This is a genomic window from Bradyrhizobium sp. 197 (assembly GCF_023073375.1).
Lineage (GTDB): Bacteria > Pseudomonadota > Alphaproteobacteria > Rhizobiales > Xanthobacteraceae > Bradyrhizobium.
Map to the genome: position 1 here is coordinate 1 of NZ_JADPJJ010000119.1, position 57,315 is coordinate 57,315.

Below are 57,315 nucleotides of genomic sequence, written 5' to 3' on the forward strand. Positions count from 1 at the left end.
CCTCTATAAAGGGCGCAATGTTATCGAGCGCTGTTTCTGCCGGCTCAAGGATTTCAGGCGTGTTGCTACTCGCTACGACAAACTTGCCAGAAACTTCTTTGCCGCCGTCCACCTCGCCGCTCTCGTCGCTTATTGGATCAATTGAGTCTGAACCCTAGTGGTCATCACAACAGTGCCGACTTGTGGCGTCGCCTCAGGAAATTGGGTTTTAGGGGCTCCGAGCGGGTTGTTAGAGAGTGGGCGACACGCCATCGGCGCGCCGAAACGCCCGATGCTCAAAGTGTACAGCGCGTGCCGTCCGCCAGAACTATTGCCCGCCTGATGACTAATGGCCGCGATGCACTATCAAAGTCTGAGACCGTTACCATCGCGGCAATCGAGCAAGGCGTTCCTCTCCTGGTGGAAGCTCGCGAAACCGCTTTCCACACGACGATCCGCAAGAAGGCTCACGTAGATCTTGACCCTTGGCTGGAAGGAGCATGCGCAAGTCTCGTCGGGTCCTTCGCCAACGGTGTCACCAAAGACAAGGCCGCCATCAACGCTGCGATTAAAACATCTTGGTCCAACGGGCAGACCGAGGGTCAGATTACCAAGCTCAAGCTCGTCAAGCGTCAGATGTACGGGCGCGCCAAGCTCGATCTTCTGCAGGCCCGCTTGATCGGTGCTATATGATCCCGATACACCAAAATTGCGTCAGAGCCCCTTTTGGATGCCGATAGGGGGTCCCAGCCGAACGCCGATCCACATCCGTCGTCTGACCTATTTGCCGCGCACCACGTTTTGACTGACGATCATGGACCGGTTCCATCCAAGGAGGAAAAGTCGTGATCTACGTCGGCCTCGATGTTTCGCTGAATTCCGCTTCGATATGTGCGGTGGACGAGACGGAAAGATTATCCGGGAGGGAACGACGTTGGCGACGCGCCGTCGATTGTGCAGTACCTCGAATCATGGCCTAGTCGAGTTGAGCGGGTGGGCCTGGAGGCAGGACCGACCTCAGAATGGCTAACCGCCAATCTAATCGAACTTGGGCTGCCGGCCGTCAGTTTGGAAGCCCGCCAGGTTAAGGCGGCACTTTCAGCCATGCCGGTGAAGACCGAACGGAACGACGCCCATGGGATCGCACAGGTGGTGAGAACGGGATGGTTCAAGCCTGTTCATGTCAAGAGCATCGGCAGCCAAAGGGCGCGGACATTGGCGACTGCTCGCAAGCATATCGTCCGCTCCATCGCTGCCGCGGAGCAAGTCATCCGAGGACTTCTGCGTCCGCTCGGTCTCAAGACCGGTATCGTCTCGCGGAATCAATCTGTTCGCGACGCGAGTTCGTGAGTTGGTCGGCGGTGACGCCATTCTGGAGGCGATCATGAATCCGCTGCTCGCCGGACGCGAAGCGCTGATGCGGGAGTACGCCCGACTCCATCGTCTGGTTCTGAAGGCCGTGCGCAGCGACCCGGCATGTCGGGTCTTGATGACGATGCCGGTAATCGGCCCGGTTTCTGCGTTGACATTCCGCTCCACGGTGGACGATCCCAGCGATTCCTGCATTCCCAATCCGTGGGCGCCTATCTCGGGTTGACGCCCCGGCGATACCAATCTGGCGAGATTGATCGGGTTGGACGGATCACAAAAGTCGGAGATGGAGAAACGCGCACGGCCCTGTTTGAAGCTGCCAACGTCGTTCTCAGGCCATCGACCCGATGGTCTCCGATGAAGGCTTGGGCGGTGCGTGTTGCACACCGGCAAGGAAGCAAGCGTGCGAAGGTCGCGCCGGCCAGAAAGATGGCTGTCGTCCTTCACCGAATGTGGGGCGATGGAACCGAAAGAGCCGGCTCCGGAAATCTGCACAGGCTTAAGTGGAGTTTCTGCCTGACGACGGGCACGATAGGCCCGCGAATCAGGAGAGACGATGAGCAGACGAGCACGCCGGAATCACTCACCGGCCTTCAAGGCGAAGGTGGCTCTGGCCGCCGTCAAAGGCGATCGGACCATAGCCCAACTGGCCGAGCATTTTGACGTTCACCCCAACAGATTACGGCGTGGAAATCGCAGCTTGAGGGCAATGCTTCCGGGATTTTCGGACCAGGGGCGGGCCGCCGGCTGCGCCTGCAGTCGATGTGAAGTCGCTGCATTCCAAGATCGGAGAGCTGACGCTGGAGAATGATTCCTAAGAAACGGCAGCGACTACTTTCGGCTCCAGGGGCTGGAGAACAAAGCCGAATGCCTTGGCACGCCGATGCAAATTGTTGACCACTCGCGTCCGGTAACGCGTCTCGTAGAACGAGGCCCCTGGATCGACATAGTCCATTCCGTATCGCACAGCATTGTAGAACAGAACTGCGGTCTTGCGGGCCGTGGCGGTCACGGCCTTGGCCTTGCCGATGCGCGCCTGAGAGCCGTGTATAAAAGGCGCCGAGCGCGGTGTCTGTACGACCCACGGTCACGGCAGCTAGGCGCAGAAGTGCCGCCGCCCGGCCGCCGGATCGGCGCGTTCGCGACGAGAGCATTTTGCCGCCGGAGATCTTGTTGCTCGGCGCCAATCCCAGCCAGGAGGTGAAAATGCTTTGCACTTGGCCACGAAGAGAGGTCGTCGCCGCATTCATCGATCAGCTTCAGCGAGAGGTAAGGACCGAGGCCGTCGATAGTGGTGATGTCCTTTCCGAGAAACGCGAACAGCGCCTCGCGGACGCCAAAAGCTGGAGCGTTCGCCTGATCGGTTCGATTCCTACGCCGCGAGACTCGCGGGGCTGGTCCATGGCCCTGACCGCGGTGGAGCCTCAGCTCCTTCAATACGGCTTCGATCCGGGCGTCGCAGGCAGATGCCTTCTCGTGGTAGGCGTCGTCAAGCGCAAGGGCCTGCTCGAGCGCAAACAGATGCTCGGCGCGGCAGCTTCCGGTGAGCGCCTTCGCGATCGTCTCGGCGCTTGAGTAGCAGCTGTAATGGCGCAAGCACGCCAGCGTCTCAGGTCGCTCGCCGGCAAGGATGGCGCGTATGATACGGAGGCGGTCGCGCCGGTGATGTCGGCGACGACGTGGTGCAGCTGAAGATTCATCTCCATCAAGGCCTTCTGCATATGCTGGATCTGTGAGGCCGCGTACTCCAGCAGACGCTTGCGCTGACGCACGTAGGCTCGCAGCTCGGCAATCTGCCCTTTGGGCCAAAAGCTGGCCCGCAGTAACCCGAATGAATGGAGCCGCTGCAGCCATTGCGCATCGCTAACATCGGTCTTTCGCCCCGGCACGTGCTTGGCATCGCGCGCATTGACAAGAAACACGGTAAATCCCCGAGCATCGAGAAGCTCGAAAATCGGAAACCAGTAGACGCTGGTCGATTCCATGACGGCGGTCTCGACGCCGCATTCAGTAAACTAGTCGACCAACCGATGCAGATCGGCCGTGAAGGTACCGAAGCTGCGGACCGACTCGGGTGCGCGATCTGGCCTCACGGCAGCCATGTGCATAGTCGCTCCGACGTCGATGGCAGCCGCGTTTGGGTGCACCATCGGCATCTTACCGTCGTTCCTCGACTTCGCTCTTTTGGGATTCATCTCCAATCCTCCTGCTGACGGCGGCGGAAGGGCTGGGCTGCGCTATTGGTGAGATTCCCAAACGGGATCGCCGGATTGCGTTACCACTCTCAAGTGCGCAACAACCCCTGGACCAGGTTTTTTTAACGGGGTCACGTCCCACCAAAATCGTATCGGCCGCTCCGTTTCGTTCGGCAATCTAGCGCCGGCCGTTTCTATCCCACAGGGGGAGCGCAGCGCCGCGCATAGTTTTTTAGGAGGAGCGCTCACCAAGGCGGGAATGCTGAGCGCAAAGCGATGGTCGACCGTGGACACGATCTGTCGATCACCAGGCAGGCGGAAGTTTTTGAGATCAGCCGCGGCAGCGTTTATTATCTGCCGCGTCTGGTGACGTCTGCCGACCTCGCGATCATGCAGCGGCTCGACCGGCTGCATCTGGAGTTTCCTTTCGCCGGTTCGCGCATGTTGCGAGGCCAAGATCTATCCGTATCTGCTGCGCGGTCTGGCGATCGAGCGGGCCAATCAGGTGGGGCGATGGATATCAACTATATCCCGATGGCACGTGGCTTCGTCTATCTCGCCGCGGTGCTCGACTGGGCGACCCGCCGTGTGCTGTCGTGGCGACTGTCGATCACCATGGAGGCGGCGTTCTGCGTCGAGACGCTGGAGGACGCGATGATCCGTCACGGCAAGCCGGAGATCTTCAACACCGACCAGGGCAGCCAGTTCACCGGGGCGGCCTTCACCGGCGTCCTCGCCAGCCACGGTATCGCGATCAGCATGGACGGCAAGGGCGCCTGGCGGGACAACGTCTTCGTCGAGCGGCTATGGCGCAGCGTTAAATAAGAGGAGGTCTATCTGCGAGCCTACGAAACCGTCGGCGAGGCGCCACATTCGATCGGCCGGTATCTCGACTTCTACAACGCACGAAGGCCCCGTTCGAGCCTTGACGACATGACCCCGGATCAAGCCTACTTCAACCTTCCGCCGCTCCGGGTGGCGGCCTAATCTCGGCAGAGGCTCCACTTATCGACGCGGAAAGTCTGTTCAGACAAGCGGGACCGCTCTAGAGTTCCGATGGACGGCGGCGGCGTAAGGACGCCATCGCCATTCAAAGAGACGCCCGTCGCAGGGCGTGGGATGGTCGAGTTCGCATGATCTGTCGTGGCGTCCGCCTCAAGGCGGCTGACTACGCGAAGAGCTTGAACCGACCATTCAACCGAATCCCATCATGTGGCGGCTTTGCCGACCACGAACAGAAGCAAGGTACCCGCGGCACGCGCTCTTAAGGGATTGACAGAGGCAGACCGAATACAGAAGCAGATCATCGCGGAACTCTCACTCGATGGCTTCAATCTGTCGGTCGACTTTCCTTCATCTGGTTTACAAGCGCTGCCAGCGCCATGCGCGCCGTAGTCGGCAGCGACAACTGATCATCGTCCAACATTTGCACCAAACCATCCACCCTTTGTCGGCCTTGCCCAACAATAACTCCGAACTCTCGGATGGCGCAGATGTCATAGTCCTCTGACGAACCAGCAAGCCTGTTGCTCGATGAAGCATCAAGAAGCCTTGGTTCTCGACGCTCTTGATCGGAACGAACCGCATGTTAGGGCGAGCAACTGCTTCGCAGATTGCGGCCGCATCAGTGGCATCGTTCTTAGCTCCTCGCCGGACGTAGGGCTTTACATATGCCGGCGGAATCAATCTCACATCGTGACCAAGCCGCTGGATCTCGCGTGCCCAGTGGTGCGCGGAAGCACAAGCCTCGATGCCGACCAGGCAGGAACAGTGATGAGAAGAAGGCGATGATCTCACCACGCAGCAGGCGTTGGCGACAGACCACGCGACCTTCGTCATCAACCGCATGGAGGTGAAAAGCGAACTTCGAAATGTCCAACCCAATAGTCGCGATGTTCACTTGATTGACTCCTTCTGCCGCCAGCACATCTGGCACGATATCACCGTCGCCGAGAGAGCGGGGCCGTCTTCCCCATCAACGGCCGGATGCTCGACGAGTTCTTGAACGAAACGCTGTTCTTCGGCCTGGACGATGCACGGAACAAGCTCGCCGAATGGGTCGCCGACTACAACGGCGAACGCCAACACTCTTCGCTGAAATACCAAACACCCGCGGCCTATGCTGCCGCATTCACCGCAACGGGCGATCGGCTGCGCAACCCCGACCAGCTCCGTCGATCGTCCGTTGCTCCACCCGTGCCAACCGGCGTAAAACCCACGAGACTCTAATTACCGCTGGATGAAAGTTCGGGGGCCGGTCACTTGTCGCAGCGCGTTGCGACTGGCCTATCTGCGGAATGTGAAAGCGGCCGCCTTCTTTCTTCAATGAACGCACACGTATATAGTATGCAACGACATTCCCGTGTACGTATCTTTCATCGGTCACGAGGGGAACTCGATGCGAGCTAGACATGGCAATAGCGCTATATTAACGCGAATGACCCCTATAGAAAGCACTCAATTTGCGGCAGAGCAGATCCGGAATGCAATAATTGCCGGGCATTTTAAGCCCGGCGATAGGTTAGTGGAACAGCAACTAATCGAAATGCTAAATGTATCGCGCCATCCAGTCCGCGAGGCGCTGAGGCTTTTGGCGCGAGAGGGATTTGTTGAAATAAAGCTCAACAAAGGTGCATCGGTCACCGCAGTCAACGCGGAGAGCATTGCCGAGGTTTATAATATTCGAATGGCCTTGGGAAGGTTAGCGCTTGATCATATCTTTGCGAATCCGAAGCAAATCTCCCAGAAGTCATTGAAAACGATCGAGAAGCTCGCACAAAATGCCATTAAGTTTTCGGAGTTTGAGGATCAATCAGAGTCAATTCAGAATGATCTTGAATTTCAGCAAGCAATCGTGGACGCGACGGAGCTTCAAAGAACAATGCGCTATTTTTCGGAGCTTACTGGCGATACCAGGCGATTTAACAATTTTTTTTCTGTCGTCTATACCGATCGCAAATGTGACGCTCAAAGGTATATCGTCAAGCTTTTTAAAGCGATCCGTGACGGAAAGCGCGAGGAAGCGCAAAAGATATGGAGCGCGAAATTTCAGAAGGCTCTCGATAGATATCTGGCATTGGTTGCTGGCACTGAGCCTGATGGCGCGGCGCGTCCCCGCGCAAGGGATTCTGACAGCACCCGCACCTCTTCGCGGCGAACCAAAGTCGACGCTTAACTACAGCATGGCTTGAAAACCGTCCCCTTGATGGCCGTTGGCTGTTGTCCCCTGATGTTATTTTTGAATCATATAGTTGGCGTGTCGCCGAGCTGTCGGTTTCCGGTGATTCGCGCGGATGATCGTTTGCCGTAACTTTCCGGCAAGTGTCTCAGGGCGAGCAGGACCAAGTATGCTGCACCATTGAGGACAGTGCCCCACGAACACGGCAACCTCCCCAGGGTCGCTGGTGAGCGGCAGTCTTTCCGTGGAGTGTATTGGTTGATTGAGGCAATCGGTCTTGCAGGGGGATGTCCGGGTGGCTGCACCGCGGTGTTGCTGAGACATCGACGCAAAGATTGGAGATGTGTCAGGTCAAAAGCCGGTCTAAGCTCAAGCCGGTGAGTTTTGATGGTAGAAGGCGGAAGTCTTGTTAGAGCGGGTTGGTCTTCCCGTTCACTGCAGTCTCCATAAGGTGTCGTCCGTGAAGAAGTCCCAAGCCGTTGATTTGGTCCAGAAGTGGCGTTTTGCCGCGACTGGGTTGCCGGAAAGCGGCCCTTTGGAGCGGGATTGAACGAAGCCGCTACCGCGACGTGAACGGCGAGGTGGCGTAGAGCGCCTCCTGCCTGAGAGGATGTGGGTGTTGCAGCCCACCCCCTCAGACAGGAGTATTGAGATGGCCGATTTGAGCCCTCTTCGCCGCCGCATGATGGACGACATGACCGTCCGCAATCTGTCGCTGGCGACGCCGCGATCCTACATCAGCGCGGTTTCGAAGTTCAGCCGTTATTTCGGCAAATCGCCGGATCGGCTGGAACTGGAAGACGTTCGCGCCTTTCAAGTGCATCTGGTCTCGACCGGCATATCATGGCCGGCGCTGAACCAGATCGTCTGTGCGCTGCGGTTTTTCTACGGCGTTACTCTCGGCGAGGCGCTGATCCCGGAACGCCGCTTTGTCCCGTTGAAGTCGCCGAGCAACTTGACTTGCAGGCACTGCACAGAGTTCGCCGTCATTGGTGGCGCAAAGAACCGGGGTCAACAATCAAATCCGAGACTTTTTGCTTGAGCGGGGGCTGTCAGTCCGGCAGGGAGCGGCAGCGCTTCGATTGGCATTTCCTCAGATTCTCTCAGCGCCAAAGGACAACTTATCGCCTCGAGTGATCCAGCTCATTCAAGACTTGGCCGAGGACTGGCCCATCTCGACCGACGAGTCGCGTCAATGACGAAAGAAATCGACGAACTCGCTGATCAAGATCCACACTGTCGCCGCTTAATGAGTGCGCGCGGCGTCGGGCCGATCATCTCAAGCGCGATGGTCGCCGCCATCGGAACCGGTGATGCCTTCCATAAGGGCCGGGACTTTGCAGCATGGCTTGGTCTGGTACCGAAGCAAATCTCGACCGGCGATGGAACCATTCTCGGGCGCATATCGAGGCGCGGTAATCGGTACCTGCGGACGCTGTTCATTCAGGGCGCCAGAGCCGTACTTCTGCAGCGTCAGAGTTGGCCTCGACATGGCTTCGGAGTGAACCGCCCCGGGGTTGCCTGCGCATTTCGGTGATGGTGAGCGGCGATTTCACTCGATGGTGAACCCTCGTTTCGTTTGATCGTGAGCAGATATTTCACACGATCTGAACGGCCGCTTCCACCGACATGGTGATTGGTTCAGGGGTTTGAGGTGGCGTCAGAGTTTGGTTGCGGGCACTCTCCTTTCGCATGCTTTCTCCGGTAAGCTGAAGGCGGTGAGCGTTGTGAACGAGATGGTCCAGGATGGCGTCGCCGAGGGTTGGATCGCCGATGATGTCGTGCCAGTGTTCGACGGGGATCTGGCTGGTGACGATGGTCGAGGCGCGACCGTGGCGATCATCGAGGATCTCGAGAAGGTCGCGCCGTTCGGGCGGATTGAGAACCGACAGCCCCCAATCGTCGAGTATCAGGAGTTGAACGCGGCCGAGGGTTTTGAGCATGCGGCCATAGCGACCGTCGCCGCGCGCGAGGGCGAGAGCCTCGAACAGGCGTGGGACGCGATGGTATTGGACCGAACGATTGTCGCGGCAGGCCTTGTGGCCGAGGGCGCAGGCAATCCAACTCTTGCCGAGCCCGGTTGCCCCGGTGACGAGCAGGTTCTCGTTGCGGTCAATCCAGTCGCCGCCGACGAGTCTGGCGAAGACGGCGCGATCGATGCCGCGTGGCGTACGCGAATCGACGTCTTCCACGCATGCGCTTTGGCGCAACGCGGCGAACTTGAGGCGGGTCGTGAGACGTTTGGTGTCGCGCTCGGCGGCTTCGCGATCGACCAGCAATCCGATGCGTTCCTCGAACGAAAGGGCATTGAGATCCGGTGATCGCCCCTGCTCCTCCAGGGCTTTGGCCATTCCGGTCAAGCCGAGTGCGATCAGCCGTTCATGGGTGGGATGCGTCAGCATTGAGATCTCCATGGGTCAGTGGAAATAGCCCTGACCCCGGATGTTGCGGTGGCGCAGGGGTTGATCGGCGGATGTCTCGTCAGGGAACGCGCGATCAAGGCCGTTCTTGAGGATCGAGCGGATCGAGGCGACGGAGCGAGCCTTGATGAGGATGCCGCGTCGGCAGGCTGCATCGACGCGCGCATGGTCGTAACTTTTGGTCAGCGACAGGATGCCGAGGCAGGTACGAAAGCCTTGCTTGGGATGCGGCCTTGCCGCGATGACGGCCTGGAAAAACGCCGCGGTAGAGGGACCAATCCTCTCGCCGGCCGCGATCAGCCCTCCCCGGCGTCCACTTGCGGTAGCGGCGATGGGCGCTCGGCATGTGATCGGCGATGGTGGTGTGGCCACGCCGGTTGGGCGCACGGGCGTGGCTCACGATCCTCTGACCCTTGTGGAAGATCTCGATTGTCTTGTCGGCGATACGCACATCGACGAGTTCTCGGATCAGCCGATAAGGGGTGGAATACCAATGCCCGTCGATCTCGACGTGGTAGTCGGGGAGACACGGCAACGCTTCCAGCGCGCAAAGGCGTAGGGTTGCTCCGGCAGTTCTCCCAGCTTGGGACGATCGATCTCGGCGAACAGTTCGGCGCGGTCGGTGCCGAAACCGCGCATCTGGCGAGCGTTGAGTTCGACGACCAGCACTCGGATGGCAACATTGAGTTCCGCCAGGGAAAAGAAGCGCTGATTGCGCAGGCGAGCCAGGATCCAGCGCTGCGCGATCTGGACGGCGACCTCAACCTTGGCCTTGTCCTTTGGTCGCCTTGGCCTCGCCGCCAGGATCGCGGTGCCGTAATGGCCGGCCATCTCGGCATAGGTTCGGTTGATTCCAGGATCGTAACGATCGGGGCTGGTCACGGCGGCCTTGAGATTATCGCAGACCACGAACTTCGGCACGCCGCCGAGGTACCTGAACAGGTTGGCATGCACGCCGATCCAGTCGGACAAGATCTCGCTTGGGCAAGCCTCGGCGTAGGTGTAGTTCGAGGCCCCATCGCCGCGACGAACAGCTTCATGGCGCGCACTTCGCCGGTGATGGGATCGAAGATGTCGATGGTGTTGCCGGCGAAATCGACGAACACCTTCTGCCCGCCGATGTGAGTCTGACGCATGCTCGGGCGCGCACGCTGCTTCCAGGGGGCGCATGGGGTCGAGCCGATCTGCAAAGTCTTGCCGATCGCCCCCTCGACCTATCACGCCCATGTGGCCAAGCGGCGGGATCCCGCCAGGCTGTCGGCGCGCGCCAGGCAGGATATTGCGCTGAAGATCGAGGTCCGGCGCGTCTTCGATCAGAACTTCCGCGTCTACGGCGCGCGCAAGGTCTGGCGGCAGCTCAAACGTGAGGGCTTCGATGTTGCCCGTTGCACGGTGTCGCGACTGATGCGTGACATGGGTTTGCAAGGGGTCATCCGCGGCAAATCCGTCAAGACTACGATCAGCGACAAGGCCGCGCCATGCCCGCTGGATCACGTCAACCGCCAGTTCAAGGCGCCAAGGCCGGACGTTCTCTGGCTCTCCGACTTCACCTATGTCGCGACCTGGACCGGCTTTGTCTACGTCGCCTTTGTGATCGACGCCTATGCCCGCAGGATCGTGGGCTGGCGAGCCTCGCGCACGGCGCATGCAGGCTTCGTGCTCGATGCGCTGGAGCAGGCATTGCATGATCGACGGCCGGTCCATCGTGGCGGGCTCGTGCATCATAGCGATAGGGACAGCCATACGTATCCATTAAGTACACCGAGCGCCTGGCCGAAGCCGGCGTGGAGCCCTCTGTCGGCAGCGTCGGAGACTCCTATGACAATGCTCTCGCCGAAATCATCAACGGTCTCTACAAGGCGGAGGTGATCCATCGGCGCGGCCCATGGCGCAGCTTCGAGGCCGTCGAGTTCGCGACGCTGGAATGGGTGGACTGGTTCAACAACCGAAGGCTCCTCGAGCCCATCGGCAACATCCCGCCGGCCGAAGCCGAGCAACGCTACTACGCCATGCTGGAACAACCCGCCATGGCGGCATAACTTAAACCAAACAGCCTCCGGCAAACCCGGGGCGGTTCAGAGCCTGGTTGGAGGCAGCGTCCAAGCGGCTCCACTCCAATGTCTTGGTTGTTGCCCTGGCCGCAAAACTCGCCCGCATGGCCCGGAGCATGCTCGCAAAGGGCCGTGACTACGACGCCAACCTCTTGGGCCGCACCGCATAAGAAACAGGGCCGGAAAGGAAGACCCAAGGTCCGACCAGAAGGCACAATAACCCGCCGAGGTTTGCGAGACGGAAAAGACGAATGGAGAAAGCGGTTCCACCGACACTTCTGAAGCCTAGTACCCACTTTTCTTGGATCGTGAGTCGTGATTCAAGATATGGATGATCCCCGAAGCAAGAGAAGTCCACCTTTCGCGGAAAGATCGCAACGTGCTTGAGGCGTATTGTCGCTCGCCGGTGACGTTGCAGCGCGATTTGAAGCGGGCGCGGATAGTTCTGTTGGCGGCGGACGGGCGCAGCACCCGCTCGATCGCCAAGGAAGTCGGAGTCCAGCCGCGGATTGTCAGCCTTTGGCGGCACCGCTATGCCGATCATGGCCTTGAAGGGCTGCAAGACAAGCCGCGGCCGGGCAAGCAGCCGATCTATACGAAGGCCACCGACGAGCGGATTCTGAAGCTGCTGGATAAGCCGCCCCGCAAGGGTTTGCGCGCTGGACCGGCCCTCTGCTGGCCGAGGCGCTGGGCAATGTTGACGTCCAATATGTCTGGCGTTCCTGCGCAGCCACAAGATTGACCTCGCGGCTCGCAAGTCCTGGTGCGAGAGCAACGATCCGAACCTTACGGCCAAAGCCGCCGATGTTGTTGGCCTCTACGTCGCCCCGCCCGCGAAGGCCATTGTGCTATGCGTGGACGAGAAGCCCTCGATCCAGGCCTTGGAGAGCGCAGGGTTATCTGAAGTTGCCAAATGGCCGCGCCTTGACCGGCCAGAGCCACGATTACAAGCGGCATGGCACCACAACATTGTTTGCAGCGCTCGAAGTCGCCACCGGAAAGATCATCGCGGCTTATTCAAAACGCCGTCGCCGCGTCGAGGTCCTCGACTTCATGAACAGCGTCACCGCGGCCTTTCCGCGCCGAAAGCTTCACGTCATCCTCAACACCCACAAGAAAAACGAGGACTGGCTCAAGGCCCACCCCAACGTGCAATTTCATTTCACGCCGACGAGCGCGTCCTGGCTCAATCAGGTCGAGGTATGGTTCTCGATCTTGCAGGGGCAGTCACTTAGCGACACCTCCTTCACAAGCCTCAAGCAGCTTCAGGAACACATCGATGCCTACGTCAGCGCGTACAACGACAAAGCCGAGCCCTTCGTCTGAACCAAGAAAAAGGTCCGTCAACGCCCTTTCAAGGGCCGCCGTATCACTCAGCTCTGATTCCGGATACTAGATCGATCTGGAAGGAAACGTCTGAGATACACCTATAAAAACAGTCTACGTGTCAACTTTGTCGCACTTCGGGTTGACAGCGGCGATATTTCCATCGAGCTGGACAATATAATGTTGTTGAGGATGCTCTTCGCGAGACTCGGCTTCGATGTAGCACCGACCACCGCAACTCCCCGCGGTTCGAAGAGGGATTGAAGACTACGTTGATTGCTGGTCGCTTCCAACTTGTCTAGGGCAGGCCGGGAGATCTGTTTTGTACCGCTCATTCCTTGCACGATAGTCTTCTCGTTAGCCTTGGGCATGTAGGTCCTCGCAACGCAGAAAGCTGAAGTGGGATCAAAGGTGTCAGACATCTCCCGGAGGCGACGCGAGGGTCGGAACAGAGTCAGAAGCCAGCGAGCGCGTACGACCTTGTCGCTCGGTGCAGCTAGGCTGTTCAGTGCCAATTTGTCGACATTAGCGCTGTCCAGTAGAAACGGAACTTCGTTAGTTTCGCAGCATTCAGTCCTCCTTTTTCATTTGGTGTTACCAACTCTCAATAACAAGCGCGTGACAGCGGCGTCTAAGCCTTGAGCTTCTGATCCGTCTTTAAGAAGACGCTCTTGTTCTTTACCCGGAAAACCTCGTTTTGCTGTCAGGTGCAGGCTGTTGCGCGCCGCCTTCAGCATTGAGCAACTTCCATCTTTCCGTCTGCATCAATCAGCAGTATGTTGTTCCCATCCAACAGTTTATCAATTCGTCCGCGCGATTCATTAAATCACCCCAGAGGGTAAGGCTTTCCGGTCGTTTCTTCTACTTTTTCCAGAATGCAGTCGCATAACCGCTCTATGTCATGAGCTTGGTGCTCCGCTGTAATGCACAGCCGAATCGCTGCTTTCCTTCCCCCGGCGGCAGGTAAGAACATGGCCAGGGTATCGAAACCAAAGTCGAAAAGTCCTTTTGCGATTGCAATCGCATTGGCCTGCGATCTAACGGAGACCATTCTGATCGGAACCGAACTGCCCTCGGCAAAGGTCGCAACGCGGCGATCAAAGAAGGCGATACGCTCCACAAGTTGTTCCTGCCGCCGACCTAGTTCTGCTGAACGGTGAATTTTACATGACGCAAGCGCCGCACCAACCGCCGCTGGGTTGGGCGATACCGAATATGAATCGAGAACATAGGATCCACGGAACAATTTCTCGTGGTGGGCCGCTCCAAGCATTAGCATTCCGCCGGAAGCGCCGAAGCCTTTAGCCAGCGAGCCCGCTATGATCGTTCGCTCACCGAGAATTTGGAGGAACTGAGACCGAGCGAATCCTTCGCCATGGCGGCCGCACGTCGAAATGCCGTGCGCATCGTCGATATAGAGAAAGAGCCCATAACGTTCTTGGAGTTGACGAAGTTCCTTGATCGGCGAATAACCTCCCGTGCAGTAAACGCCATCGCATACATAGGCTACCACGGGATGCTCGCAGCACAAGCGTTCGAGAGCGTCGATGTCGTTGTGGTCGATCGTCCTTACCTGCGCTTCATCAGCCACCGGCTTGTAGCGAGCGAGCGAAATGCACGCAAGGCTATCGAATACTACGACCGGCTTCTTACCTCCCGTCAACTGACCCGAAGCAAGGAGTAGCATGGCGCCAAGATTGGCTAAGATGACACTGGAAAAGACAAGCACACGCGCGCAGAACATCTCAGACAGGTTTTCTTCAAGTTCCGTGAGAAGATCGAAATTGTATTGCCTTTTGGCATAGGAAGAATGCAATGACTGCTGCGCTTCAATCGCTTCGATCGCGCCAGCGGCGATCACCGGATGAGTATCGAGCCCCAGATAGGAGGAGCCTACGAAGTCAATTATGTCGCGAGGACGATCAGGTGGAGAGTCGTCACGAGCAAGGACCCGTTTGGCTGCGGCACGTCCATTGCTGGCTATGACATTAGGTCGACGGGCTGCATCGAAATACGGATCGCTGATTCGCAAGCATTCAGTCAGGCGACCGGCATATGAGGGAACGATTCGCTGTGGTTGCACTCTATCCTCCATTCTGACGAAGGGAGCCCGCCTCAGCCCGTACCTGCTCAAGGGCTGGCAAAAGCTAGGCGGAAATGGCGGTTTCTGCACAAACCACTGGGCTAGATCGATTGGCCATTCGTCAGGCCAACTAAACCACTGGTTACCCACTTGGTCAGCTGCCAAGTCAGATAGGGCCATCTAAAGTAAGAGGTGTCTCCATGGCCCGCTCCGAGCCATCCGCGCGATTTCTGAAGTCCACGGGTTGGGTCGCAATCAGGCGCGCGGGTGGCCTCAGTATGAACGTGTCCGTCGGAGCGACAAACCACGTCACTCAGCACAGCAAGGCCAGTCGTTCCGCGCACCTCCACCCGTGCACCCAAGAACTCAACCGTAACAGCCGCTGGTAGCGACGATTCCGATACCTAAGGCACAAACGATAATGTATCCGCCGAAGCCGTAGCTCGCTCTGTGGCCGCCACGTATGCTGCGGGTTCCGCCAGTCGATCGCCTCCAGCAGATAACTCATCTGCGCCGCGCTCAGCCCCACCACACCGCTCACCGTGACCGGCCAGACAAAACGGCCACGGTCCAACCGCTTTGCATAGAGCGACAGTCCAACTCCATCGTGCCACAAGGCCTTGCGACCCGCGCACAAGCCAGATTGTTCGCTTTGAGGGCTGATCGGCTCGCGACAGAACGCGCGACGCCATGTCATCAGCAACGAACGTGATATGCCATGGCGCCGCGCTGTCGACGATATCGCGCGCGGCGCTTGAAAGCTCTCGGTCACGATCCGCAGCTTCTCGTCATCCGACCAGGGCCGCCGGCGGCCAGTCTCGATCACCTCAAGCCGTTCAAGCTGAGTACTGCGCTTATGGCTGTCCAGAAGGACTGTTACGCACCAATTGGACTAATCCAACAAGGCAGCCTTACCGGAGGGAGACGCATTGTCGGCATCCTTGCCGAAGGTAACGGTGCTCCCAGGACTGCGCACAACAATCTGACGGACGCTGAACCATGCACGGTTCCTAGCGCAAATTGGCGGGATGCACTGGATGAAGGTACGTCGAGCGGTTGTGAAGCGCTCGCAATCCCTGGGTGACAACTTGCGCGGAATCGGGCCCTGTTTGGCTTTGGCGGCGACTCTGCACTGAGGGGGCGGCAATGACGCTGGTTGTTGCAGCTTCCGAAGACCCTTCTGGTCGGCAGAGCGGCAGGCGATCGAGGCAGAGAACAGCCGCGTCGCCCTCCGAAATTGCAACACTGACTGCGGCGCACGCCAACTCTCGCCGCGGTCAACAAGGCTGTCGACGCGCGGCTTGTGGAACTGATGGCGGTCGTGAAGACTTTGGAGCGCACGCTTTATGGGACGCGCTCGTAGTGCAGAGTGAGAGGCCGAGCGATGAGCGCAGATTGCCTTCGCATAGACGAGATCACCACCGGAGTCGCGGCCATTGAACCGCACTGGCCAAGGCAGGCGGCGAGGACACGCCGCACGCGCGCCGCGGCCGCGCAAGGAGTCCGGCGCGCATCTGGAGCGGGTCGAGATCGTTGCCGAGCACAACGTGCCCCCTGGGCGAGACGCATCGAAATGCTTGGACATGACGCGGCGAAGTTGCGCCTGATCGTGACGCCGCCCGAAATACGTCTACCCCAACCATGATGGCGTACTTCAGACCTCGGCACCCGCTCACCTGATTGAGAACGACCTTCGCTTGGCCAACTATCCCGACGAGCCTCCGCTGTCTCGACCGATCATCGATGCGCAATGGACGGGCAAGTTGGCTTCGAATCGCAGCCGTTGACTGATTCCGTGCTGGTGACGATCAAGCCGGGCGAACGGGTCTTCGCCGACGAGACGAACTTGCCGACGCTCGCTTGCGAAATCCGGCAAGCCGCAAAGGCCTGGCTGTGGTATAAGCGCGTGACGATCGGCCGTTCGGTGGCATCGGCCCCCGGTGATCGCTTATCCTGAGGAAAGCCGCGGCGGTGGCACCATCTGATAGGCTTTGCCGGCCTCCTGCAGGTCAACGGCTATGCTGCCTACAATCTTCTCACGAGGTCCGCGGGCACGAATGAGTGTGTGCGACTTGCGGCCTGCTTTGCCCATGTCAGGAGCCGTTGTAGGAACTTAACGTCAACCAGAGCTCGCGCCTAACGCGCAGACTGTCACGATCAAGGCGAAGCTATGGTAGATCGAAGCGGAATCCGCGGCCCCGCCACGCAAGTCCGCGGGGCGGCCCTCTCTGGCAGTTCGAAACAATGAGCATGATGTGATCTGCTCACCTGCCGACCCGCCCTTATAGCCGGTTTGTTTCTCTTGGGCGTCGTTATGATTTCTTGTTCTCACAATATTAGATGCAGTCCGGCATCAGTGCGCACGCATTCACCGGTCATGTTGGCCGAGGCCGGACTTCCTAGGAAGCAGACGAGGTGAGCGATATCCTCGGCCGTCGAGGCGACCTTCAGCGGTACTCGCGCCACCACGGCATCGCGCACCTGCCGGGCGCCGGCCTCGCCACGCCCCTTGGTGAACCACTGCGTATCAATGTAGCCGGGGCAAACAGTGTTGACGCGAATGGAAGGCGCTAGCGCGCGCGCCAACGGCGCTGTCATAGCATTCAGCGCGCCCTTGCTCGCTGAGTATGCGACCGATGACCCGTCGCCGTTGATGCCCGCGATAGAGGAGACGTTCACCACGGCGACCGACCGTCCGCTCACCCTTGCGCCAGCATCGAGCAGCGGCCGCGCCGCTCGGATCATCTGGTACGGCCCAATCGTGTTGACTGCATATATGCGCTGAAAATCCTCCGCCGAGAGCCCGTCAAGATCGTGATGCGGCACATGTTTTGTTGTGCCGGCATTGTTGACAAGCAAGTCGAGCTGTCTCCACGGCGCGGCAGCCGCGACAATCCTCCTGCAATCTTCATCGCGAGAGACGTCGCCTTGCACCACCACCACCTCGGCAGCGCCCTCCATGCGGCAGGCTGTGGCAGTAGCCTCAGCGTCCTTCTGGCTATTGGAATAATTTATCACGATACGCGCTCCGCCCTTGGCCAAGAGGCGCGCGGTCGCGGCCCCAAGCCCCGATGCAGAACCCGTCAGTATCGCGCAGAATCCATTCTTCAGCATCGTTCCTCTCTTCTTCTCGAGCCTCATGTTATAAGCGACAGACCAAGTGGCGCGTAAGACGCGCAACGTAAACCCGCTTCTGCGCGCCGACTACCGCCGTTCGTCGCTCTTCCCCATCTGTCTCTGCCGATCGGGTCATCGTAGCCATGTCATCCTACTGCGTAAGCCGCAACTGCCCAGCTTCTCAGTGCGACGTCACGGAGATCAAGGTAGCAGCCTTCAGTGAGGTGGCGGCAGTACTCTCCCTAGGTCACTGCTCTTTCCGGCGTTATGTCGGCTGGATCGACGACTCCGCCTCCTACCGGGCTAAGCGCTCGCGCTCACGTCACAGAGATAACTTGGTCTTCTTAGAGTTGGAAACCGTGAGCTTCTGGCGCACTTGATCCGGGCTCATCACCCGCACCCCCATCCTCTCGAGAATCTCTACGGCCTGTTGCGTGAGCTCGGCGTTGGTGGCCAACCGCCCGCGAGACAGGTAAATGTTGTCCTCCAAGCCTACCCGCACGTTCGCGCCGACCAACGGGGCCAGTGCCGCATAGGGGAGCTGCATTCGTCCGATCGAGAAGACCGAGTAGATCGCCTGCGGTGGGAGCTGGTGGATCAACGCCAGCAGTGTGGTCGGGTCATCTGGAGCGCCGTAACGAATTCCCATACACAGCTGTATCAGTGCGGGATCGTTGATCAGGCCTTCCTTGATCAAATCGCGCACTAATACCAACTGGCCCGCATCGAACACCTCGAGCTCAGGACGGACACCGAGCTCCTTCACGCGTGCAGCCATCGCGCGCAGCGTCCCGGCAGTATTTACCATAACGTATTGACTGCCGGCGCCCCAGTTCATCGATCCGCAATCCAGTGTACAGATCTCGGGGCGGAGCTCTTCCACATGCACTAGCCGCTCACGAACGCCTGCCATGTCCGTGCCCGTCGGGTTCGGCGGCAAAGGAGAGTCCGGCTCGCCCAGCACAAGGCCATTTCCCATCCCCGCAGTCAGATTGATGACCGGATTCACGTCTGACTCTCGAATGCGTTCTACCACTGCCCGATACAACGCGGGGTCACGCGAGCCACGCCGTGTTGTGGGATCACGCACGTGGATGTGCACCACCGCTGCCCCGGCCCGAGCAGCCTCGATCGCAGACTGCGCGATCTGCTGCGGGGTCACCGGCACGTGCGGGCTACGCTCGACCGCATTCCCAGCCCCTGTTAACGCACAAGTAATGAATACCTCAGAGATCATGCCCACCTTCCTTCTCCCTTACTGAAGGCCTGAATTGTAGTCGATGATGACACCTTGCTTCGAGTTTCCGAACCTAGACGGCACCAGCGCAGTCGGTCGGAGCGATGGAACGGGTCTCATCAATGGACGTTCGCTGCGCCAATGCGGACGGCTCGACAGCCGCAATCCTTGTCTAAGCAATCGGTATGCCATTGCGGACCTCCCGCACGCGACCTCCTCTAAGAGGAAAGCACGCGCATGAAACTGTCTGGTCTGGGAAGGAGATGCGGATCGTCGCATTTCAGACATCGCCATAATCAATCCAACACGGCAGGGCTGACAAACCGGAGGTCAATGTGCTGGTCGTCTCTCGTGCCGGATCTGAACTCTGCTTGAAGAGAAACGCGTCAGTTTGGCAACGCTCACGGGTGACGCGCTCCCTCAGTGCACCGCGCCGGGAGAGCGCCTGGTCGGGAAAGTAAACAGTCGCCCGTGAACAAGGCTCTAAGCGATTGAGCAGGACTCTGCTCTTTGGTTTCGAGGCGGTTTGAGATTACAGGGAACGGGCGGTTGAGGCCGCCGAACCCAGCAAGTTTGCTTTGCGGATTGAATGAAGCCGCTACCTCGGTGTGAACGTTGAGGTGGCGTAGAGCGCCTCCTGCCTGAGAGGATGTGGGTGTTGCAGCCCACCCCCACAGACAGGAGTGTTGAGATGGCCGATTTGAGCCTTCTACGCCGCATGATCGAGGACATGACCGTCCGCAATCTGTCGCCGGCAGCGCAGCGATCCTACATCAGCGCGCTTTCGAAGTTCAGCCGTTACTTCCGTGCGGCCCGTTGGGTCGGCTCTACGTCCGAGACGCCGCGGGCCGGATGATGGAGCTTCGATCTGGCCCGGCTGGCTGGAGCGGAACGATGTCCGCCGCTACTTCCTGGAGCGGGCGAGCAATAGCGGGAATGACACGATCAACAAGATTACGAAGAGGCTGCGGACATTCCTGCGGTATCTCGCAGTCGCATGCCGTTGTCAGGCGGGTCTCGACGGCGGTTCCGACATACGCTCATTGGCAGCTTGCCGACATGCCCCGGTATCTGTCGATCGAGCAGGTCAACCGGCTGATCGCTGCTGGTGACGGCGATGCCGGTGCGCGCCGACCTGATCGTGCGATCGTGTTGTTGGTGCGCCTCGGCCTGCGGGCCGGTGACGCGGCGCAACTGCGTCTCACCGAGATCGAGTGGCAAACGGGATCGCTGCGCAAGTCGCGCTACGAGGTCCGGCTGCCGCTACCGCAAGACCTCGGGGATGCGACCGCCGCCTACCTCGATTGCCGGCCGTCTAGCCGCCGCAACGATGTCTTGTTCCTGCGCAGGATCGCGCCGTGCCGGCCACTCCGACGAGGCGACGGCATCTCGTCGGTGGTGAAGCTTCCGGCGCGGCTGGATCAGATCATTAACATGAAGCACGAGCTGGTTCTGCTCGCCCGCAAGGTGGGGACTGGAGATCGCGCCGCTCTCGGCGACGCCTTTATGATCGCAGGCATTCGATCGCTGCGGGCTAGCAACAGGGGTTTGAAAGCCAGAGGCCATACATCGGGTTCGTACATGCAGCGCGTTGGCCGTGTGAGCGGGCCCAACATTCCGCAGGCATGAAAAACATTTCATGCCCCGTCGCGTCACGAGGCGAAGACCGTCACCCGCATTGCACTGCGCGATGCGCGCGGCGGCAGCACGGCTTTGTGTTTCGCAATCGGCGTTGCCCCGGTCTTTGCATGGATTTCATCCTTTCGGTAAATCATCGAGCCAGCAGGCTGTCTCGACGTGCGGCCGAGAAAAGATCTTTCCGATTCTTTCAAGAACCTTGTTTTGATGATACCGCATATACATGCGGCCATCGTCTCCCACATCGAGGATCTCGATCTTCCCTGTACGGTGAGACATGATGTATTTGAATGTTTTTTCGATGCCACTAAGACGCTGGCTGATGCCATGTGTAATCTCGACTCCGCGGCGCAATGGAACCTGAAAATGTGATGCGCCCTTAACTGGCCTGCCCTGGAATAAATAATAAGGGCGCACTCCGATCTCGTGACATTTAGCGAAAGTCGCCGCCAAGATTTCGGGATCATCGTTGACTTTCGCGAGAAGGACGGACTGGTTGAGAAATTGCACGCCTTCTGCGCGCAGCGAGCGAATTGTTCGCTCCGCATCCACTGAAATCTCGCCTATGTGATCAAAATGTGTAATGACTATTGCGGCTTTACCCGCCTCATGGATTCGTCGGAACAAAGCCGTCAACGCGGAATCCTCGAACCGCTTGGGTTCAAAGGCGATCATTTTTGTGCCGAACCGAATTGACTCCAGATGTGCAATCGGCAGCAGATGATCCAGAATTTTATTGAGCTTCGCGGTGCTAAGCATAAACGGGTCACCTCCTGATAACAGTACGTTCGTCATCTCGGGATGGCAGCCAATATACAGCGCAACCTGAGCAAAATCGGACGCGATTTCACCGGAATCTTTGCCTACAATTCGTTTGCGGAAGCAATAGCGGCAATATGAAGCGCAACGGTCAGTCACGAGCAACAAACCAGTCCTGGCGTACTTGTGCTGGAGTCCGGGCACAACCGTATTTTGGTGTTCGCCGCTCGTATCCAAACTACCACGGCTCTCGAACTCCTCAATTGAGGGCTCCACAATGTACTTGAGCTGATCATAGTAGCCACTGTTGGTAGTCTGTTCGCGATAGAATCTTGTGACATGATAACGCGTGATGTTGTTGTCTTGCAGTTCCCCATCGCTAACGACGCGCGTCTCTTCGATGAATCTCATAGCCTGTCCTCTGCGATACAGCGGATCAACTGCATTTGTCATGGCTGCACCTCCTTTCTAATCCTGATGAGCTATCTTAGAGCCGGCGCGGCCAGCTTCCAACTAGTACTACAGCATCACCTAAAGTCTCGAAGCCTACCTACTCTGGTGAGGTACATAGGCGCCGTTGAGGAAAGCGTTGTGTGTAGCGACATCAGAGATCTTCCCGAGTAGTAGCGGTACCGGTCGACTGGCTTGACGCACGGAGTTCGTCGGCTCAATCAGACGAGCGCCGCTCGCTAATTACTGACTTGCGCCCGAGACTTTCAGCCAGCGGTAAAAAAGAGTCTCGTCGGGTTTGAAGCGCTCCCCCAAACTAGGCCAGCTGATGCTGGACTTTTCGGGGCTTGGGCTCATGAGGGCCGGGGCGCCGATGAGCCATACAACAGCGATATCGGCGCCTTGTTGCCAATCCCGCTATGAGGCCGGACTTCGTTGTAGTCTCTACGCTAGTCCTCCATTTTCTGCCGGGTGTCCTCAAGGCCGAGGAACCAGTGCGTGTTCAGGCATTCGGTTCTGAACTTGCCGTTGAAGATTCGATGAAGCTATTGTCTGTCGGCTTGCCTGGCCGTGAGAAGTCGAGCACAACGCCCTTTTGGCAGGCCTGGATGTGGAGATCGCGGGAGACGAACTCCGATCCCTGATCCACGCGGATGGTCTTCGGGTAACCAACGGTTTTACAGATGCGCTCCAGTCTAGCACAACGTCCTCGCCTCGATAGCGGAAGTGCGGATCCACCGCTGGCGAGAAGCAACTGAAGATGTCGACAATCGTCAGCACGCGGATTTTGCGGCCGGTGGCAGGCTGGTCGTGAACGAAGTCCATAGCCCAGGTCTCGTTGATCTGTTCTGCATCGGTTCGATCTTCACAGCTTGGCCTTGACGCGGCGCTTGGGCGCTTTGTTGCGTAATTGCAGGCCCAACTCGCGGTAGACCCGATAGACCTTTTGACGTTAAGTGCCCACCCGTCGCGTTGCAGCAGGACATGAATGCGCCGACAACCGTATCTCACCCGCGTCTCGCAGATGTCCTTGATCCGCTCAGAGTGGCCCGGTCGCCACGCTTCGACTTGTAGACGTATAGTGCGCAATTAATTCGAAGAGTGGAGCAGGCCCACCTGACAGACACCTTCCAGTCACGTCGCACCTTGTCGACAAGCTCGCGCTTGCGGCCAGGCCTCAGAGCGACGGTTTGCAAAGATGTTTGAGCGTTGTCGACGCATCGCAGCAACGGGGTCGGCGGCCTTGGAGCAGCGAAGTCACGGGACTGATCGTGGCGGACTCCTTCGTGCGCGATCGTCTCGGACGCCGCGCGGCGCCAAGGTCTGTCGCCGCAGCATTTGTCTATCCGGCGCAAGGCGGTGCGCGGTGGGTTGTTGAAAAACATAGAGCGAGTGGCGAGCGGCCGCGTCAAGACTCGATCTCATCGAGCAGCGAGGCCGTTTAGCTCGCTCGGCGCGTCACGTCCAGCGCATAAGTTCGTCATAAGATCATCAAGACGCGATGCCAGCCAGAGGATGACTAGTCTGGTGAGGACGTCGGTCAGACAGGCCTGGGCCCGACGCCGCAGAGAAGGTCTCGATCAGCGAAGCGATGCAGGCTCAGTTCTCCACAGCCTCATCATGCCCTGCGAACAGCGCATTGTTCCGGTTAGTGGAGAGGACGGATACTTCGCACGACAGTATCGGTATCGACCTCCATGCGACCGTCACGGAGGAAGCGCGTCGATTCAACCCAGTGATTGAATGCGTAACGGATGCGCTCGGAAATTCTCGCTTTGCCCGAGACGCGAGTAAGTTGCTGCTCGAGCCACGCTTTGAGCGTCCGCACCAACGGCTTGCTGGGCGGCAGGGCGCTGATCGGCACTGCGGCCCTTATCGACTTCTCGATGGCCTTGAGAGCGGCGATACGCTCGAGCGCTTCACTCGCGATCGTTGCAGGACCGTCCTGGACAACGGAATAAGCGCCCCCCCACGTGATCCCAGCAGAAGGACGAGCGTGATCGCCGCGTCAGGGATGGTGTTGGCAATGGTCTTGTAGGCGGTATAGCCCTCGCATTGCACGATTCCGCAATATCCCTCGAGGAGATTTAGCGCGTGAACGGCGCGGCGATCACACCCCAGGTGTAGGCGAAAGCCGTCGGGTCGACGACCCCGCCCCACGGCCGATCGTCGCCTGCGGTCCCCGAGAAGACGCCCTTCTTGGTGGGGCTGCGGCCGGTATCGAGCGCCGCCGCTGCAGTCTCGTCGACCCTGATCTTGCTCGCGGTCAGAGTGGTCTCGCCCAGCCCGAGCCAGAGAGGCGAAGCTGCGCTGCCGCATAGCCGACCCAGAACGCCAGAACCGAGCGCTTGATATCAATACCCTAAGCCAGCAGCATCTGAGCCCGCCGATAGGCCGGCAGGTGCCATGCATATTTGGCGACCAGCACATGCGCGACGATCGCCTCGGGTGAAAGGCCGCACTTGATCAGCCGCTCTGGTGATGGCGACTGAACCACGCCATCCGCGCAGGCTCGGGAGGCGTATTTGGGATGAGTGACGATCACGGAACTTTGCCAGCAGGACTTCGAGGCGCCGTGAGGTCTCCTCACCGATGAAATGCAGGGCGGTCGGAAGCGCACCAGTGGCTGGCGCGGCGCCGCGTAGCACGCTGGGTGGCTTGCCGTGTCCTTCCCGTCATGAGCGGCTTCTTCGCTGCCAATGGCCTGCTCGAAGTCCTCGATCACCAGCTGCAACTGCTCAGGATGGAGCTTCTCCGAGTGGAGCCCGCACTGCGCGCGCTGCAGCTGGCGCAAGAGATGCTGCAGGCGATCCATCTGCGACAGGGTCTGATCGCGCTCGGCGATCGCCGCGTCGCGTTTTGCGCGCGCCGCAATCACTGCCTACTGCGTCTCATTATCGATCGATAAGCTGATCTGTAGTCTCGCTCACGCCCAATACTCCAGCCGATTCGCGGGCCGTTGTGGAATATCGTGGCCAACCTGATCCAATCGATCGCAGGGGTTCGCAACATCACGCCGTCGCAGATCGGCGGCCAACGGAACGCGGAATGCTCCATCCGCTTGCACAGCAGCACAAGCTGGATCCGTCCCAGGCCAAGCTCTTCAAACGGTCCGCTCTCTTCGTACGGAAGACGAAACTCGTTCCCGTGAAAAGGATCATGGTGGAGTTGCGCGCGCGGCGACATCATCGGCACTCGAAAGCCGACCGGCCGCGCGTGAACATGATGTTCACGCTACGCCGAAGCCACGATCATATCGTGGTAGCCCTCACCGCCAACAGGACGTCACGCAGCCAGGCCGGATTGCCCCCGTCGCTGCGTGAACCACCGCATGCCTAATCTCGATGCTGATCGTTATCGCGTTCCGCGTGGCGGCTTCCACCCACCGAAAATACGGAATCCAGAACTCCGTGCTCTCATCGTTGTCGGGCAACAGCTGTCTTGAGCGTTGCTGGACAAGACGCTCGGACGCGGCCTTGGTTGAACGCGCTATTCGCCAGGTGGCGGCTTCGAGGTTGTCGCAGTCGCTCAGGCCAACGAGAGTGCGCGATTCATTCAAAGGCGCTTCTGAACAAGTGTGGAACGTACCGTCCGCTGTGGTCTAGGTCGTCTGATGAAACACAGTGACCTCCAAAGCGATCTGATCGGCGGAAGCCAAGCTCACTGCGGATTCGTGGCGATGTAGTCAGATCGTTCATTGTCTGACCATCGCACCATCTTGGCTTAGCTCATAAGATTGCTCTCGGTCGCTCAGAGCGCCTAATGGCGTCTTCAAGCAGTCTCTGCACCAAGACCTTGTACCCCATACCCGAGCCCTCCATCATCCTTGAAAACGCGCTGCCGGGACCAAGGGCAGGAGCGTTTCCCACTTCGTTGACCAGGAGTTCTCCATTGGGCCGCATAAAGATATCCACGCGCGCCAGTCCCTCACAACCGATCACTTTAAACGCCTCGCAAGATAACGATCGCACTCGATGAGCCGTCGCTTCGTCCAGTTCTGCCCTGGTCTTGAACACTACTCCCTTCTCATCAAGTTTGGCCTGAGCGGTATAGAAGCCTTGCCCATCAGAGATGATCTCGCTTGGCCATGAGCAAGATAATTCCCTCGGTCGCTCTACATCCTGCAACACCGCACACTCAAGCTCGCGCGCCTGTACGCACTCCTCAACCAAGACTTTGCTGTCATAGCTAAATGCGAGATCGACAGCAGTCAGAAACTCTGATTCGCAAGTTACCTTGCTAACGCCGATCGAATTATAAATTCTTGCCGGCTTTACAAATAGCGAGCAGCTGCAGAGAGCTTCTTGGGCAAACTGGAATTTCACTTCCTCCCGAGCTGTCAGAGCCAGATACTTCACGATTGGAAGTCCTGCGTCCCGCAACACTCGTTTGGTGATTTGCTTGTCGCTGCATATTGCCGGCGCAGGCCCCCGGGATCCTACAAAAGGGACCTGCGCTGCTTCTAGCAGGCCCGCGCCGCCGCAGGGCGAGATTGGGAATGCGACATCAATGTCACATGTTCTGAGATACTCCTGTCCATGTACAATCGCCTTGCCACCCCCAGCCGGCAGAAGTGTCAGTTGAGCGCCTGATGAATTCACGTATGAGGGAAATTCCTTCGTATCCTCCTGTAGCCACCACCGGCCATCCGGCGCGACACCTACCAGTATCGGGCTGTGGCGTTTCGTGTCCAAAGCTTCATAGACAGATCGAGCGATGCTCATAGACATGTCATGCCCAAGAGATTCGCCTCCAAACAATAGTGCCACGTTGAGTACGGCCATGATCAGTCTCCCTATAAGGTTCTAACAAGCCTAGCAGTATGCCGAGGGCAATAAGGCATAACGCTAAGAAATCCTCGGCTAGGATTTTCCGCAACTACTAAGAAACAGGGGCGCACGATGGTGAAGGTCGTGACAAATAGCCGGATCAGGTCGCCGCCGCTCATTTCGGGCGGTTCTTAAATTGCGAGCTACCTCGTGGATCATTCCCATCACGCCCAGCCTCCTGGCCTTGGCAGCGATCTGGCTCGAGGTGTGCTTGACACGGGTGATCGTCCACAGGAAACGATCATTGAGCTGCTGCCGGTTTGATGGACAGCCACATTGGGTGTTTCATGCAACCGAAGGTGGGTCATGCAGTGGCGAAAGTTCAGTCGAGAGTTCAAGATCGAAGCGGTCAAGCTCGTCAGGGAACGAAGAAGGGTGTCGGCGGCGCAAGCTGGCCGCAACCTGGGCGTCCATGAGAACCTGCTGCGTAAATGGCTGAGGGTGTTCGACTCCGACCCTGTGCAGGCCTTCCCCGGCCACGGGCAGATGACGGCTGAGCAAATTGGAGATCGAGCGGCTGCGGCGTGAGGTCACCAAGCTGAAGGCGGAGCGAGATATCCTAGGGTCGATGCCGCCATTTGTACATCTCCTTGTCGATGGCGAGAGGCTGTGCACGGCGCGGATGCTGGGAGATGACGACTTTGGCGCCACGCGCTTCGAGTTCGGCGATGATGGCGTTGCTATCGAAGGCCTTATCAGCGATCAGCGCGTTGAAGGCCAATCCCTCGATGAGCGGCGGCACGCCCACCGTATCGAAACGCTGTCCCGGCAGGAGCACGAAGCGCACGAGATTGCCGAGCGCATCGGTGAGCGCCAGAATTTTGGTGGTCATGCCGCCTTTCGAGCGGCCGATCGCCTGGCTTTGCGTCCCCCTTTTGCGCCCTGACCGTGGCGGTGGACCTTGACGATGGTGGCGTCGACCATGGCGTATTCCATGTCGGGATCGTCGGAGATGGCCTCGAACAGCCGCTTCCAGACATCCGCCTTCACCCAGTCGCGAAAGCGCCCAACAGACCCTAGGCCGCTGCCAACTTCGCAAAGGAAGCGACATGAAGTTCGGCTTCATCGCGAAGCACCGGAACGTCTGGCCGGTGGCATGGCTATGCGGAGCAATGGGCGTATCCCGGGCGGGGTTCCACACCTGGCTGAACCGATCGCCCAGCGCCAGATCCCAAAGCGACGAGAAAGTAGGACAGCAGGTCACGGCAAGCTTCCTTACCAGCGACCAGACCTACGGTGCACGGCGTGTCTGGCGAAACCTTTTGGCGGACGGCGTCGAATGCGGTCTGCACCGGATCGAGCGGGTGATGCGCGAGCAGGCCTTGCGGGCGCGGCCACGCCGCCGGCGTCTGCCGAAAGACAAAGGCGGCCGCCAGATAGTACGTGCCGGCGAATCTGGATCGTCGAGGAGTCGCTCTACGTGTCGGCCGTGATCGACCTGTTCTCTCGTCGCGTGGTAGGCTGGTCGATGAGCGCCAGCATGACAGCCCAATGGTCGCGGACGCCCTTCTGATGGCCGTCTGGCGGCGCGGCAAGCCGGATGCCCTGATGCATCACTCCGATCGTGGCAGCCAGGGCGGATTCAAGCGGTCGTCGCAACACCAGTTGTTTTCACCCATGCGAGCAGTTCGTCAAGCGCCTCCGCCGGCGTTTTCCAGCCTAGTGTCTTTCTCGGTCGGGCATTGAGGGCCGCTGCCACAGCGGATATCTCGTCGGCGCTATGGATGCTCAGGTCTGTGCCTTTCGTAAGCGTCCGGTATTGCCCGGTATTGGCCCGTGGTTACGTCATTTTGGGCTGACCGCGCTTATGCGGCCTGAGCGATGTTCTGAGGTCGCCAATTCCAAGGCATGAGTTCGTGGATGCGCTTAGCTGGGTGATCGGGTAGGCGCGCCAGCACGTCGGCCAGCCAAGCCTGTGGGTCGATGTCGTTGAGCTTGGCGGTGGCGATGAGGTTGTAGATGGCAGCCGCACGCCGCACGCCGACCGCCCTCATCGGAGCCGGCATAGGTCCAGTTTTTTCGTCCCACGGCGACCGTCCGTAGCTCACGCTCAGCAGCATTGTTCGACATGCAAAGCCGTCCGTCATCAAGGAAGCGGCTAAATGCATCCCCAGCGCCTGAGGCAGTAATTGATCGCTTTGCTCGTGTCGTTGTTCCTGGAGAGCTTGGCGCGCTGCTCGCGTAACCACGCCTCCAGCTCAACGATCAGGGGGCGGCTACGCTCCTGGCAACACGCAGACGCTCCTGCGCAGTAAGACCGTTGATCTCGCGCTCGATGGCGAACAGGACATCGATGCGCTTGACCGCCTCGGCCGCGATCGGCGCCTTGCTGAGCCGCGCGAGATCAAAGAACTTGCGCCTGCCGTGCGCCCAGCACGCGGCCTCGATGATCGGGCCGCCCTTGCTCGTAGAGCCTACCAAAGCCGGCGTAGGCGTCGGCCTGCATCAGTCCGGCATAGCCCGCCAGATGCTGCTCCGGATGCGCACCGCCACGATCGGGCGAGTAGAAGAACACGGCGACCGGCGGATCTGGGCTGGCAAACGGACGGTCGTCGCGCACGTAGGTCCAGAGCCGTCCGGTCCGGGTCTTGCCCTTGGCCAGGACTGGCGCCGGGGGTGTCATCGGCATGGATGCGCTCGGCTGCGAAAACGTGGCTCCGGATAGCATCCACCAAAGGCATCAGGCTTGCGGCGGAGGCACCTACCCAGTCCGCGAGCGTCGAGACATCGAGGTCGATGCCCTCACGCTGGTAGACCTCGCTCTGACGATGAAGCGGCAGGTGCAGGCCGTACTTGCCGAACAGGACACGAGCCAGCAGCTTGGGCCCTGCACGCCCGCGCGCAATCGTGCGAGGGAGCCGGCGGCTGGGTGATCGCTTCGCAGGCCCGGCAGACGAGCTTCTCGCGCACATGCTGGATCACCTTCCACTGGCGCGGAACGAGCTCCGGCGTCTCGGTCACGTCCTCGCCAATTTTGCGCAATCGGCTGTCGCCACAGCATGGGCAGGTGGCAGGCACCGGATAGACAATACGCTCCCGCGGCAAATGCTCCGGCAGCGGACGGCGGGCCGGCTTGCGGCGCTTGAACGATGGCACCGTAATCTTGTCGGCTGCCATCTGCGTCGCGGTCTCAGTTTGCGGCGCGTTCTCCTCCAGGTCGGCGAGCTGTAGCTCGAGCTGGTCCAGCAATGCGCCGCGCTCGGAGGATTGTCCGAACTGCTCATGCCGCAGCTTCTTGATCGTGAGCTTGAGCTTCTCGATCAGCAAGGTCCCCGCCTGGGCCTCGGCTTCCGCGGCCAAGCGGGCGCTCGCTCGGCGCGCAGCATCGCCTGCAGCTTGGTCACATCGTCGGGAAGAGAATCATCTGTGCCCATCGACGACTAGAGACTCACAAGACGCGATCTCTGTCCGAACCGCTGATCGCGCCACCGATTCAAATCCCAGCGATCAACCGGCCGCCTGCGGTCGCCAGGTATGTTGCGGCATCCGCCAGTCGATGCCCTCCAGCAGGTAGCCAAGCTGGGCTGGGATAATTGTCACGATGCCATCAGCCGGCGATGGCCACAGGAAGGGGCCGCGCTCCAGCCGCTTGGCATAAAGCGACATGCCCAGTCCATCGTGCCAAAGGATCTTGATCAGCTTGCCGCTTCTGCCACGGAACACATAGAGGTCGCCGCCGTGCGGGTCTCGCGTGAAGGCTTCCTGCACTAGCAAGGCCAGCGAGTTCATGCCCCGACGCATATCGGTGCGGCCGGTCGCAATCCACACCCGCACGCCTGACGCAATGGGGATCACCTCAGGCTTCCATCTGCCAGCGCCGCCACCACGGCCTTCAGCGTCGCCGCGTCGACCGCGCCCGTGATCCGCATCCGAGCCCCGGCAGCAAACTCGATCTCGTCGTCCCGCCGCTGCTAGCCGGCGCGGCTGGACAGGGCGCCGGACCTGATTCCGCGACCACCATTGCCGGTACGAAGCCAGGTTGATGGGCGGCATCCTTCGGCTCAGGCCGAAACGACCGTCGCCACCGCAGTAGCAATGAGCGCGAAACGCCATACCGCCGCGCTGTTGCCGCGACTTGGCGCGGCGCCTGTAAGCTCCCCAGGACGATCTTGAGCTTCTCGTCCTCGGACCAGCGCCGCCGCCGACCCGTGTCCACCACCTCAAGCCGTTCGACCTGGGCGCTGCGCCTATCACTGTCCATAAGGACAGTTCTCAACAGCACGCCTCATTCGGCAAGGCGGCCTTCACCGGCTTTCAATTACCCACAAGTGCTTGATTCATTGCGGGAGGCTCAATCGAAAAATCCTGAATCGGATGAATCGCTTGTGATTCATTGTTGAGCACCTGAATCGCGACGGCGAGGTGCCTTCATGTGATCGAAGGGTGCGATATCTCGTCGGTCGACGGGCCCGGATGGTCACCAGGATGATCGTGATGAAAGCGCCGTCGCACACTGGACTGAGCGCGAGATCGACAAGACGGCCTTCAAGGATGCCCGTCTTGGTCAACGATTTGGCGAGCTGTTAAGGCAAATTGGTGATGGCATGGGCGGGAGCATACCGTCCGCGCGCCACGACTGGGCAAATACGAAGGCAGCCTACCGCTTCTTCGCTAACGAGCGCGTGGGGGAAGGCGATATTCTTAGCGACCACTTCGCCGCCACGCGCACCCGTTACGATGATTGTACGGGCCCGATTCTCCTTATCCAGGACACCACGGAATTCTCCTACCAACGCGCGAACACGAGCGCGATCGGCATAACCAAGAGCGTCAATAGCGGCCGGGACAAAGGTGGCCGTTGGCGCCATCACACGGTCTGCGGAATGCTGATGCATTCCAGCCTCGCGGTGACCGTCGAGGGCCTCCCCCTGGGATTGGCGGCTGTGAAGTTCTGGACACGGAAAAACTTCAAGGGCACGTCCCAACTCAAGAAGAAGGTCAACCCGACCCGCGTTCCCATCGAGAAGAAGGAGAGCGTTCGATGGCTCGACAATCTCAGGCAATCGATCGAACGGCTCGGACAGCCGGAGCGTTGCATTCATATCGGCGACCGCGAAAGCGACATCTACGAATTGTATTGCCTGACGCAAGAGCTTGGCGCTCACTTCCTTGTCCGCGCCTGCGTCGATCGGCTGGCAGGCGATGGCGGCCATACGATTGCGACCGAGGTGGAAGAGACCAGTGTCAAGGGCGTGCATTACACCGACGTGCGGGACGACAAGGCGAGATGACGAAAGCCGCGCTGGAGATCAAGTTCATGCGGATTGCGGTCTTGCCTCCGATCGGAAAGCAAAACCGCTATCCCGCCCTCGACCTGACGGTAATACACGCCAGCGAGCGCGGTGCGCCAAAGGGCCGGAAACCCATTGAGTGGAAGCTAATCACGGACCCACCCGTCCGCGGACGCTCCGACGCAATCGAGAAGATTAATTGGTACGCCATGCGGTGGAAAATCGAGATGTTCCACAAGATCCTGAAATCGGGCTGCAGGGCGGAAGACTGAAAACTGCGGACCGCGGAGCGCCTCGCTAATCTGATGGCGGTCTTCTGCACTCTCAGCTGGCGCGTCCTCTGGCTCACCATGCTCAATCGCACGGCTCCAGACGCGTCACCGAAGATGGCCTTGACGAACACCGAGGTCGCATTGCTCGATGAACTCAATAGCGATGTCGGCAATCGCCGCTGTCGCCCTGGAACCCTCGCATTCTACTTGACCAAACTTGCACCTTGGGTGGCTACCTGGCCAGGGCCGCCGATCCGCCACCCGGAATGTTGTCATCTGGCGCGGACTCTCCAGACTCACCGATATCGAACTCGGCGCCGAAATCGGAGCGGCTGGAAATGTGGGTAATTGAAAGCTTCACCGGACGGATGCTGCCTTTCGGGAAGCACTGCCGCAGCACCCCGTTGGTGCTCTCGTTAGTGCCGCGCTGCCAAGGGCTTTGCGGGTCGCAGAAGTAGACCTGGATACCCGCATCGATCTCGAGGCGATCGTGCTGAGCCACTTCGGCTCCCTGGTCCCAGGTCTGCGAGCGAACGCAGTTCTTGGGGTAAGGTGATGACGGTGCGCGTGATCGCGTCGCGCACGGCTTCGGCCCCGTGTCCCGCGAGTGTGCAGGTCCGTTCTTCACGCGCGGAGCTTCGCCATGCCCGCCAATCGGGGAAGGTGCAATAGCATCGTGAAGCGCGTCGTGCGCTTATAGCGCGACAATTTGAATGGAAAGCGCGCGACAATCAGGATGGCGACTCGGTGTCGCGGCAAGGTGATGATTGCCACGATGATTGTCGCGCGCAAGAGTTTTGTTCGATTGTCGCGGAGCGTCAATCTGCGAGTGTTTTTGGTGTCGCGTGCGAGGATGGTCGCCCTGGACCACGCTTCCGCTCGAGCGCGGTGCGCCTGCGATAGCTTTCGACGTCATCTCGACGGGGTGGCGTGGTGAACGAGGCGATCGATGGCGGCGAGCGTCATAGCAGGATCCGGGAAGCCCCTGTTCCACTCTCCAAACGGCTGATTGGCGGTGATCAGCATGGAACGCCGCTCGTAGCGAGCGCTGATGAGCTCGAACAGCACGCTGGTCTCGGCTGCTCCTTGGGTGACGTAGACAAGATCATCGCAGATCAGGAGGTCGAAGCGATGGAGCGGTTAATGGCGGCGTCCCGGCTGGCATGTTCGAATATTCGCTCGTTCCTTGATCATTCCGGCGCGTCTGAAGCGCGAATTGTGACCAGCTATGACCAGCTCAGGTATTACAAATGGAAGAGCAGTTCGCCCTTTCCCGACCGGAGTCACTAAAGCGACGTCCTCAGCACGTCCACTAACACAGGGTGCTGCTCCGTGTCGTTTATGACAACAGCGCACGACTTGTCAGGTTCAAACCACCAGTGTTTCTTCAGAATACCTCTTAGGCAAGCAATGCCCAGTTCAGATAAACATAATCAACGCTGGCACGAGGATTGCTCTTCAGAGAGAGAATGGGAAAAGCCCAATGCCCCGGCGGCAAAGAAGATTGTCTCGTTAGCATTGATCGCTATTTTGGGGTGACGCTTGCCTACTCTAAAGCGATGGCAATGGTCGCCTCAAATACGTTCGACGCTCCGATTGTGCCGCTATGTCAATTTCTGTTGCTAGTCGAGCTAGGAGAACTGCGATGAGACTGCTCATACTCACAGGCTGTCCGGATTGCTTAGGTGAAAATGATGTACCCATCGGTGACGCGTTCCGTCGTTACGGCTGGGAAGTGATTTTCGGCGAGATCACGGCTATCGGGTCAGAAGACTATCGTTATTTTACACGCGGAGTCTTGGTGTCGCCAACCGGAGAGCCACACCAGCTTGGCTCCGCAGCGCAGGGGACGAGGGGTGTATATTTCATCGACGAATGCCAACTGGTCTTGCTCAACGACGGGGCGCCGTCTAGCATCTCCGGTGATGTATGGCAAATGCTGTGGCTGGCCTCGCAACATACCCCCTTCGTCAACAGCATTGAGGGTACGTTATTTCTAGAAACAAAGCATGCATTGGGTCTCGTCGTGCCGAAAGAGCATAGAGCATTTGCATATGCATCGAATGAGTTCTCTCTACTTTGGGAACGCTATCGGCAGAGCGCCGATCTCTGGTGGGTCGCGAAGCCGCCAAACGCCTATTGCGGACAAAACGTCTTCTTGCTGCCTCCCAAAGGACCAAATGTTCGAGCGATCCTCCAATGCCTCACTGGAAATGCTGACGCGCAGAGCAAATTCGGTGGTCTCACCGAACGCGAATCTCTTGTGAAACGGCACAAGTACCAGTACGGCCTGAATGGTTTTAAGGCTCAATACGCTGTTCTTGAGCACTTCATCTCCGAAGTGGGACAGGGCGAAAAGCGGGTCATCGTTGCCTGCGGGCGGGCAGTTGCTTGGCACGGCCGGAAAGCGTCGCCGGATGATCACAGATCTAATATCGCGCAAGGAGGAAAGCCAATTCCAGTCGAGTTGCATTCCACCGAGGTTGAACTCGCCGAGTTGGTCGGTCGGAAGCTGATGGACTATGGAATCAATTTCGTTGGGCTCGATATGGCTTACCCTTACATAATAGACCTTAATCTTACGAGTCCGGGAGGGCTATATGATGCGACGCTGGCCTCGGGGCTAGATCAATCGGATCAGGTAGCAAAGCTCATGATGGGCCACTTTCAGAAGCCATAGTAGCTTATGACTGCCCGCTCAGCTCTAAAATGGAGGCGATCGTGTACAGGTACGCGATGGCGGTACTGCGGCCCGCAGCCCGGCCTCAATCAGTCGGACTGGGGCCTGCCCCCGCGCAAGTCGACAGGCGGAGTTGGGGGGCCGGGTGTCGACAACTCGGAACTCTTACCGAGGCCATTCTAGCCCCTCACTGCGATCTTAGCGGATCTGGTGCCCGGACTATTTCTCATCTTCGGGCCAGCGCCGCCGCCACGCCGTGTCCACCACCACAACCCGTCGACTTGCGGACTGCGGCTATCACTATCCATAACGACAGTTCTCAACAACACGCCTCATTCGGCAAGGCGGCCTTGACCGGCTTTCAACGAGCCACAAATTCTCGCCCGCCCGTGACGTCCAGCGCGATGTCGGTGGGCGTGACAGCCCGCGCCACATGACGGTATTGCCGGGCGGCGGATCGCTGGCGCGGGCGAGATAACCGCCGAGCCGGGCGATGTTGATCAGATAGTGCGAGAGCGCTTTCTGTCTTGCTTTTGGCTTGTCGTTGACAAGGCAATCGAGCACGGCGATTTCAGTCGCAGTCAACGCGAGTCGGGTGCTGTGCCCGGTGCGTGCTTTGCCGGCCCTCGTTCCCCTTGGCCTTGGCTCCGCCAGCTCCGTCACCGGTCGCCGGGCTTTGTTCGACGGCTTCGCAGCTACTATGCCGGATTCAGACTTCTCTGGATCGTGCATCAGCGGCTACGGCTCCTCGCCTTGCCGCCGCGGACTAGGCTGCTCAGTGAGCATCTGGCCGACGGAGAGAGCTCCCAGTTCCCGTACAAGAAGCTTCTGCACATGCCAGGGTCTGCAAGCACGCCGAAACGACTGGGCGCTCGCGATATCGCACCCCTTCGTGTTGCCTTCCGCTCAGTTGAAAGCGTCGGCTCTCGGGAAAACATTGTTTCGCGGCTCAATGGCTGGCCTATGCACTCCCCTGCCGACGCTTCGCCGACACCCTCACGGATGCCTGCGCACGGCTGGGGGAATGGCTACTCCTTCATGGTAGTGGAGTTCCACCACCTACTCCTTGCCGGTCTCCCGGCGCACCAACTTCAATGCTAGGGTGAAGACAGACGAATGCCAAGTAGTTGCGCGCCAGCTTTGGTATCGGATTGCGATGTGAACCGCCCCGGGTTTGCCGGAGGCTCCAACTCCTGAGAGGATGGAGCCATGACGAGCAAGACGACGAACAAGTTTTCACCCGAGGTCCGGACCCGAGCGGTTTGGATGGTTCTGGATCACGCCGGCGAGCACCCGTCGCGCTGGGCGGCAGTGACGTCAATCGCGGCCAAGATCGGCTGCACGCCGCAGACGCTGCATGACTGGGTCAAGAAGGCCGAGGTCGGTAGCGGGCAGCGGGCCGGCGTTCCGACCGACACGGCCGAGAAGCTGAAGGCGCTCGAACGGGAGAACCGCGAGCTTCGGCAGGCCAACGAGATCCTGCGCAAGGCAAGCGCCTATTTTGCGATGGCGGAGCTCGACCGCCGGTTCAAGCCATGATCGCCTTCATCGACGATCATCGTGGGGCGCATGGGGTCGAGCCGATCTGCAAGGTCTTGCCGATCGCCCCCTCGACCTACCACGCCCATGTGACCAAGTGGCGCGATCCCGCCAAGCTGTCGGCGCGCGCCAAGCAGGACGCCGCGCTGAAGATCGAGGTTCGGCGCGTCTTCGATCAAAACTTCTCCGTCTACGCGTGCGCAAGGTCTGGCGCCAGCTCAAGCGCGAAGGCTTCGATGTTGCCCGTTGCACGGTGTCGCGACTGATGCGTGACATGGGTTTGCAAGGGGTCATCCGCGGCAGATCCGTCAAGACTACGATCAGCGACAAGGCCGCGCCATGCCCGCTGGATCACGTCAACCGCCAGTTCAAGGCACCAAGGCCGAACGTTCTCTGGCTCTCCGACTTCACCTATGTCGCGACCTGGACCGGCTTTGTCTACGTCGCCTTTGTGATCGACGCCTATGCCCGCAGGATCGTGGGCTGGCGAGCCTCGCGCACGGCGCATGCAGGTTTCGTGCTCGATGCGCTGGAGCAGGCACTGCATGATCGACGGCCGGTCCATCGCGGCGGGCTCGTGCATCCTAGCGACAGGGGCGGCCAATACGTCTCAAATACACCGAGCGCCTGGCCGAAGCCGGCATGGAGCCCTCTGTCGGGAGCGTCGGAGATTCCTATGACAACGCTCTCGCCGAAACCATCAACGGTCTCTACAAGGCTGAGGTGATCCATCGGCGCGGGCCATGGCGCAGCTTCGAGGCCGTCGAGTTCGCGACCCTAGAATGGGTGGATTGGTTCAACAACCGACGGCTCCTGGAGCCCCATCGGCAACATCCCGCCGGCCGAAGCCGAACAACGCTACTACGCCATGCTGGAACAACCCGCCATGGCGGCATAACTTAAACCAAATGGCCTCCGGCAAACCCGGGGCGGTTCAATGCGTCTGAAGTCCATTGGTCAGCTGAAGCGCTTCGATGCTCCATCGCACGGGCGCTTGTTGAAACAGAACGGTTGCTTCTTGTTGCTGCTGGTTGGGAGGACCGGCTCCCGGCCTTAGACGGCTCCGGCAGGAACATTGGAGCGCCGAGATCACGAGCCTGGATGGGTCGCATCAGGAGAATTGGGACCCAATCTCATCGATAGCGACTCTGATCTTGGTGCTCAGTCCTCCGATAGAAAGGCCAATGGCGTGATCTTCACTCCCTTTTAGCCCCATAGCTGGCGTGCTGGTGCGCTCCAATCATTTGCACTGTCGATCAGGGCATCGAACGCGGCGACCTGCATGCCCAGTGGTCGTGGTTCGGTATGCTGCCCTTCTGCCATTCTATTCGCCACTCGACAACAGGGAGCCGTTCTTTTTGGCGCTGCGCAAAAGGGCAAGGAATGCCCCAAAAGATGCAACCAGAAGGCCGGCATTGATGGCTAGCGCATCCAGCATCAGGTCAATGCGGAAGGTGTTCTCGATCAGCAGCGCCCGCATGCCCTCAAAAACGTAAGTCGGCGGCAGCGCCCAGGCGACATATTGCAGCCAGATCGGCAGTACGCTGACGGGATAGTAGACGCACGCGAGCGGCATAATCGCGAACATCAAGGTCCAGACGATGCTCTCGGCGCCAAGGCCGTTCCGCAACACCAGCCCCGAGACGAAGATGCCCACGGCCCAGCTGGTGAAGATCAGATTGCAGAAGAACGCGATCAGCGGCAGGCCGAGTCCGTAGACGTTGAAGTGAAACAGGAACAGCGCGAGCAGCGTCATCGGGAGGACGCCGATCGCGAGCCGGATCAGGCTCATGATCATCAGCGACAGCAGAAGCTCGATCGGCTTGAGCGGGCTCATCATGAGATTGCCGATATTGCGCGCCCACATCTCCTCCAGAAACGAGATGGCGAAGCCGAGCTGTCCACGGAACAAGATGTCCCAGAGGATGACGGCGCCGATCAGGGTGCCGCCGGCGCTCGCGAAGAAATTGGCGTTCTGCGCGATGTAGAGCTGCAGGAAGCCCCAGGTGATCACCTGCAGCGCCGGCCAATACAGCAGCTCGAGCAGCCGCGGCCAGGACGACATCAGCAAATACCAATAGCGCAGGATCATCGCGCCGATGCGCTTGACCGAGATGCCGCGATCGAGGGAAAGCTCGATCATTGCGACACCGCAACGGCTGAAACATAGGGGCCCCCTCATCGCGCCTCGTCCTTCGCACCGTTCGCGCGGCCGCGCGCGACATCCAGGAATACTTCCTCCAGCGTGGTGCGGTTGTAGCGGGCCATGATCGCCTCCGGCGTGTCGTCGTCCTCGATGCGGCCGCGCTTCATGATGATGACGCGGTCGCAGAGCCGCTCGACCTCGAGCATGTTGTGCGAGGCCAGCAGGATGGTGGCCTTGTGGTCCCGCCGGTAACGCTCCAGGTGCGCCCGCACCCAGTCGGCGGTATCGGGATCCAGCGAGGCGGTCGGTTCGTCGAGCAGCAGCAGCTCGGGCAGGTTGATCAGCGCTTTGGCCAGCGCGACACGGGTCTTTTGCCCCGCCGAGAGCTTGCCATTGGCGCGGTCGATGAACTGGGTAAGATCGAGCTCGTCGGCCAGTTTTGCGATGCGGCCCGGCAGGTTCTTGACCGCATAAAGCTTGCCGAAGATGGTGAGATTCTGCCGCACCGTGAGCCGCATCGGCATGTCGACATAGGGACTCTCGAAGTTCATACGCCCCAGTACCGCAGCGCTCTCCTCGGGCATCCGATGTCCGAGGACCTGCACACGGCCGGAGGTCGGCAGCCCCAAGCCCATGATCATCGCGATGGTTGTGGTCTTGCCGGCGCCGTTGCCGCCCAGAAGCCCGGTGATGCTGCCGCGCGGAAGCGAAAAGGAGATGCCGTCGACCGCGCGAGTCTGCTTGTAGATCTTGAAGAGGTGGTCGACTTCGATCGCTGCGGACGTGGGACCGTCCGCCATCAGGGAAACCTTGTCATTGCGGGTCATGCGGGCCATTCTTGCTTACCCCTGGACGGACAATTGCTCGATGAGCAATTGAGTGCCTCTCTGGATGTGAGCCCTCGCTGAGATGGCACAGTTGCTCGGAGACGGTACGATCGGTGTGTCCCTCTCGGCCAACCCGCGACAGCCGAACCAAACCGACTTTTTCATCGAGGATCGGTGGGGCGTCCAGCGTTCCCAAGTTGGCAACGATTCGCTCTCGGCGTTCTTGGATGATTCTGGTCGCGAAAGACGGTTCACTTCGTGCTCGAACATCAAGGTCTTGATCTCGTCTGGTTTGGCAGATCGCCTGAGAGGCTGCTAGTCGATCAGGGCGCCGTTGCGCGCGCGTGTCCGCTCCCATGAGGCTTTCGGTTCAAAGGTCGTGCGACATCCAGGGAAGATTCGTATGACTTCGCCAGACATATGAATCGAGCTATATAGCACCATTTTGAAATGATTTATTCGACGATCGCGCAGGTTCAACTTCTTCATACGTAATTCGCACCTCGTGAGAATTCACTCCGCCTCAAGAAGGTGCGGGGCGGCCAAGCGTCGGCTCGTTGCTAGTCCTTCATACGCAGCCCCGCGTAGCGGATCGTTTCCAGCAAACAGCGTGCCAGCTGCAAGACCACGCCTTGATCGGCTGCGTACCATCAGATGATACTGAAGATGTGGGAAGCGCAGCGGATCGGCACTTCTTCAAATCGATAGCTGGATCAGATCGTCACGCAGTTCAACGTCACGTTCTAGCCACCAAATGGAAGAAATCGAACAGAACGTGTTGGGTATCCCCTCGCTAACACGTTACGCTCGCCAGCATGCTTCTGGAGCCGCCCCATCAGTTGATATTTGGTAGCCATGAGCAGGTAGCTATTCCGATGCTTATCGCGCCTTTCGCCAGCCCGAACTGGTGCCTACCGATCCGCGCCTTCGCTGTTGCAAACTAGGCGTATCGTTCGTGGGCTTTCGAAGCGCGCATCCGCGAAGGAATGACGTCTGCCGTCCAACTCCTTACAGCAACACACAACTTCCAGGATTCAAAGGCGAAGTGCTGCACCGCGCTGAGATCGTCAACAGTGGAACCAGGCGCTTGTTGCTCCAGAGCTCTAGCGCCATATTTCTGAAGGGGTGATCTGCCATTGAATATTTCCTCCGCATCGACCTAGATTTCGGCCTGACGAAGGACGGACAGAACGAAGCGAGCAAGGTTCGCGGAAGGAGGAGATTTCGCAGCCCTGAAGGGCAAGCGGCGGAGACAAAGTATGGCGATTAGACCCGCAACCGCTGTTGCGGCCAGACCAAGATGACATCCGTGCAGGTCGCTTCAAGATAAGTGGTCCGGACAGAGCGCCCATCTTTTTTAGCATGGTTTACGATACGAGGAACGAGCACTTCGTCATCATCTTTCCGAACGTCGCAGTCTGAAGCCCGGCAATTTCAGTTGTCGCGACGCTTGCCTTCCTATCGCGCGCTCGCTAGTCCTTTTGTCACGAGATGAAGTCTCGTTTCAACTTGCCCAAGACTCGCTCTGTTCCCGTTCAAATTTGTGAAGCCTGCATGCAGTAGCCCAGTGAATACGATTAGGAGCGACGGCAATGGCGCGTGTTCTATCGATCTGATAATCACCCGCTCGATAAGAACACTAGCGATAAACGCGAGCATCACGGTGAGGACACGAATGCTCCCCTATACGGCATGCTCAGAGCCCGGAGAGAGAGAGAGAGAGAGAGAGAGAGAGAGCCGGCCCCCAAATCTGAACAGGGCGATAAGTGGAGTTTCTGCCTGACGGCGGGCAAGATTGGTCCGCGAGACAAGAGAGACGATGAGCAGACGAGCACGCCGGAACCACACTCCGGCTCTCAAGGCGAAGGTAGCGCTTGCCGCCGTCAAGAGCGATCGAACACTGGCTCAGTGGCCGAGCAGTTCGGCGTCCAGCCGAATCAGATCAGATCGTGGAAAGCGCAGCTTGAACGCGGCGCGGCCGATATGTTCAGGCCAGGTCACGGTAACGCTAAGCCGTTACCCGCGATCGATGTGAAGTACGCTGCATGCCAAGATCGGGGAGCTGACGCTGGAGAACGATTTCTAAGAATCGGCAGCACCTAGTTTCAGGTCCAAGGGCCGTTTGAGGCTCCGGTCGCAAGTTCATGAAGGTCTTTGCCCGCGGTGAAAAGAACAAACAGCGGCGCGGAGTGATCGCTTAGACGGGAGGCATTGCGGCACGGTTACGAGGGCGGCCATGGTGACAGCCTGGGCGGTTCAATCGCGCTTGGCGGCTCGCCAATGTCTCGACCCCGAACAAGGATGAGGTAGACGACGCCCTCAAGTCCCGGAACTTCTGCAGCTGAAGAGCCGCGGTCACGACCGACGCTCTTCATTGCCACCGCGGGAGGGCCGAAGCGATGTGAAGGGGGCAGCGATTGTGCGCTGCGGTTCAAGGAGAACCACCCTGCTCTATTGGAAATCGGCGAGCGCTGACCTGAGTCGCCGTCAGGCCACGACGACCGCTACCGGGGCTGCGTCGAGCCCGCACCTGATCGAGCCGGATACACACGGGGTGGTCATCGACCTTGCCAAAGAGGTGGCACGAGACGCACGGTGTGGCGAGATGACTCGCACGATGCGTTGCGGAACGTGTTCATCGACATAGCCATCGAGAAATGCGCGAGGAGATCGAGCGCTTCGGCCGGATCGCTCCCGAATAATCATACCGCCAAAAGAGTCACTGAGGCTAATTAGGTACAGACCCCTTCTGTAATGGCTCCAATGATGTCAAGCCTCCCTAGTTAATGTCACACCGCCGAGCTCATGCTTCTGTTCGTGGTCAACGCCTGGCCGCACATCATACTGTCAGAGGGAGGAGTGAGCCCATCGCGTGGTTCGTCGGACGGAGAAGATTTTCGCGGTTCAATGTGTGGCTGTTTCTCTGTGACAGATAGAGCAGGTGCTGACTGCTCGCGAAGCGAGAGATCGATACGCCGCGCTTATGGCTCCCGCTGCCGTTTCAACATTGGATACATCACCCGTTTTACGGATCTGCTTCCGAAAACCAGACACATCGCGATGCAACCGGAAGTCGGACGTGCTTTAGCGAGCTGGAAAATCATCATCGCCGCCAGATCAAAAGGATTGGAGTAAGGTATAGCGACTTAGCGAGGATCCGCTCGCAATGAATGTCACGATCAGGTGAGCACCGTCACATGTTTCCTCCGAGACAATCGGGACTGGCCAAGCACCGACAAGCCGCCAGCGACAATGCCTAGGCGAGCGATTCGTGCGCGCAACACACCCCAAGAAGCACTAATCAGTCTCGGCTTAACGAGCGTCTATGCGCGTTTAGTTTTTCTCTCAGAATGCTTGCGGCCGTAGTCGAGTGGCGCGCCACCGCTTGCAAGCCAGACCGTTCCAACCATCGGGATCATGGTTGAGCGTATCGACTCGTTGCAGCACATCAAGGAGACCATCTCAGCCTGATCCCGTCGTTTCCTTGAACAAACCCTTCGGGCTAAGAGCTCATCTTCTTCAGGGCAACTCCGGGACGATCGACTTCAGAGGGTGTTGAAGCCGCATTGCAAACCACCACGCCGAGGACCTTCCCTAAAAAGCGTCTTTCCTGATTGAGAGCCAATGCGAGAACCGTCGCCCGTCTCTTCAAGCTCGCGACTGTGCATGGACGTCAGACTCCCACCTTTTGGGCAAATCGATCCATATATCTGCAGGACCATCCAAAAGTGTATCTTGATCCGGCACATAGATATTGTCCGGCACTCTGAGGCCGTGACCAACGGCGACTCCACTGATTATAAAGGGAAGCTCGATCTGCTTCTGATCTTCAAAGCTGTCCGCGCCAACAATTCGGAGACTTTCCAATTCAAACAGTCGGAATGTGATCAGCGGTTTTGCCGATTCTAACAGATCTTGGGCGCAAGACACTCCCCGCGCGGCCTGTTTTCTTAACTGATTCAGAGCCATGAAAAGGGACGAAAGCTCGTCCAGCTCGGAAGGATTGAAGTGTCGCAAACGCGACGAAATAGGCACTCCATTCTTGTATCGTACTGTCGGCACAAATCGTATCTCGCAATCAAGAAAGCAGGTCTGCGACCGCTTGTTTCACCAGAAGGGCCTGTCCAATATCCTTTAAACCGAAATAACTGCGAGTTGGGCGCGCAAAACAAATCCAGCGGATGCATCCGGTGATACCTTCCTTTAGGAGCCCATGAGGCCCGCTCGCCCTCAGCGGATAATCCCCTTGAGACACAAAGGTGCGATATCCTGGCGGAAACATCTCCGCGTCGGTCGTTGAAATGACGACAGAAGCGCCCGCTCCCAGCGCAAGCGCAATGTCGTCCTCCAAATTGAACTCGTACTCAGGACCTGGGCTAAGCTGAATCTTGTTCGGATAGACTGTGACAATGGCCACATCGTTCTCGGCTGCCGCCCTTCTGATTAACTCCGCGTGGCCCAGATGCAACGCTCCTAAAGTGTGTACTGTGCCGACAGTTTGACCTCTTCTCGCTACGTCCATAATGAAGGTCTTGCCAGCTGAAAGAGACGCTAGATGCATGTTTCCTACTCCGTCTTGTTGATTGCCCGGCGGCCCTGCTGCTCGATCAGACATGACGCATGGCGAGCGCTACCGGCCACATCGACCCCCGCCGCGAATGAGCTCATGAGCGCCTGGAGTCCGGCCACAACGGGGACGCATCCCGCTTCTCCATTTTCCTTCTTTGTGATGAGAGGCGCCCCAGATCGTCATGCGTCCTTTGGCCCAATCACGTCGATCCTTCTCGACCGCGTTTCATTAGCGATGAGAACTCAGCCAGATACTCTGAAGGTTCGGATTTCTGATCTTCCACGTCCTTCAAAGCAGCCTGGAGCCCAGGACATCGGTCTGCAAAGAACGGCGGTTCAAACGTCGTTATCATTGCATCCGAGAAGTCTGTTTTTACAAAGCTTGCCTGGAAAGGTGAAATTCCACTCAAGTTGGTCTTGCAGAGCGAGGATTGATTCATTCGAACGTATGCCGTACGCGCTGCTTCCAGGTTGCTGCCAGTCATTCCTGCGGCAATATATGACTGAACAAGGTTGGCTCCCTCGAAATTGGCACGGTTCAAAGCCATGGACTGAGGAGGATCACCGGTAATCATTGAGCGATATAGGTACGCCTGCGAAAAATCTGAATCATCGATATCGCAGTCCCGCATAAACGCACAGCGCGCACGGAAGCCGCGCAACTGGGCGGACCGCATCGTGCTCTCGAAGATCGAAATGGCTTCCCCTGATGCGCGAGATAGATCAGCTCCATCGAGCTGGCAAGAACGGACTGATACTCCGTTCAACACCGCGCCGACCAGGTTGGCATTGGCGAGGTTTACGGACAGAAGTCGCGCCTCCGATAGATCTGCCTCCTCGAGCTCCGCCCTCGCCAGATTTGAGAGGCTGAAATCCGCAAAGGGGGCGCTCAGCGCTTTGGCCAGAATGCGACCGCTCGCCTTTGAAAGCCTGAGATAGGGAAGATGAGCGTCTTCTAGCACTAGCTGATCGATCGAAGTGGGGCGGACGATTGATAGAAACTCGCCCCTTGACTGCGAGAGCGAGCTGCCGGTCAGATGCGCCTTCGTCATCGTAACTTGGTTTAGCTTGGCAAAATGGAAGGACGAGTAAGGCAGGTAGCATTCATTGATGGTCGATCCTTGCAATTCGGCGCCATCAAAAACAGCCTGGCTCGCGTCACATTGATAGAAGAGGACGCCACTTAGGACTGCGTTGTCGAAACGGGTCCTTCGCATGCTGCACCCGTGGAATAGGCTACCGGTTGCATCGATGAGATTGCGCAAACTTGCATCATCGAAATTACAGACCTGCGCGGCAATAGCATGCATATACGCAAAATCGAGCTTGGCTCCGCGGAAGCTTGCGCGCTCTAATCCGGGGCAAACAAGGTTGGCCTCCGACAGATCGGCCCCATCCAGCTTCGCTCCGTGGAGTTGCGCACGATTGAGGATGCATCGCCGCAACGGAAATCCGGATAGATCGTGACCGGTGAAGTTCTCGGAAGATAGCCGCAGGCCGATGCCGGACTTCTTGACGGCGTCCTCAGTTCGCCTTTCCACCGCAGCCAACGCAGACGCCCGATCACTGTTTCGGCTCCAGTAGCGGACGAAATCACCATCTGCCGAGGACTGGCTTTTCGTCGTTGCACGGATACTTAGCTCCTCATGCACGCCGAAGTGGCTGTTGGTATCAATGGCTTGCGTCATTGTCGACAGTTTCCATTCTCGATGGCGAGCGCACTTTGTTAGTCTCGTTTGGCGCGCGTTTTGCGTGGCCGTCTGTTTCAGGTAGCCGAGGTTTGCCGCGAGCGCCTCGTGGGATTTCTTTCTGCGACTTAAGCATCATCCCTCATCAGGATTTAGCTTACCTGACCGGGCCTCTTGAATTGTGCCATCACGAACCGACACGCACGAAAAGCCTGAGCAAGTTGTAGCAGACGGAGTTGGTCTCCCAGGACCTCACCCTTGGGGTACTTAATCAGTCCGTCGAGCAGTCGAGCGAAAAACGCCGCAACTTCGGCTGACCCCGAGTTCGTGAGCTAACAGTCGGACTCACGATGCACTTCAATAGCAACATCTGTGCCATTCCTCATCTATCGTGATAGACATTGAATCATTGTCTAGAAACGGCGCTCGGCAGAAGCCGTCTGGGCTGGCAACTGACAAGGAGCGCGTCCTGTCACAAACCGGACAATGGTTCACAACGCTCGTTACGGCGGGTCCTCCTTGTTCTCTATCGCTTCGACCACAAGTGCGATGTCACTTTCCGTGACCGTCGAGAGTCGATTGCCTTCAATGCACATAGGCGCATTCTCCAGATGTCCTATTGAGCCACAATTCGCCGCCTGCGTTCCTCAGTTTTCGTTCCGGCGACGCAGGTCCGTTCCGGAATTTCACCGACAACGTCGCGCGAGGTTCCGAGGGCGGAGTTCGGGTCAGAAGTTCACATGCAGGACGTGCAATTGCATTGTAGGCGCCGATAGGCCGTCGCTTTTTTTGAGTCGGCGGTGCCGGATGGGGGCGAGGGGTGATGAGCCTGAAGAAGCGCTCGACCTGGTCGAGGCAGGAAGGATAGGGCGGAAGAGAATGTGCCAGCGCGGACTTCAGGCGAGCCAGCTCCTTGCCGATACAGCGCAACGCTTTCGCGGGTCGCGTCGGGATGGATATCGAGCTCGACGGAGACCTCATGGCCACGCTCGCAGAGTTCGACATGCAACCGCTGCGTCAAGTTGTTGAAGGAATGCGACAAAAGCAGAATGCGCATCCTGAGCCTCAACAGATCCGGGGTAATTGTTCGCCCGATAGCCAGTCGCGATCCTTCCGCCGCCAAAGCTCGTCGCCATCTGCACGAAATGCTGGTCGTCTGCCACAGCCTCGCCGATCTCGGCGGCATCACGGCCGAGCGGATGCACCCGCATCGCCACAAGCACGGCTGCTGCAACCTCGGGCGCCACGATCGCTGCCAGCTTCCCTTCGTTGGCGACGTAGAGCGGATCGAGCCCGAGCAGTTCGCAGGCCGCAACAACACCGGGCTTCACCGGGATCGCCGCCTCCTGAAGTTGGAAGCCGAGGCCGGACTGCTGGGCAATCTCGTTCAGCGTCGCGGCGAGCCCACCGCGGGTCGGATCGCGCATCAAACGGATGCCCTTGCCGCCGGCCGCCAGCATGCTCGCGACGATATCATGCAACGACGCGGAATCCGAGACGATCTCGGTCTCAAAAGCGAGGTTCTGGCGTTTGGACATGATGGCGACGCCATGATCCCCGAGCGTTCCAGAAATCAGGACACGATCGCCGACGCGGGCATTCCCGGCAGAGAGGTCGAGTCCGGCAGGCACGACACCGATCCCGGCGGTCGAGATGAACAGGCCGTCGGCCTTGCCGCGCTCGACGACCTTCGTGTCACCGGTGATGATGTAGACGCCCGCGGCTCGCGCGGCCTCGCCCATGGAATCCGCAATCATCTTCAGGTCGGACAAACGAAGACCTTCCTCGATGATGAAGCTCGCCGGGAGATAGAGGGGCCGCGCGCCGGCCATGGCGATGTCGTTGACCGTGCCATGCACGGCGAGCGAGCCGATATTGCCGCCCGGAAAGAACAGCGGCGAGACCACATAGCCGTCGGTCGTCATCACCATGCGCCCGGCGCCGACATCGAACGCAGACTGGTCGTTGCCGCACGCCAGCCATTCATTGCCGAAGGCCTCGTGGAACAGGCCCGAGATCAGTTGCGACATCGCGCGGCCACCGGATCCGTGGGACAGGTCGACGCAGCCGTTCCTTATGTCGAGCTTGCGCTGATGGGCTTTCATGACGCCCGCCGTTGCTGATGATCGCGGAAGCGGCCGTAGGTCCAGTGTGCCGCACATGCACCCTCGGACGAGACCATGCAGGACCCCATCGGCGCCTCCGGCGTGCACACCGTGCCGAACAGCTTGCAGTCAACCGGCTTCTTCACGCCGCGCAGGATGGCGCCGCATTCACAGGCCGGATTGTCAGCAACCCGAAGCTCGTTCATGTCGAAGCGGACCTCGGCGTCGTATTTGTCGTAGGCCCGCTTCAGCTTGAGCCCGCTATAAGGCACCAGGCCGAGACCGCGCCACTCGAACTGGTCGCGCAGCTCGAAGATGTCGGAGACCTCCTCCTTGGCGCGCAGATTGCCGTCACGGGTCACTGCGCGGCTATACTGGTTCTCCACCTCATGTCGGTGCTCGTTGACCTGCCGCACCAGCATCAAGATCGCCTGCATCATGTCAAGCGGCTCGAAGCCCGCGATCACCACCGGCCTGCCGAATTCTTCGGCAAAGTACTCGTAAGGCTCGGTGCCGATGATGGCCGAGACATGGGCCGGCCCGACGAAGCCGTCGATCTCGACGGGGCCGATATTGCGGATATCGGGGCTTCCCAGGATGTTCTGCATCGCCGGCGGCGTCAGCACATGATTGCAGAACACGCTGACGTTCTTGAGCTGCTTCTTCTGGGCGAGCCGGATCATCACGGCGGTCGGCGGCGTCGTGGTCTCGAAGCCGATGGCGAAGAACACGACCGAGCGGCCGGGAATTTCTTCCGCAACACGGATTGCATCAATCGTGGAATAAACCATACGGACGTCGGCGCCGCGCGCCTTAGCCTTCAGCAGCGAGGCACCCTGCGAGCCCGGCACCCGCATCAGGTCGCCGTAGACGCAAAGGATCACGTCCGGCCGTTCGGCGAGCCGGATTGCCATGTCGATGCGTCCCGCTGGCAAGACGCAGACAGGGCAGCCGGGGCCGTGGATCATCCGCACGTTCTTCGGCAGCATGTCCTCCAGCCCGTAGCGGGAGATTGCATGCGTGTGGCCGCCGCAAAATTCCATAAAACGATAGGATTTTTCCGGATCGGCCTCCGAGCGAATCGCCATCGCCAATCCCACCGCGATCTCCTTGTCGCGAAACTCGTCGGCATATTTCATTGCGCGGCCTCCCGGCTTTCGGCGCCGATTTCACGCAACAGCTCCAGGGTCCGCTGCGCCTCCTGCGCATCTATCTTGGTCAGGGCGTACCCCACATGGATGATCACGTAGTCGCCGACGGCGAGGTTTTCGATCAGCGCCACCGAGATCTCCTTGCTGACACCATCGATCGAGACGACGGCCATGTCGTCGGGCAAGAGCTTTGTGACCTCAGCAGGTATGGCGAGACACATCAGGCGTTTCCCTCCGGGCCTTGCTGCTCGAGGAGTTGGAGCGCGGCGACCCAGGCCTGCCCGAGGCTGAGGCCTCCGTCATTGGACGGCACCTGGCGAGGCAGCAACGGCGAGAGCCCGGCGGCGACGCAGCCGCGCCCGATCTCGTCTGCGAGGATCGCGTTGAGGAAGCAGCCACCGCTCAGGATGACAGTCGTGACGCTGGTCTCCAGTGCCGCGCGCGCGATCCAGTCGATGCAGGCGGCGGCGAAGGTGCCATGGAAGAGCTCGGCCCCATCGACCGGATCGACCGCAAGGCGTGCGAGCAAGGGGAAAAGAGACAGCACGCCACTCTCGATCGTCCAGCCGTCCTCGGCGAGGCGCGGTGTGCGGACACGCGCTTCCAGCTTCATTGCGGCTTCGCCCTCGTAACTCTGCACCGGACAGAGACCAAGCAGCCCCGCCGCCGCGTCAAACAGCCGGCCGGCGCTGGTCGTCGTCGCCACGCCGGGGTGGTCGAGCATAGCGCAGAGACGCGCAGCCTGCGGCTGCATCGCAAAGCGCTTCGCAATCGCGTCGCCGCGCCGCAAGGCATGCAGCACGCTCGCCGCCATGCGCCACGGCTCGCGCGTCGCGCGATCGCCACCCGGCATCTTCATCGGGGCCAGATGTCCGAGTCGCCGGAACCGTGCACCATCGCACGAGAGCAACTCGCCGCCCCAATTGCCACCGTCGCTGCCATAACCGAAGCCGTCGAGCACCAGCGCCAACGCCGGCCCTGCGACGCGATGTTCCGCCATCACGGATGCCGCATGGGCATGGTGATGCTGGACCGCGATCAGCCGCCTCCCGCTGGCTTCGGCGAAACGGGTCGAGGCCATGTTCGGATGCAGGTCGTGGGCGATGACGACTGGGTCGATGTCCAGCGTCGAGAGCAGGTGATCCACGGTCTCCTCGAAAAGCGAATGCCTTCCGCGGTGTCGAGATCGCCAATGTGCTGGGAGACGAAGGCTTCGTTGCCGCGGATGAGGGTGACCGTCGACTTCAGCGCGCCGCCGACCGCAAGCACCGGCGGGACCGACTTCGCGAGCCTAATCGGCTCTGGAATATAGCCGCGTGCGCGGCGGATGAACTGCGCCCGCCCCGCGACTACCGACACGACAGAGTCGTCCGCGCGGGTGACGATATCGCGGTCGTGCGTGACGATCAGGTCGGCGATGCCGGCAAGCCGCCGTTTGGCCTCGTCATTGACGATCACCAGCGGCTCGCCGCCAGGATTGGCGCTGGTTGCCACGATCGCCCAACTTGCGCCGTCCGCTCGCGGATGCCCCGAATTGAGCGCCTTCAGCACCAGATGATGCAGCGGCACGACGGGCAGCATGACCCCGATCCGCGACAGCTCCGGCGCAATCGAGGGCGCGAGCATATCGCGGGATCTCATCAGCACGATTGGCCGCGGCGAGGATTCCAGCAGCGCGAGCGCGACCGCATCGATTTCAGCGATCTCCCCGACCACATCCGCCGCCGACCATGACGGCGAACGGCTTCTGGTTGCGATGCTTCCGGTGGCGCAGACGCCACACGGCCGCATCTTCACGGGCATTGCACAGCAATTGATATCCGCCGAGCCCCTTGATCGCGACGATCCTCCCGTCGGCGATCGCAGTGGCGATCTGTTTGGTACCATGACTGATCCTTGGCCCACATCGCGGGCAGGCAATTGCTTCGGCGTGGAAGCGACGGCTCGCCGGATCGGCATAGTCTGCTGCGCAGGCCGTGCACATCGCGAAGCGCCTCATCGCGGTGGTACCGCGGTCATAGGGCAGCCGCTCGGCGATGGTGTAGCGCGGGCCGCAATGGGTGCAGTTGACGAAAGGATAGAGATGGAAGCGGCTCGCCGGATCAAACAGCTCGCTCAGACACTGCGGACAGGTGGCGGCATCGGCGGCGATCCGGGTCGAGACCTTGCCCTGCTCACTGGCGCGGATGTGGAACTCGTCGCTTTCGGTGATGCCGACCGGTTGCACTGAAATCTCGTCTATCCGAGCAAGTGGCGGTTTTTCCAGCGGGAGCGTATGGACAAAATCGGCGGCGCGGTCGCCCTCGACCTCGATCACCACGCCATCGGGATCATTGGCAACGAAGCCGCCGAGCCGATAGCGCGCGGCGAGGCCGTAGACGTACGGACGAAAGCCCACGCCCTGCACGGCGCCGCGCACATGCAGGCGCAGCCGTCTTCGGTCTCGCGCTATGGCCTCGCCGCTCATGCTCATCCCGACACCGCCATCTCGGTCGGCTTCATCTGTGCAACTCGCTTACGAATCCAAGCATAGAATGCCGCAAAACCCTCACCGGTGCACGCCGACACCGTCAAAACCTCGATCTTCGGACTGACCCGGCGCGCATATTCGATCGTCCTTGCAAGATCGAAGTCGAGTACGGGCGCAAGATCGATCTTGTTGATCAGCATCAGAGAGGAGGCTGCGAACATGTCCGGATATTTCAGTGGCTTGTCCTCGCCTTCCGTGGTCGAGAACACCACGATCTTGCAGGCCTCGCCGAGATCGAACGCCGCGGGACAGACGAGATTACCGACGTTCTCGATGAAGAGGATGCCGCCGTTAAGCCAGGGCAAGCGGTCATAGGCTGCGCCGACCATGGCGGCATCGAGATGGCAGCCCTTGCCGGTATTGACCTGGATCGCCGGCACGCCGGTCGAGCGAATCCGTTCGGCATCGTTGGAGGTCTGTTGATCGCCTTCGATCACGCCGATGGGGAAAGCTGTCCTTCAGCTCGGACACGGCGCGAACCAGAAGCGAGGTTTTTCCGGCGCCGGGGCTCGAGACCAGGTTGAAGACGAGCAGGTCGTCGGTGCGGAAGCGCGCGCGGTTGTCGGCGGCAAGCCGATTGTTCTTGCCGAGAATGTCACGCTCGACTTGGATGATGCGGTCGCTGCTCATGCCGGCGATCTGCTGGCCTGCCGGGTTGGCGCTGCAATCGACCAGTCCGCCATCGCGGGGCGCGTGATCATGATGATGGTGATGGTCGTCGCTGTGCCCATGATGATGCGAATGATCGTACCCATGGGAATGATCATGGGAATGATCATGGGTGTGTTCTGTGGACGCTTTGGCATCGCGGCAACCGCATACCGTGCACATCAGTCGACCTCCAGTTCCCTCACGCGCATGTCTTCGCCGTCGGTCACCTGCAATTGATAGCTGCCGCAGGACGGACACGGCTCATAGCGCTGCTTGATCTCGACGCCTTTGGAGCAGGCCGCGCACCAGGCCGCTCCCGGCGTCTCGACGATCTCGAGCCTTGCTCCTTGCGCAATGGTGCGCGCGGCGACGGCCTCGAAGCAGAACTTCATCGCCTCAGGCGCAGCATGGCTGAGCGCGCCGATCTCCAGGCACACGACGTTCACCCTAGCGAAGGCGCGCTTGCGCGACTCCTCTTGGATAATCTCGACGATTCCCTGGCACAGCGCCATCTCATGCATGGCCGATCTCGCGGAAGCTGAGGCTGAAGCCGACGCACGGATCGAACGAGCCGACGAGCGCGCGGACCGCATCCAGCCCCTGCTGGCCCCCGGCGAGAACGGAGCCCTGGAGGCTACGAACCAACGGCCCGCGGGCATGGAAATTCCACTCCGTCGGCGCCAACAATTCGAAGCGGAGGATGCGGTCTTCATCGTCGAGCTCGACGGCATGATAGAGCCGGCCCCGCGCGCATTCGACGGCACCCGCGCCTCTGCCGGTCCCCAGCCGGTAGCTCTGGAGGACACCGTCCTCGACTGTCCCATCGTCCGCATCGAGGAAGCCGCAGAGCCGCGCCACTTCCGCGATCCGCGCCTTCAGACGCTCGGCGGCCCCGCGCCCGGCGGCAGGATCGGCTCGCGCCTAACCCGCCGCGCCCAGACGCCGGTCTCCGGAATCCGGCCATGGAGATCAGGCGCATCGGAGAATATCGCGCCATCGGCGAGCAGCCGCATGACGATTTCGAGATCGTCGGCTGCCGACAGGAATGACTGTTCGACGACCGGCGGCAACAAGGCATCGCCATCGAAATTCGCAAGATGTACCGCCAGCGCGCTGCCGGCCCCGGGGGTTTGCTCCTCGCTCGCGATCCCGAGCGCGGTGAGCGATGCCCTGATCTTCGCCACCGCCTCGCGGCGCGAGACCGCCTCCCCGCGCTCGGCGATGCTGCCACCCAGAACGGCCGTGGCCTCCATCATGGCACGAACCGCTGCGGCGCCGGCGCCGTCAAGCGTGAGACGGCCAACGCACAGGCCGCGTAACAATTCGGTCAGGCGTTCGGCGACGACAGCGACGACGCGACCGCGCTCGATCTGGAGACCGGCATCCTCGCCCCGCGCCGCCTCGACCGCGGACAGGAAAGCTACCTGATGCGCCATCGAGCACAGGGAGAACAGACGCGGCAGCACCGACGGCAGTGACGAGGCCAGCTTTCCCGCGAACAAGCGCGTCAACGGCGGCCGGCTGCGCGGCCGGATTGCAACGTCGGCGATCGTGCCGCCGGCGAGCCACACCGTGATGTCGATCTCGTTCCGGAAGGCCAGGCTCATCCGCACCGCTCCGTCAGAACACCGCGCAGGAAGTTACCCCGATCGATCGGGCTTGTTGCGGGCTCGCGACGACGGACCGCCTCCTCGCTGTTGGCCGGCAGCATCAGCTCGGCGAAGGTCGCTTCGGCCGTCGCCCGCGCGGCGACCATGTCCGCAAACTGGAACATCGGCGAGAACAGCGAGCAGCTCGCGATCAGGCCCATTTGTCCGACCTCGCTGAGAGTGAATTCGACATCGCCCGCAGGGAAGCGGATTTGCAAGCTCGGGCCCGAAGTATCCCGCGCGATCGCGCCCGCCGGGATCACCACGTTCATGAACCAGGGCGTGACCATGATGCCGATCGTCGTGCCGTTGAACCAGCGGAAACCGACCGCTTCGACGCCGAGCGCGTCGTTGTAGATCGGCAGATCGCGCATCGCGCGCTCGCCGATCTCCCGATAGCTTCCTGCCAAGAGCTCGCCCCACGCTTCGGCGTTGGCGTCGCTGGCAGGAATTTGCGCATCTGCCGTCATGACTGGAGCGCCATGAACTTGGATTTTGGAGAGTCGCAGTTCGGGCAGCACCAGTCTTTCGGCAACGCCGCGAACGGAGTGCCGGGCGCGATCTGTGCCACCCCGTCGCCATCGCTGGGATCATAGACCGTCCAGCAGATGCTGCATTCCAGCCGCGTGACATCAGCGACGTCCTGGCGCACCCCAAAATTCTCGAACCCGCTCATTTGAAATAGGCCTCGATCATCTCCTGAAGCCGCTCAGCCGAGTCCTCGAAATCCTCGTTAGCCGCAATCGCCGCCGTGGGCACGCCGCCGACCTCCAGCGTATCGAGGATGACGGTGTCCATGGCGTTGAAGAACTGCACCGACCAGACATTGCGGATGCCCGTGGAGAGCACCCGGCAGGTACCGTAGCCGCGAGAACGCAGTTGGATCGGCCCGTTCTTGATCGTGTCCTGGAGAAAACTCATGTCGACCGGGCTCATCGGCAGCAGCGTGAAATTGATGATCTGCGAGCGGATGCCCGGCCGCCATGCGAGCGCCCGCTCGCGGATTTCCGCAAGCACCGGCAGCACGTTCATGGCCCCTTCGGGCGCCTGCCCGATCTCGAAATCCGCAGCCGTGAGATCGGCAGCGGCGCGCTTCACGATCTCCGGGATCGGCCCGACCTCGAGATATTCGTGATTGGCGTCGCTCGCGAGCCGCACGCGCCAGATCCCGGCCAGCACAGATTCCTGGATCTGCGCCAACGATCCATCGGGCAGCTCAACCACGGCGGCCGCTTCGCCCTCGCCCATCACGTCGGCAATCAGCTTGCGCTCGAGATCGTTGAGATTGCTAAGCCGAAACAGTTGCGTCGGCATGTCGGCCTTCTGGCTCGCGATCGCTGCGGCCACCTTCGACAACAGCTCGATGGCGTTCGGGCAGATCCTGGCGAGTTCCGCGCTGTCGAGCGTGGCAAGCTTGGCCAAGGCACCGGCCGCGGTCAGGCTGCCGCCCGTCGCGTTCAGGCTCTCATCGCCGATCGGAAACACGTTGATCGGCTGCTCCGCGCCCTCGGGCGCAGTCCAGAAACCCGCTTTCATAGTTCAACACCCTGGCGGTGCTGGGGAACGATGGTTGTCATGACAACGGCGCTCGTGCCGCGCGGACGGTCGATCAGCTTGGTGATGCGGTCGACATAGATTGACCAGTCCTGGATCTTCGCGATCAGCTCGAGTGTCTCGCCGTTGGCGACAAAGATCAGCGTCGGCTGCACGCGCACGCCAAAACGGTGGCCGAGTTCGCTCTCGGCACCGCGGGCGATCACCGCGGCACGCAACCGACCCTTGAATGCCTCGATCAGCTCCGGCAGCACGACCGCGACATCGATCGCCTCCGGAAAACGCGCGGGGTCTCCCGCCGACAGCAACACGGCGATGGCGCGGGCCTGGTCGGTCGTATTCAGAAAACGATCGACCGTCGCAGCATCCACCTCGGGCAAGCCACGCCGCGCCAGATCCTGCCTTCGCTGCTGTAATTTCATCAGACCTCCCCTGACAAGCTTATGATTCTGCTGGGAACAGCGATCAGCAAGGTACGTGCCAAGGACGGTTATCACCTTTCCTGATTTATCTAATTGATTTGAATCATATATTTCCACGACAGGAGATGTATCAATCCCAAGACGGAAAGCTAATTTCCATATCGGATGAAAATGAACTTAGCAGATAGACATTTATCTTCCAGCGAGGTCGCGGGCTCTCGCGGAGCGGGCTGCCGCGCTAATCAAGCCGGAGATGCTCGGGCAGTTGCGGCTCGCGGTCAATGAGGTCGGCGAAGAAGCGATCGCAATCCTCGCCATTGATCGCTGCGCCCAGACCGTCGATCGGGGCACCGATCAGGAGCGCCTCGGCCTGATGCAGAAGCCGAACGGCGGTGTCGATAGAGACCAGCACTCTGGCACCGGCCGGCGGGTTCGAGAGCAGCAGCATCGAAACGCGCCGCTGCTCGCCTCGGAACTCGCACAGCGCCGATATCCCGTCAGTCTCAACGATCGTCATCGGCAAGCCGAGGCACATGGTGGATCTCCGACGGTGCAGCCGGTCAGGCAGGCCGCCCCCTCATCTCATAATGCTGATGATCGATGTCGTTGGCGAGCAGCCGCTCCGATTCTGCCAACGGCGCCGTGCGCGGCATCACCTCGACGCCCCATTCGGCCAGGATCTCGCAACCAAGCTCGAGCGCCGGCGCGATCTGATCGCGAACCGGCTCCGTCAGCGGCCCACCCCAATCCTCGACGTCGAGCGGCTGGCAGCCGATCAATACGAGATGTCGCGGACAACGGCCAAGCAGGTCGGCCGCGCTGATGACCTCCTGGAAGCCGGTCTGGTGCAAGCTCAACTTCTTGGCGCCGGTGAAACGCGGCACCTCGTCGTCACGAACGAGCTTCAACTGCCCGGGCTCGAGCCCATAGTCGATCGCGTCGAACACGATCAAACGATCCGCATCCTCCAGGTAGTTCACGAGGTAGAGCCCCTGCGTGCCGCCGTCGAGAATGGTGACATTGTCGGGCACGGCGTAGCGGCGGTGGAATTCCTCCACCGCGCGCACGCCAAAGCCTTCGTCGGCCCACAGGATGTTGCCGATGCCGAGCACCAGGATGCGGTTTGCTTGCGAAGATGTCGGCATCGGTATCATTCCAGTTTCTCAGTCGCGGAATTGCCGCTCGCCGGAGATCATCGAGGAGATGATGCTCTGGCGCGACATGACGTCCTCACGGACCGCGGCGTAGATGTGCACCATCACGAACACGACCAGCGCCCACATGCCGAGATGATGCCAGGTGTGAACGTCCTGGCTGTTCGGCCAGATGGCGAACACCCAGCCGAACAGCTTGTGCTGCCAACTGTCGATGCCCGCACCTTCCGAATAGAGCGCAAAGCCGGTAACGATCATGAACGCCACGAACAGCGTGAAGCCCGTGAACATCGCCGTCCGCGCCAGCGGGTTATGGCCGACATACATCTTTGGCTCGCGCTCCAGGAACGCATACCAGCGGATTTCATGCAGCACTTCCTTCCAGAAGTGCTTGCGATGCACCGGCAGATAGAAAATCTGCCGGGAATGGTGATTTCCGACGAAGGCCCACAGAATGCGGGCAAGGAAGAACACCGCCAGCACCTGCCCCGCCGCGAAATGGGCAAAGCGGATA

General features: G+C 59.8%; 41 protein-coding genes, 24 pseudogenes and 1 other annotated feature (1 of these 66 only partly in view). Of the genes and pseudogenes, 23 read left to right on the top strand and 42 right to left on the bottom strand.

What is annotated here, in order from left to right; genetic code table 11:
• The 4 genes and pseudogenes from IVB27_RS27035 to IVB27_RS27050 form a co-directional block, all read left to right on the top strand.
• A partial coding sequence (locus tag IVB27_RS27035; RefSeq protein WP_247446177.1) for a transposase occupies positions 1 to 145 on the top strand: 145 nt, incomplete at its 5' end.
• Positions 146 to 156: 11 nt separating this feature from the next.
• A pseudogene (locus IVB27_RS27040) lies at positions 157 to 672 on the top strand (transposase); the annotation flags it as partial.
• A gap of 152 nt (positions 673 to 824) precedes the next feature.
• Positions 825 to 1,821: pseudogene (locus IVB27_RS27045) on the top strand (IS110 family RNA-guided transposase); the annotation flags it as partial.
• Between the two features lie 85 nt (positions 1,822 to 1,906).
• Positions 1,907 to 2,162: pseudogene (locus tag IVB27_RS27050) on the top strand (transposase); the annotation flags it as partial.
• A gap of 2 nt (positions 2,163 to 2,164) precedes the next feature.
• Here IVB27_RS27050 and IVB27_RS27055 read toward each other — a convergent pair.
• Positions 2,165 to 3,545: pseudogene (locus tag IVB27_RS27055) on the bottom strand (IS110 family RNA-guided transposase).
• A gap of 228 nt (positions 3,546 to 3,773) precedes the next feature.
• Here IVB27_RS27055 and IVB27_RS27060 point away from each other — a divergent pair.
• Positions 3,774 to 4,532 (top strand): annotated as a pseudogene (locus IVB27_RS27060) (IS3 family transposase); the annotation flags it as partial.
• Between the two features lie 333 nt (positions 4,533 to 4,865).
• On the opposite strand, the pseudogene IVB27_RS43745 reads toward IVB27_RS27060, so the two are convergent.
• Positions 4,866 to 5,445, bottom strand: a pseudogene (locus IVB27_RS43745) (IS110 family RNA-guided transposase); the annotation flags it as partial.
• Positions 5,446 to 5,459: 14 nt separating this feature from the next.
• On the opposite strand from IVB27_RS43745, the gene IVB27_RS27070 reads away from it, so the two are divergent.
• From IVB27_RS27070 to IVB27_RS43750, 4 genes and pseudogenes are all read left to right on the top strand, one after another.
• Positions 5,460 to 5,774 (top strand): integrase core domain-containing protein, encoded by a 315-nt coding sequence (locus tag IVB27_RS27070; protein ID WP_524536515.1) that lies wholly within the window; start codon positions 5,460 to 5,462, stop codon positions 5,772 to 5,774.
• A 208-nt stretch (positions 5,775 to 5,982) separates the two neighbouring features.
• Positions 5,983 to 6,720, top strand: a complete 738-nt coding sequence (locus tag IVB27_RS27075) for a GntR family transcriptional regulator (protein ID WP_247446131.1) — start codon at positions 5,983 to 5,985, stop codon at positions 6,718 to 6,720.
• A 655-nt stretch (positions 6,721 to 7,375) separates the two neighbouring features.
• A pseudogene (locus IVB27_RS27080) lies at positions 7,376 to 7,648 on the top strand (phage integrase N-terminal SAM-like domain-containing protein); the annotation flags it as partial.
• A gap of 270 nt (positions 7,649 to 7,918) precedes the next feature.
• Positions 7,919 to 8,260: a transposase gene (locus IVB27_RS43750; protein WP_524536513.1), complete on the top strand. Its 342-nt coding sequence runs from the start codon at positions 7,919 to 7,921 to the stop codon at positions 8,258 to 8,260.
• Between the two features lie 61 nt (positions 8,261 to 8,321).
• Here the strand turns inward: IVB27_RS43750 and istB are convergent, their stop codons facing one another.
• Together istB and istA are read right to left on the bottom strand one after the other, a co-directional pair.
• A complete protein-coding gene (gene istB / locus IVB27_RS27090) occupies positions 8,322 to 9,125 on the bottom strand; it encodes an IS21-like element helper ATPase IstB (RefSeq protein ID WP_247446132.1) in 804 nt (267 codons plus the stop codon).
• A 15-nt stretch (positions 9,126 to 9,140) separates the two neighbouring features.
• Positions 9,141 to 10,303: pseudogene (istA, locus tag IVB27_RS27095) on the bottom strand (IS21 family transposase); the annotation flags it as partial.
• A gap of 7 nt (positions 10,304 to 10,310) precedes the next feature.
• On the opposite strand from istA, the pseudogene IVB27_RS27100 reads away from it, so the two are divergent.
• The 3 genes and pseudogenes from IVB27_RS27100 to IVB27_RS43355 form a co-directional block, all read left to right on the top strand.
• Positions 10,311 to 11,182, top strand: a pseudogene (locus IVB27_RS27100) (IS3 family transposase); the annotation flags it as partial.
• Between the two features lie 343 nt (positions 11,183 to 11,525).
• Complete coding sequence (locus tag IVB27_RS43350) at positions 11,526 to 11,936, top strand: helix-turn-helix domain-containing protein (protein ID WP_345946923.1); 411 nt, start codon at positions 11,526 to 11,528, stop codon at positions 11,934 to 11,936.
• On the top strand, positions 11,882 to 12,520 hold the full coding sequence (locus tag IVB27_RS43355) for an IS630 family transposase (protein ID WP_345946927.1): 639 nt from the start codon (positions 11,882 to 11,884) through the stop codon (positions 12,518 to 12,520). Before IVB27_RS43350 ends, IVB27_RS43355 begins: the two co-directional genes overlap by 55 nt.
• A 584-nt stretch (positions 12,521 to 13,104) precedes the next feature.
• On the opposite strand, the gene IVB27_RS27110 is transcribed toward IVB27_RS43355, so the two are convergent.
• The 3 genes from IVB27_RS27110 to tnpB (IVB27_RS27120) form a co-directional block, all read right to left on the bottom strand.
• The gene (locus IVB27_RS27110) at positions 13,105 to 13,257 is read right to left on the bottom strand and encodes a hypothetical protein (protein ID WP_247446133.1); all 153 of its coding nucleotides are present in this window, start codon (positions 13,255 to 13,257) and stop codon (positions 13,105 to 13,107) included.
• 89 nt (positions 13,258 to 13,346) lie between these two features.
• Entirely contained in the window at positions 13,347 to 14,603 is a 1,257-nt protein-coding gene (locus IVB27_RS27115; RefSeq protein WP_247446134.1) for an aminotransferase class I/II-fold pyridoxal phosphate-dependent enzyme, read from the bottom strand.
• A 313-nt stretch (positions 14,604 to 14,916) separates the two neighbouring features.
• Positions 14,917 to 15,429, bottom strand: a complete 513-nt coding sequence (tnpB, locus tag IVB27_RS27120) for an IS66 family insertion sequence element accessory protein TnpB (RefSeq protein ID WP_345946924.1) — start codon at positions 15,427 to 15,429, stop codon at positions 14,917 to 14,919.
• Positions 15,430 to 16,398: 969 nt separating this feature from the next.
• On the opposite strand from tnpB (IVB27_RS27120), the gene IVB27_RS27125 reads away from it, so the two are divergent.
• Positions 16,399 to 16,560: a hypothetical protein gene (locus IVB27_RS27125; RefSeq protein WP_247446135.1), complete on the top strand. Its 162-nt coding sequence runs from the start codon at positions 16,399 to 16,401 to the stop codon at positions 16,558 to 16,560.
• 27 nt (positions 16,561 to 16,587) lie between these two features.
• On the top strand, positions 16,588 to 16,743 hold the full coding sequence (locus IVB27_RS43755; RefSeq protein WP_524536516.1) for an IS66 family transposase: 156 nt from the start codon (positions 16,588 to 16,590) through the stop codon (positions 16,741 to 16,743).
• A 188-nt stretch (positions 16,744 to 16,931) separates the two neighbouring features.
• Here the strand turns inward: IVB27_RS43755 and IVB27_RS27130 are convergent, their stop codons facing one another.
• Together IVB27_RS27130 and IVB27_RS27135 are read right to left on the bottom strand one after the other, a co-directional pair.
• Complete coding sequence (locus IVB27_RS27130; protein WP_247446136.1) at positions 16,932 to 17,717, bottom strand: SDR family NAD(P)-dependent oxidoreductase; 786 nt, start codon at positions 17,715 to 17,717, stop codon at positions 16,932 to 16,934.
• A 325-nt stretch (positions 17,718 to 18,042) separates the two neighbouring features.
• A complete protein-coding gene (locus tag IVB27_RS27135) occupies positions 18,043 to 18,957 on the bottom strand; it encodes a beta-keto acid cleavage family enzyme (protein ID WP_018459882.1) in 915 nt (304 codons plus the stop codon).
• A 691-nt stretch (positions 18,958 to 19,648) separates the two neighbouring features.
• On the opposite strand from IVB27_RS27135, the pseudogene IVB27_RS27140 reads away from it, so the two are divergent.
• Positions 19,649 to 19,762, top strand: a pseudogene (locus tag IVB27_RS27140) (tyrosine-type recombinase/integrase); the annotation flags it as partial.
• Positions 19,763 to 20,016: 254 nt separating this feature from the next.
• Positions 20,017 to 20,586 (top strand): site-specific integrase, encoded by a 570-nt coding sequence (locus IVB27_RS27145; protein WP_247446137.1) that lies wholly within the window; start codon positions 20,017 to 20,019, stop codon positions 20,584 to 20,586.
• Positions 20,587 to 20,712: 126 nt separating this feature from the next.
• On the opposite strand, the gene IVB27_RS27150 is transcribed toward IVB27_RS27145, so the two are convergent.
• The 5 genes and pseudogenes from IVB27_RS27150 to IVB27_RS27170 form a co-directional block, all read right to left on the bottom strand.
• On the bottom strand, positions 20,713 to 21,765 hold the full coding sequence (locus tag IVB27_RS27150) for a KamA family radical SAM protein (protein ID WP_524536517.1): 1,053 nt from the start codon (positions 21,763 to 21,765) through the stop codon (positions 20,713 to 20,715).
• Positions 21,766 to 22,157: 392 nt separating this feature from the next.
• Positions 22,158 to 23,009, bottom strand: a pseudogene (locus IVB27_RS27155) (IS3 family transposase); the annotation flags it as partial.
• Between the two features lie 216 nt (positions 23,010 to 23,225).
• Positions 23,226 to 24,682 (bottom strand): annotated as a pseudogene (gene tnpC / locus IVB27_RS27160) (IS66 family transposase).
• Between the two features lie 133 nt (positions 24,683 to 24,815).
• Entirely contained in the window at positions 24,816 to 24,965 is a 150-nt protein-coding gene (tnpB, locus tag IVB27_RS43760; protein ID WP_524536514.1) for an IS66 family insertion sequence element accessory protein TnpB, read from the bottom strand.
• Positions 24,966 to 25,532: 567 nt separating this feature from the next.
• A complete protein-coding gene (locus IVB27_RS27170; protein ID WP_247446140.1) occupies positions 25,533 to 26,588 on the bottom strand; it encodes a D-alanine--D-alanine ligase in 1,056 nt (351 codons plus the stop codon).
• Between the two features lie 351 nt (positions 26,589 to 26,939).
• Between IVB27_RS27170 and IVB27_RS27175 the strand changes: the two are divergent.
• Positions 26,940 to 27,195 (top strand): annotated as a pseudogene (locus IVB27_RS27175) (transposase); the annotation flags it as partial.
• A gap of 6 nt (positions 27,196 to 27,201) precedes the next feature.
• Here IVB27_RS27175 and IVB27_RS27180 read toward each other — a convergent pair.
• Positions 27,202 to 27,638, bottom strand: a pseudogene (locus IVB27_RS27180) (IS5 family transposase); the annotation flags it as partial.
• Between the two features lie 14 nt (positions 27,639 to 27,652).
• On the opposite strand from IVB27_RS27180, the pseudogene IVB27_RS27185 reads away from it, so the two are divergent.
• Positions 27,653 to 28,208 (top strand): annotated as a pseudogene (locus IVB27_RS27185) (DDE-type integrase/transposase/recombinase); the annotation flags it as partial.
• A 7-nt stretch (positions 28,209 to 28,215) separates the two neighbouring features.
• On the opposite strand, the pseudogene IVB27_RS27190 reads toward IVB27_RS27185, so the two are convergent.
• The 4 genes and pseudogenes from IVB27_RS27190 to tnpA form a co-directional block, all read right to left on the bottom strand.
• Positions 28,216 to 28,377: pseudogene (locus tag IVB27_RS27190) on the bottom strand (IS30 family transposase); the annotation flags it as partial.
• Between the two features lie 61 nt (positions 28,378 to 28,438).
• A pseudogene (tnpC, locus tag IVB27_RS43765) lies at positions 28,439 to 29,933 on the bottom strand (IS66 family transposase).
• Positions 29,934 to 30,080: 147 nt separating this feature from the next.
• Complete coding sequence (gene tnpB, locus IVB27_RS43360; RefSeq protein WP_247446143.1) at positions 30,081 to 30,428, bottom strand: IS66 family insertion sequence element accessory protein TnpB; 348 nt, start codon at positions 30,426 to 30,428, stop codon at positions 30,081 to 30,083.
• Positions 30,429 to 30,465: 37 nt separating this feature from the next.
• Entirely contained in the window at positions 30,466 to 30,834 is a 369-nt protein-coding gene (gene tnpA / locus IVB27_RS43365; RefSeq protein WP_247446144.1) for an IS66-like element accessory protein TnpA, read from the bottom strand.
• Positions 30,835 to 31,021: 187 nt separating this feature from the next.
• Between tnpA and IVB27_RS27225 the strand changes: the two genes are divergently transcribed.
• Together IVB27_RS27225 and IVB27_RS27230 are read left to right on the top strand one after the other, a co-directional pair.
• On the top strand, positions 31,022 to 31,864 hold the full coding sequence (locus tag IVB27_RS27225) for an IS4/Tn5 family transposase DNA-binding protein (RefSeq protein WP_345946928.1): 843 nt from the start codon (positions 31,022 to 31,024) through the stop codon (positions 31,862 to 31,864).
• Positions 31,861 to 32,136, top strand: a complete 276-nt coding sequence (locus tag IVB27_RS27230) for a hypothetical protein (protein ID WP_247446145.1) — start codon at positions 31,861 to 31,863, stop codon at positions 32,134 to 32,136. Before IVB27_RS27225 ends, IVB27_RS27230 begins: the two co-directional genes overlap by 4 nt.
• A gap of 370 nt (positions 32,137 to 32,506) precedes the next feature.
• Here IVB27_RS27230 and IVB27_RS43770 read toward each other — a convergent pair.
• Positions 32,507 to 32,832 (bottom strand): annotated as a pseudogene (locus IVB27_RS43770) (IS30 family transposase); the annotation flags it as partial.
• A gap of 122 nt (positions 32,833 to 32,954) precedes the next feature.
• A pseudogene (locus IVB27_RS27240) lies at positions 32,955 to 33,273 on the bottom strand (ATP-binding protein); the annotation flags it as partial.
• A gap of 508 nt (positions 33,274 to 33,781) precedes the next feature.
• On the opposite strand from IVB27_RS27240, the gene IVB27_RS27245 reads away from it, so the two are divergent.
• Positions 33,782 to 34,816, top strand: a complete 1,035-nt coding sequence (locus IVB27_RS27245; protein ID WP_247446146.1) for an ATP-grasp domain-containing protein — start codon at positions 33,782 to 33,784, stop codon at positions 34,814 to 34,816.
• 300 nt (positions 34,817 to 35,116) lie between these two features.
• Here the strand turns inward: IVB27_RS27245 and IVB27_RS43135 are convergent, their stop codons facing one another.
• Positions 35,117 to 35,548, bottom strand: a complete 432-nt coding sequence (locus IVB27_RS43135) for a hypothetical protein (RefSeq protein ID WP_276001481.1) — start codon at positions 35,546 to 35,548, stop codon at positions 35,117 to 35,119.
• A gap of 477 nt (positions 35,549 to 36,025) precedes the next feature.
• Here IVB27_RS43135 and IVB27_RS27255 point away from each other — a divergent pair.
• Positions 36,026 to 37,253, top strand: a pseudogene (locus tag IVB27_RS27255) (IS3 family transposase).
• Positions 36,310 to 36,426 (top strand) — a sequence feature (AL1L pseudoknot). It overlaps the preceding pseudogene by 117 nt.
• 426 nt (positions 37,254 to 37,679) lie before the next feature.
• Here IVB27_RS27255 and IVB27_RS27260 read toward each other — a convergent pair.
• Positions 37,680 to 38,498, bottom strand: coding sequence for an ABC transporter permease (locus tag IVB27_RS27260; RefSeq protein WP_247446147.1), 819 nt, complete (start codon positions 38,496 to 38,498; stop codon positions 37,680 to 37,682).
• Between the two features lie 35 nt (positions 38,499 to 38,533).
• Positions 38,534 to 39,328: an ABC transporter ATP-binding protein gene (locus tag IVB27_RS27265; RefSeq protein WP_247446148.1), complete on the bottom strand. Its 795-nt coding sequence runs from the start codon at positions 39,326 to 39,328 to the stop codon at positions 38,534 to 38,536.
• 1,819 nt (positions 39,329 to 41,147) lie between these two features.
• On the opposite strand from IVB27_RS27265, the pseudogene IVB27_RS27270 reads away from it, so the two are divergent.
• Positions 41,148 to 41,411: pseudogene (locus IVB27_RS27270) on the top strand (transposase); the annotation flags it as partial.
• A 1,565-nt stretch (positions 41,412 to 42,976) separates the two neighbouring features.
• Here IVB27_RS27270 and IVB27_RS42875 read toward each other — a convergent pair.
• From IVB27_RS42875 to cybH, 18 genes and pseudogenes are all read right to left on the bottom strand, one after another.
• Positions 42,977 to 43,363, bottom strand: coding sequence for a hypothetical protein (locus tag IVB27_RS42875; RefSeq protein ID WP_345946925.1), 387 nt, complete (start codon positions 43,361 to 43,363; stop codon positions 42,977 to 42,979).
• A 43-nt stretch (positions 43,364 to 43,406) separates the two neighbouring features.
• A complete protein-coding gene (locus IVB27_RS42880; RefSeq protein ID WP_253075539.1) occupies positions 43,407 to 43,889 on the bottom strand; it encodes a pantoate--beta-alanine ligase in 483 nt (160 codons plus the stop codon).
• Between the two features lie 208 nt (positions 43,890 to 44,097).
• Entirely contained in the window at positions 44,098 to 45,585 is a 1,488-nt protein-coding gene (locus IVB27_RS27280) for a pentapeptide repeat-containing protein (RefSeq protein ID WP_018459072.1), read from the bottom strand.
• A gap of 1,065 nt (positions 45,586 to 46,650) precedes the next feature.
• A pseudogene (gene hypE / locus IVB27_RS27285) lies at positions 46,651 to 47,690 on the bottom strand (hydrogenase expression/formation protein HypE).
• Complete coding sequence (gene hypD / locus IVB27_RS27290; protein ID WP_247446149.1) at positions 47,687 to 48,829, bottom strand: hydrogenase formation protein HypD; 1,143 nt, start codon at positions 48,827 to 48,829, stop codon at positions 47,687 to 47,689. The pseudogene hypE and the gene hypD overlap by 4 nt, the downstream one beginning before the upstream one ends.
• A complete protein-coding gene (locus IVB27_RS27295; RefSeq protein ID WP_018459070.1) occupies positions 48,826 to 49,062 on the bottom strand; it encodes a HypC/HybG/HupF family hydrogenase formation chaperone in 237 nt (78 codons plus the stop codon). The genes hypD and IVB27_RS27295 overlap by 4 nt, the downstream gene beginning before the upstream one ends.
• Positions 49,062 to 51,314, bottom strand: a pseudogene (gene hypF, locus IVB27_RS27300) (carbamoyltransferase HypF). The gene IVB27_RS27295 and the pseudogene hypF overlap by 1 nt, the downstream one beginning before the upstream one ends.
• Positions 51,311 to 52,202: pseudogene (hypB, locus tag IVB27_RS27305) on the bottom strand (hydrogenase nickel incorporation protein HypB). Before hypB ends, hypF begins: the two co-directional pseudogenes overlap by 4 nt.
• Positions 52,202 to 52,543 carry a hydrogenase maturation nickel metallochaperone HypA gene (gene hypA, locus IVB27_RS27310; protein ID WP_247446150.1) on the bottom strand — a complete coding sequence of 114 codons (342 nt, stop codon included), beginning with the start codon at positions 52,541 to 52,543 and terminating at the stop codon, positions 52,202 to 52,204. Before hypA ends, hypB begins: the two are co-directional and overlap by 1 nt.
• Positions 52,536 to 52,880, bottom strand: coding sequence for a nickel-dependent hydrogenase large subunit (locus IVB27_RS27315; protein ID WP_247446151.1), 345 nt, complete (start codon positions 52,878 to 52,880; stop codon positions 52,536 to 52,538). The genes hypA and IVB27_RS27315 overlap by 8 nt, the downstream gene beginning before the upstream one ends.
• Before the next feature lie 17 nt (positions 52,881 to 52,897).
• Positions 52,898 to 53,629 carry a hypothetical protein gene (locus tag IVB27_RS27320; RefSeq protein ID WP_247446152.1) on the bottom strand — a complete coding sequence of 244 codons (732 nt, stop codon included), beginning with the start codon at positions 53,627 to 53,629 and terminating at the stop codon, positions 52,898 to 52,900.
• Positions 53,626 to 54,141 carry a [NiFe]-hydrogenase assembly chaperone HybE gene (hybE, locus tag IVB27_RS27325; RefSeq protein ID WP_247446153.1) on the bottom strand — a complete coding sequence of 172 codons (516 nt, stop codon included), beginning with the start codon at positions 54,139 to 54,141 and terminating at the stop codon, positions 53,626 to 53,628. Before hybE ends, IVB27_RS27320 begins: the two co-directional genes overlap by 4 nt.
• Entirely contained in the window at positions 54,138 to 54,347 is a 210-nt protein-coding gene (locus tag IVB27_RS27330; RefSeq protein ID WP_247446154.1) for a rubredoxin, read from the bottom strand. Before IVB27_RS27330 ends, hybE begins: the two co-directional genes overlap by 4 nt.
• The gene (locus IVB27_RS27335; protein ID WP_247446155.1) at positions 54,344 to 55,207 is read right to left on the bottom strand and encodes a hydrogenase expression/formation protein; all 864 of its coding nucleotides are present in this window, start codon (positions 55,205 to 55,207) and stop codon (positions 54,344 to 54,346) included. Before IVB27_RS27335 ends, IVB27_RS27330 begins: the two co-directional genes overlap by 4 nt.
• Positions 55,204 to 55,647, bottom strand: a complete 444-nt coding sequence (locus IVB27_RS27340) for a thioredoxin domain-containing protein (protein ID WP_247446182.1) — start codon at positions 55,645 to 55,647, stop codon at positions 55,204 to 55,206. Before IVB27_RS27340 ends, IVB27_RS27335 begins: the two co-directional genes overlap by 4 nt.
• Positions 55,648 to 55,885: 238 nt before the next feature.
• Positions 55,886 to 56,182: a HypC/HybG/HupF family hydrogenase formation chaperone gene (locus IVB27_RS27345; RefSeq protein ID WP_247446156.1), complete on the bottom strand. Its 297-nt coding sequence runs from the start codon at positions 56,180 to 56,182 to the stop codon at positions 55,886 to 55,888.
• A gap of 25 nt (positions 56,183 to 56,207) precedes the next feature.
• The gene (locus tag IVB27_RS27350) at positions 56,208 to 56,792 is read right to left on the bottom strand and encodes a hydrogenase maturation protease HybD family protein (RefSeq protein WP_247446157.1); all 585 of its coding nucleotides are present in this window, start codon (positions 56,790 to 56,792) and stop codon (positions 56,208 to 56,210) included.
• Positions 56,793 to 56,810: 18 nt separating this feature from the next.
• Positions 56,811 to 57,315, bottom strand: partial view of a Ni/Fe-hydrogenase, b-type cytochrome subunit gene (gene cybH, locus IVB27_RS27355; protein ID WP_247350405.1) — the 3' portion only. The gene runs 239 nt beyond the window's last position; only the last 505 of its 744 coding nucleotides appear in the window; its start codon lies beyond the right edge, outside the window; it ends in the stop codon at positions 56,811 to 56,813.

What these genes read in the sequence shown, in the direction of transcription:
- IVB27_RS27320 (WP_247446152.1), bottom strand. Translation starts at nt 53,629, where the DNA reads ATGAGCCTGGCCTTCCGGAACGAGATCGACATCACGGTGTGGCTCGCC.
- hybE (WP_247446153.1), bottom strand. Translation starts at nt 54,141, where the DNA reads ATGACGGCAGATGCGCAAATTCCTGCCAGCGACGCCAACGCCGAAGCG.
- IVB27_RS27075 (WP_247446131.1), top strand. Translation starts at nt 5,983, where the DNA reads ATGACCCCTATAGAAAGCACTCAATTTGCGGCAGAGCAGATCCGGAAT.
- tnpB (WP_524536514.1), bottom strand. Translation starts at nt 24,965, where the DNA reads ATGATCCTTTTCACGGGAACGAGTTTCGTCTTCCGTACGAAGAGAGCG.
- IVB27_RS27145 (WP_247446137.1), top strand. Translation starts at nt 20,017, where the DNA reads ATGCCCCGGTATCTGTCGATCGAGCAGGTCAACCGGCTGATCGCTGCT.
- IVB27_RS27345 (WP_247446156.1), bottom strand. Translation starts at nt 56,182, where the DNA reads ATGTGCCTCGGCTTGCCGATGACGATCGTTGAGACTGACGGGATATCG.
- IVB27_RS27130 (WP_247446136.1), bottom strand. Translation starts at nt 17,717, where the DNA reads ATGCTGAAGAATGGATTCTGCGCGATACTGACGGGTTCTGCATCGGGG.
- IVB27_RS27260 (WP_247446147.1), bottom strand. Translation starts at nt 38,498, where the DNA reads ATGATCGAGCTTTCCCTCGATCGCGGCATCTCGGTCAAGCGCATCGGC.
- IVB27_RS27350 (WP_247446157.1), bottom strand. Translation starts at nt 56,792, where the DNA reads ATGCCGACATCTTCGCAAGCAAACCGCATCCTGGTGCTCGGCATCGGC.
- IVB27_RS27330 (WP_247446154.1), bottom strand. Translation starts at nt 54,347, where the DNA reads ATGAGCGGGTTCGAGAATTTTGGGGTGCGCCAGGACGTCGCTGATGTC.
- IVB27_RS27230 (WP_247446145.1), top strand. Translation starts at nt 31,861, where the DNA reads ATGACGAAAGCCGCGCTGGAGATCAAGTTCATGCGGATTGCGGTCTTG.
- IVB27_RS27135 (WP_018459882.1), bottom strand. Translation starts at nt 18,957, where the DNA reads ATGATCTCTGAGGTATTCATTACTTGTGCGTTAACAGGGGCTGGGAAT.
- IVB27_RS27150 (WP_524536517.1), bottom strand. Translation starts at nt 21,765, where the DNA reads ATGAGATTCATCGAAGAGACGCGCGTCGTTAGCGATGGGGAACTGCAA.
- IVB27_RS27265 (WP_247446148.1), bottom strand. Translation starts at nt 39,328, where the DNA reads ATGACCCGCAATGACAAGGTTTCCCTGATGGCGGACGGTCCCACGTCC.
- IVB27_RS27340 (WP_247446182.1), bottom strand. Translation starts at nt 55,647, where the DNA reads ATGAAATTACAGCAGCGAAGGCAGGATCTGGCGCGGCGTGGCTTGCCC.
- IVB27_RS27170 (WP_247446140.1), bottom strand. Translation starts at nt 26,588, where the DNA reads ATGGCCGTACTCAACGTGGCACTATTGTTTGGAGGCGAATCTCTTGGG.
- IVB27_RS27335 (WP_247446155.1), bottom strand. Translation starts at nt 55,207, where the DNA reads ATGAAAGCGGGTTTCTGGACTGCGCCCGAGGGCGCGGAGCAGCCGATC.
- IVB27_RS27280 (WP_018459072.1), bottom strand. Translation starts at nt 45,585, where the DNA reads ATGACGCAAGCCATTGATACCAACAGCCACTTCGGCGTGCATGAGGAG.
- IVB27_RS43135 (WP_276001481.1), bottom strand. Translation starts at nt 35,548, where the DNA reads ATGCACGATCCAGAGAAGTCTGAATCCGGCATAGTAGCTGCGAAGCCG.
- IVB27_RS43750 (WP_524536513.1), top strand. Translation starts at nt 7,919, where the DNA reads ATGACGAAAGAAATCGACGAACTCGCTGATCAAGATCCACACTGTCGC.
- tnpA (WP_247446144.1), bottom strand. Translation starts at nt 30,834, where the DNA reads ATGGACAGTGATAGGCGCAGCGCCCAGGTCGAACGGCTTGAGGTGGTG.
- IVB27_RS27110 (WP_247446133.1), bottom strand. Translation starts at nt 13,257, where the DNA reads ATGCTGAAGGCGGCGCGCAACAGCCTGCACCTGACAGCAAAACGAGGT.
- hypD (WP_247446149.1), bottom strand. Translation starts at nt 48,829, where the DNA reads ATGAAATATGCCGACGAGTTTCGCGACAAGGAGATCGCGGTGGGATTG.
- IVB27_RS27245 (WP_247446146.1), top strand. Translation starts at nt 33,782, where the DNA reads ATGAGACTGCTCATACTCACAGGCTGTCCGGATTGCTTAGGTGAAAAT.
- IVB27_RS42880 (WP_253075539.1), bottom strand. Translation starts at nt 43,889, where the DNA reads ATGCATCTAGCGTCTCTTTCAGCTGGCAAGACCTTCATTATGGACGTA.
- IVB27_RS43350 (WP_345946923.1), top strand. Translation starts at nt 11,526, where the DNA reads ATGATCCCCGAAGCAAGAGAAGTCCACCTTTCGCGGAAAGATCGCAAC.
- istB (WP_247446132.1), bottom strand. Translation starts at nt 9,125, where the DNA reads ATGCTGACGCATCCCACCCATGAACGGCTGATCGCACTCGGCTTGACC.
- IVB27_RS27295 (WP_018459070.1), bottom strand. Translation starts at nt 49,062, where the DNA reads ATGTGTCTCGCCATACCTGCTGAGGTCACAAAGCTCTTGCCCGACGAC.
- hypA (WP_247446150.1), bottom strand. Translation starts at nt 52,543, where the DNA reads ATGCATGAGATGGCGCTGTGCCAGGGAATCGTCGAGATTATCCAAGAG.